This window comes from Duganella sp. 1224, assembly GCF_013408245.1.
In the GTDB taxonomy this organism is placed as follows: Bacteria; Pseudomonadota; Gammaproteobacteria; order Burkholderiales; family Burkholderiaceae_D; genus Rugamonas.
Window position 1 is genome coordinate 114750 of sequence record NZ_JACBYS010000007.1, and the last position, 55925, is coordinate 170674.

At 66.0% G+C, this 55925-nt stretch carries 53 protein-coding genes (2 of these 53 cut by a window edge); 14 read left to right on the forward strand and 39 right to left on the reverse strand.

What is annotated here, in order from left to right; all coding sequences use genetic code 11:
* Window positions 1-368 carry the 3' end of a PhaM family polyhydroxyalkanoate granule multifunctional regulatory protein gene (locus FHW58_RS23210; RefSeq protein WP_179675560.1) on the forward strand. Its footprint begins 400 nt before the window's first position, so only the last 368 of its 768 coding nucleotides appear in the window; its start codon lies beyond the left edge, outside the window; the stop codon is at window positions 366-368.
* 6 nt (window positions 369-374) lie between these two features.
* On the opposite strand, the gene FHW58_RS23215 is transcribed toward FHW58_RS23210, so the two are convergent.
* From FHW58_RS23215 to FHW58_RS23250, 8 genes are all read right to left on the reverse strand, one after another.
* Window positions 375-590 carry a hypothetical protein gene (locus FHW58_RS23215; protein ID WP_179675561.1) on the reverse strand — a complete coding sequence of 72 codons (216 nt, stop codon included), beginning with the start codon at window positions 588-590 and terminating at the stop codon, window positions 375-377.
* Window positions 591-693: 103 nt separating this feature from the next.
* A complete protein-coding gene (locus FHW58_RS23220) occupies window positions 694-2415 on the reverse strand; it encodes a tetratricopeptide repeat-containing response regulator (RefSeq protein WP_179675562.1) in 1722 nt (573 codons plus the stop codon).
* A 17-nt stretch (window positions 2416-2432) separates the two neighbouring features.
* Window positions 2433-3143 carry a sensor histidine kinase KdpD gene (locus FHW58_RS23225; RefSeq protein ID WP_179675563.1) on the reverse strand — a complete coding sequence of 237 codons (711 nt, stop codon included), beginning with the start codon at window positions 3141-3143 and terminating at the stop codon, window positions 2433-2435.
* 49 nt (window positions 3144-3192) lie between these two features.
* Window positions 3193-4878 carry an FAD-dependent 5-carboxymethylaminomethyl-2-thiouridine(34) oxidoreductase MnmC gene (mnmC, locus tag FHW58_RS23230; protein WP_179675697.1) on the reverse strand — a complete coding sequence of 562 codons (1686 nt, stop codon included), beginning with the start codon at window positions 4876-4878 and terminating at the stop codon, window positions 3193-3195.
* The gene (locus FHW58_RS23235; RefSeq protein ID WP_179675564.1) at window positions 4878-5441 is read right to left on the reverse strand and encodes a DNA-3-methyladenine glycosylase I; all 564 of its coding nucleotides are present in this window, start codon (window positions 5439-5441) and stop codon (window positions 4878-4880) included. The genes mnmC and FHW58_RS23235 overlap by 1 nt, the downstream gene beginning before the upstream one ends.
* Window positions 5442-5445: 4 nt before the next feature.
* On the reverse strand, window positions 5446-8280 hold the full coding sequence (locus FHW58_RS23240; protein ID WP_179675698.1) for a diguanylate cyclase: 2835 nt from the start codon (window positions 8278-8280) through the stop codon (window positions 5446-5448).
* Between the two features lie 164 nt (window positions 8281-8444).
* Window positions 8445-8960, reverse strand: a complete 516-nt coding sequence (locus tag FHW58_RS23245; RefSeq protein ID WP_179675565.1) for a DUF4142 domain-containing protein — start codon at window positions 8958-8960, stop codon at window positions 8445-8447.
* A gap of 128 nt (window positions 8961-9088) precedes the next feature.
* On the reverse strand, window positions 9089-9589 hold the full coding sequence (locus FHW58_RS23250; protein WP_179675566.1) for a helix-turn-helix domain-containing protein: 501 nt from the start codon (window positions 9587-9589) through the stop codon (window positions 9089-9091).
* Between the two features lie 426 nt (window positions 9590-10015).
* On the opposite strand from FHW58_RS23250, the gene FHW58_RS23255 reads away from it, so the two are divergent.
* A complete protein-coding gene (locus tag FHW58_RS23255) occupies window positions 10016-10333 on the forward strand; it encodes a hypothetical protein (RefSeq protein WP_179675567.1) in 318 nt (105 codons plus the stop codon).
* A gap of 16 nt (window positions 10334-10349) precedes the next feature.
* Here FHW58_RS23255 and FHW58_RS23260 read toward each other — a convergent pair whose 3' ends face one another.
* Genes FHW58_RS23260 through FHW58_RS23270 form a run of 3 tightly spaced genes read right to left on the reverse strand, consistent with a single transcriptional unit; the run spans window position 10350 to window position 14380 of the window.
* On the reverse strand, window positions 10350-11366 hold the full coding sequence (locus tag FHW58_RS23260; protein WP_179675568.1) for a spore coat protein U domain-containing protein: 1017 nt from the start codon (window positions 11364-11366) through the stop codon (window positions 10350-10352).
* Window positions 11363-13684: a fimbria/pilus outer membrane usher protein gene (locus FHW58_RS23265; protein ID WP_179675569.1), complete on the reverse strand. Its 2322-nt coding sequence runs from the start codon at window positions 13682-13684 to the stop codon at window positions 11363-11365. The genes FHW58_RS23260 and FHW58_RS23265 overlap by 4 nt, the downstream gene beginning before the upstream one ends.
* Before the next feature lie 6 nt (window positions 13685-13690).
* The gene (locus tag FHW58_RS23270; protein WP_229265471.1) at window positions 13691-14380 is read right to left on the reverse strand and encodes a molecular chaperone; all 690 of its coding nucleotides are present in this window, start codon (window positions 14378-14380) and stop codon (window positions 13691-13693) included.
* 219 nt (window positions 14381-14599) lie between these two features.
* On the opposite strand from FHW58_RS23270, the gene FHW58_RS23275 reads away from it, so the two are divergent.
* Entirely contained in the window at window positions 14600-15391 is a 792-nt protein-coding gene (locus FHW58_RS23275) for a response regulator (protein WP_179675571.1), read from the forward strand.
* Here the strand turns inward: FHW58_RS23275 and pnuC are convergent.
* The 4 genes from pnuC to FHW58_RS23295 all read right to left on the reverse strand — a co-directional run bounded on the left by pnuC (window position 15388) and on the right by FHW58_RS23295 (window position 19461).
* Window positions 15388-15957 carry a nicotinamide riboside transporter PnuC gene (gene pnuC, locus FHW58_RS23280; protein ID WP_179675572.1) on the reverse strand — a complete coding sequence of 190 codons (570 nt, stop codon included), beginning with the start codon at window positions 15955-15957 and terminating at the stop codon, window positions 15388-15390. The two genes, FHW58_RS23275 and pnuC, sit on opposite strands and share 4 nt — an antisense overlap.
* A gap of 37 nt (window positions 15958-15994) precedes the next feature.
* Window positions 15995-17974 carry an ATP-binding protein gene (locus FHW58_RS23285; RefSeq protein WP_179675573.1) on the reverse strand — a complete coding sequence of 660 codons (1980 nt, stop codon included), beginning with the start codon at window positions 17972-17974 and terminating at the stop codon, window positions 15995-15997.
* 114 nt (window positions 17975-18088) lie between these two features.
* Window positions 18089-19198, reverse strand: a complete 1110-nt coding sequence (locus FHW58_RS23290) for a catalase family protein (RefSeq protein ID WP_179675574.1) — start codon at window positions 19196-19198, stop codon at window positions 18089-18091.
* Window positions 19199-19272: 74 nt separating this feature from the next.
* A complete protein-coding gene (locus tag FHW58_RS23295; RefSeq protein WP_179675575.1) occupies window positions 19273-19461 on the reverse strand; it encodes a hypothetical protein in 189 nt (62 codons plus the stop codon).
* Between the two features lie 147 nt (window positions 19462-19608).
* On the opposite strand from FHW58_RS23295, the gene FHW58_RS23300 reads away from it, so the two are divergent.
* The 6 genes from FHW58_RS23300 (at window position 19609) to FHW58_RS23325 (ending at window position 24746) form a co-directional block, all read left to right on the forward strand.
* Window positions 19609-20670, forward strand: coding sequence for a sensor histidine kinase (locus tag FHW58_RS23300; protein WP_179675576.1), 1062 nt, complete (start codon window positions 19609-19611; stop codon window positions 20668-20670).
* Window positions 20667-21368 (forward strand): LytTR family DNA-binding domain-containing protein, encoded by a 702-nt coding sequence (locus FHW58_RS23305; RefSeq protein ID WP_179675577.1) that lies wholly within the window; start codon window positions 20667-20669, stop codon window positions 21366-21368. The genes FHW58_RS23300 and FHW58_RS23305 overlap by 4 nt, the downstream gene beginning before the upstream one ends.
* Window positions 21369-21506: 138 nt before the next feature.
* Entirely contained in the window at window positions 21507-22739 is a 1233-nt protein-coding gene (locus FHW58_RS23310; protein WP_179675578.1) for an MFS transporter, read from the forward strand.
* A gap of 53 nt (window positions 22740-22792) precedes the next feature.
* Window positions 22793-23734, forward strand: a complete 942-nt coding sequence (locus tag FHW58_RS23315; protein WP_179675579.1) for a dihydrodipicolinate synthase family protein — start codon at window positions 22793-22795, stop codon at window positions 23732-23734.
* Entirely contained in the window at window positions 23731-24393 is a 663-nt protein-coding gene (locus FHW58_RS23320) for a GntR family transcriptional regulator (protein WP_179675580.1), read from the forward strand. Before FHW58_RS23315 ends, FHW58_RS23320 begins: the two co-directional genes overlap by 4 nt.
* 83 nt (window positions 24394-24476) lie before the next feature.
* Window positions 24477-24746: a hypothetical protein gene (locus tag FHW58_RS23325; protein ID WP_179675581.1), complete on the forward strand. Its 270-nt coding sequence runs from the start codon at window positions 24477-24479 to the stop codon at window positions 24744-24746.
* Here the strand turns inward: FHW58_RS23325 and FHW58_RS23330 are convergent.
* The 12 genes from FHW58_RS23330 to FHW58_RS23385 all read right to left on the reverse strand — a co-directional run bounded on the left by FHW58_RS23330 (window position 24743) and on the right by FHW58_RS23385 (window position 37751).
* Window positions 24743-25516 carry an enoyl-CoA hydratase gene (locus FHW58_RS23330; RefSeq protein WP_179675582.1) on the reverse strand — a complete coding sequence of 258 codons (774 nt, stop codon included), beginning with the start codon at window positions 25514-25516 and terminating at the stop codon, window positions 24743-24745. The genes FHW58_RS23325 and FHW58_RS23330 overlap by 4 nt on opposite strands.
* Window positions 25517-25635: 119 nt before the next feature.
* Window positions 25636-26832 (reverse strand): acetyl-CoA C-acyltransferase, encoded by a 1197-nt coding sequence (locus FHW58_RS23335; RefSeq protein ID WP_179675583.1) that lies wholly within the window; start codon window positions 26830-26832, stop codon window positions 25636-25638.
* Between the two features lie 11 nt (window positions 26833-26843).
* On the reverse strand, window positions 26844-29240 hold the full coding sequence (locus tag FHW58_RS23340) for a 3-hydroxyacyl-CoA dehydrogenase/enoyl-CoA hydratase family protein (protein ID WP_179675584.1): 2397 nt from the start codon (window positions 29238-29240) through the stop codon (window positions 26844-26846).
* 12 nt (window positions 29241-29252) lie between these two features.
* Window positions 29253-31043: an acyl-CoA dehydrogenase C-terminal domain-containing protein gene (locus tag FHW58_RS23345; RefSeq protein WP_179675585.1), complete on the reverse strand. Its 1791-nt coding sequence runs from the start codon at window positions 31041-31043 to the stop codon at window positions 29253-29255.
* A gap of 34 nt (window positions 31044-31077) precedes the next feature.
* On the reverse strand, window positions 31078-31701 hold the full coding sequence (locus tag FHW58_RS23350; protein WP_179675586.1) for a TetR/AcrR family transcriptional regulator: 624 nt from the start codon (window positions 31699-31701) through the stop codon (window positions 31078-31080).
* Between the two features lie 262 nt (window positions 31702-31963).
* A complete protein-coding gene (locus tag FHW58_RS23355; RefSeq protein WP_179675587.1) occupies window positions 31964-32347 on the reverse strand; it encodes a S4 domain-containing protein in 384 nt (127 codons plus the stop codon).
* A complete protein-coding gene (clsB, locus tag FHW58_RS23360) occupies window positions 32344-33507 on the reverse strand; it encodes a cardiolipin synthase ClsB (protein WP_179675588.1) in 1164 nt (387 codons plus the stop codon). The genes FHW58_RS23355 and clsB overlap by 4 nt, the downstream gene beginning before the upstream one ends.
* A gap of 9 nt (window positions 33508-33516) precedes the next feature.
* Window positions 33517-34335: an endonuclease/exonuclease/phosphatase family protein gene (locus tag FHW58_RS23365; RefSeq protein ID WP_179675589.1), complete on the reverse strand. Its 819-nt coding sequence runs from the start codon at window positions 34333-34335 to the stop codon at window positions 33517-33519.
* Window positions 34336-34448: 113 nt separating this feature from the next.
* Window positions 34449-34919 carry a dihydroneopterin triphosphate diphosphatase gene (nudB, locus tag FHW58_RS23370; protein ID WP_179675590.1) on the reverse strand — a complete coding sequence of 157 codons (471 nt, stop codon included), beginning with the start codon at window positions 34917-34919 and terminating at the stop codon, window positions 34449-34451.
* A gap of 49 nt (window positions 34920-34968) precedes the next feature.
* Entirely contained in the window at window positions 34969-36768 is a 1800-nt protein-coding gene (aspS, locus tag FHW58_RS23375) for an aspartate--tRNA ligase (RefSeq protein WP_179675699.1), read from the reverse strand.
* Window positions 36769-36805: 37 nt separating this feature from the next.
* Entirely contained in the window at window positions 36806-37429 is a 624-nt protein-coding gene (locus FHW58_RS23380) for a DUF502 domain-containing protein (RefSeq protein ID WP_179675591.1), read from the reverse strand.
* 28 nt (window positions 37430-37457) lie between these two features.
* Window positions 37458-37751 (reverse strand): FmdB family zinc ribbon protein, encoded by a 294-nt coding sequence (locus FHW58_RS23385; RefSeq protein ID WP_179675592.1) that lies wholly within the window; start codon window positions 37749-37751, stop codon window positions 37458-37460.
* A gap of 242 nt (window positions 37752-37993) precedes the next feature.
* On the opposite strand from FHW58_RS23385, the gene FHW58_RS23390 reads away from it, so the two are divergent.
* The 3 genes from FHW58_RS23390 (at window position 37994) to FHW58_RS23400 (ending at window position 38996) form a co-directional block, all read left to right on the forward strand.
* Window positions 37994-38200 (forward strand): hypothetical protein, encoded by a 207-nt coding sequence (locus FHW58_RS23390; protein WP_179675593.1) that lies wholly within the window; start codon window positions 37994-37996, stop codon window positions 38198-38200.
* Window positions 38197-38553 carry a hypothetical protein gene (locus FHW58_RS23395; protein WP_179675594.1) on the forward strand — a complete coding sequence of 119 codons (357 nt, stop codon included), beginning with the start codon at window positions 38197-38199 and terminating at the stop codon, window positions 38551-38553. The genes FHW58_RS23390 and FHW58_RS23395 overlap by 4 nt, the downstream gene beginning before the upstream one ends.
* Before the next feature lie 77 nt (window positions 38554-38630).
* The gene (locus tag FHW58_RS23400) at window positions 38631-38996 is read left to right on the forward strand and encodes a YXWGXW repeat-containing protein (RefSeq protein WP_308937281.1); all 366 of its coding nucleotides are present in this window, start codon (window positions 38631-38633) and stop codon (window positions 38994-38996) included.
* Window positions 38997-39002: 6 nt separating this feature from the next.
* Here FHW58_RS23400 and FHW58_RS23405 read toward each other — a convergent pair whose 3' ends face one another.
* The 8 genes from FHW58_RS23405 to FHW58_RS23440 form a co-directional block, all read right to left on the reverse strand.
* Window positions 39003-39596, reverse strand: coding sequence for a methyltransferase domain-containing protein (locus tag FHW58_RS23405; protein WP_179675595.1), 594 nt, complete (start codon window positions 39594-39596; stop codon window positions 39003-39005).
* 5 nt (window positions 39597-39601) lie between these two features.
* Complete coding sequence (gene ubiB / locus FHW58_RS23410; RefSeq protein WP_179675701.1) at window positions 39602-41170, reverse strand: ubiquinone biosynthesis regulatory protein kinase UbiB; 1569 nt, start codon at window positions 41168-41170, stop codon at window positions 39602-39604.
* Window positions 41167-41775 carry an SCP2 domain-containing protein gene (locus tag FHW58_RS23415; protein ID WP_179675596.1) on the reverse strand — a complete coding sequence of 203 codons (609 nt, stop codon included), beginning with the start codon at window positions 41773-41775 and terminating at the stop codon, window positions 41167-41169. The genes ubiB and FHW58_RS23415 overlap by 4 nt, the downstream gene beginning before the upstream one ends.
* Window positions 41776-41914: 139 nt before the next feature.
* The gene (locus tag FHW58_RS23420) at window positions 41915-42829 is read right to left on the reverse strand and encodes a Tim44 domain-containing protein (protein WP_179675597.1); all 915 of its coding nucleotides are present in this window, start codon (window positions 42827-42829) and stop codon (window positions 41915-41917) included.
* A 14-nt stretch (window positions 42830-42843) separates the two neighbouring features.
* Window positions 42844-43578: a bifunctional demethylmenaquinone methyltransferase/2-methoxy-6-polyprenyl-1,4-benzoquinol methylase UbiE gene (gene ubiE, locus FHW58_RS23425; RefSeq protein ID WP_179675598.1), complete on the reverse strand. Its 735-nt coding sequence runs from the start codon at window positions 43576-43578 to the stop codon at window positions 42844-42846.
* An 89-nt stretch (window positions 43579-43667) separates the two neighbouring features.
* Window positions 43668-45032: an alpha/beta fold hydrolase gene (locus FHW58_RS23430; protein ID WP_179675599.1), complete on the reverse strand. Its 1365-nt coding sequence runs from the start codon at window positions 45030-45032 to the stop codon at window positions 43668-43670.
* A gap of 8 nt (window positions 45033-45040) precedes the next feature.
* Window positions 45041-46306, reverse strand: coding sequence for an LLM class flavin-dependent oxidoreductase (locus tag FHW58_RS23435; protein ID WP_179675600.1), 1266 nt, complete (start codon window positions 46304-46306; stop codon window positions 45041-45043).
* Window positions 46306-48540, reverse strand: coding sequence for a TonB-dependent receptor (locus FHW58_RS23440; RefSeq protein ID WP_179675601.1), 2235 nt, complete (start codon window positions 48538-48540; stop codon window positions 46306-46308). The genes FHW58_RS23435 and FHW58_RS23440 overlap by 1 nt, the downstream gene beginning before the upstream one ends.
* Before the next feature lie 200 nt (window positions 48541-48740).
* Between FHW58_RS23440 and FHW58_RS23445 the strand changes: the two genes are divergently transcribed.
* Together FHW58_RS23445 and FHW58_RS23450 are read left to right on the forward strand one after the other, a co-directional pair.
* Entirely contained in the window at window positions 48741-49793 is a 1053-nt protein-coding gene (locus tag FHW58_RS23445) for a LacI family DNA-binding transcriptional regulator (protein ID WP_179675602.1), read from the forward strand.
* A gap of 8 nt (window positions 49794-49801) precedes the next feature.
* Window positions 49802-50707 carry a sulfonate ABC transporter substrate-binding protein gene (locus FHW58_RS23450; protein ID WP_179675702.1) on the forward strand — a complete coding sequence of 302 codons (906 nt, stop codon included), beginning with the start codon at window positions 49802-49804 and terminating at the stop codon, window positions 50705-50707.
* Window positions 50708-50743: 36 nt separating this feature from the next.
* Here the strand turns inward: FHW58_RS23450 and FHW58_RS23455 are convergent, their stop codons facing one another.
* The 4 genes from FHW58_RS23455 to FHW58_RS23470 all read right to left on the reverse strand — a co-directional run.
* The gene (locus FHW58_RS23455) at window positions 50744-51193 is read right to left on the reverse strand and encodes a gamma-butyrobetaine hydroxylase-like domain-containing protein (RefSeq protein ID WP_179675603.1); all 450 of its coding nucleotides are present in this window, start codon (window positions 51191-51193) and stop codon (window positions 50744-50746) included.
* On the reverse strand, window positions 51190-51621 hold the full coding sequence (locus FHW58_RS23460) for an HIT family protein (RefSeq protein WP_179675604.1): 432 nt from the start codon (window positions 51619-51621) through the stop codon (window positions 51190-51192). The genes FHW58_RS23455 and FHW58_RS23460 overlap by 4 nt, the downstream gene beginning before the upstream one ends.
* 2 nt (window positions 51622-51623) lie before the next feature.
* Window positions 51624-55634 (reverse strand): FAD/FMN-binding oxidoreductase, encoded by a 4011-nt coding sequence (locus FHW58_RS23465; protein WP_179675605.1) that lies wholly within the window; start codon window positions 55632-55634, stop codon window positions 51624-51626.
* Window positions 55635-55858: 224 nt separating this feature from the next.
* Window positions 55859-55925: the 3' portion of a YqaA family protein gene (locus FHW58_RS23470; protein ID WP_179675703.1), read on the reverse strand. Its footprint extends 425 nt past the window's final position; 67 of the gene's 492 nt are visible here — the last part of the coding sequence; its start codon lies off the right edge, out of view; it ends in the stop codon at window positions 55859-55861.

Here is a 55925-nt window from a genome sequence, read left to right on the forward strand (position 1 = left end):
AACCGCAGCCGGCGCCGGAAGCCAAGGCGGCCGAGCAGCCCAAGCCGGCCGCCGGCGCGGCGTCGGCCCAGCCCAACGCCTGGTGGAATCTGCTGCAGGAACAATTCAAGCAAGCCGTGTCCACCGCCATGGCGTCGGAATCGATGATGACCGATGCCGCCGTCAAGTTCGCGGCGGCGGCGGCCGGCGCCAACGCCAAGCCGGCGGACAAGAAACCGGCGCAAGACGCGCCGGCGGGCGCGCCATCGACATCGGCATCGGCGGCGGCCAACCCGGCGGCCGTCAAGAAGCCGGCGGCGAAAAAGCCGGCAGCCAAAAAGGCCGCGGCCAAGCCACCGGCCAGGCCGGGCGGCGGCGACGCGTCGTAACGGGAACTACGCCAGCCGCTGGATGCGGATGGCGTCGATCAGGCCATCGGCCTGGCGCTGCACTTTCTCGATATCGATCAGGCCTTCCTCTTCGAGCAGCCTGGCGCTGTCGTGGGCGGTCTGAAAACTCTCCAGGGTATCTCCTTTGGCAGCGACCGGCCGGATCCAGGCCACGCTGCCCACCTTCATCTTCTTGTAGACTTCCTTGGCGATATCGCGCATATTTTTGTGCCCTTTATTTGCCCTCAATATTGACAGCGAATCAAGCGCAGACCGGGCTGCGCGCAAACCAGTGTAATCATTTGCGCGGGCCGAAACAAGTGGCCTATTGGCTGGTGTAGCGGGTCGACTCGGGCACGGGGCCATTGGCCGCTTCATACTCGCTAGCCGCGGCCGCCGCCACCACGCCGGACACCGGCGCCAGCATCGCCAGCTGCTCCATCAGCTGCGCAAAGCGCTGCTGGCCCGGCGCGATCGCATCCACGTGCATCAACACGCCGATGGCTTCGTCGGCCAGCTCGCGCTCATAGCCATTCTGCTGCAGCGCCGAGATGATGATCTGTGCGGAGTTGAACAAAATGCGCATATTGTGCGGCAGCGCGCGGCGCGCGGTGCGCATCCATTCGATGGCCTCGGCCAGCTTGCCGGTCTTCCACAGCAGCACGCCGCGGTTCATCATCTCCGACGCTTCCAGGCGTGCTTCCTTGATCAGCTCCGCGCCCTCGTCGCTCATGCGCGCGCGGTCGAAGATCTTCTGCACATCGTCCAGCAGCACCGCATTATCATGGTTGTTGCGGGTGACGTAGCGCAGCAGGTTGACCGGCGCTTCCTTGACGCCCACCGCGAACAGCAGGCTGGCCATATCGAGGCAGCTTTCGGTATCCGGCCGCTGGCGCGTTTCATCGGCCAGCATGGCTTCCAGCTCGTCGCCGGACTTGCGCGCGCGGCGGAAGTCGCCGCTCTCGTGATACACCAGGCCTTCGGTGATCTTGGCGCGCAGCGTCACCTGGTCGCCGCCGAACTGGTGAACCGCCGCGTTGAGCAGGCGGATGGCTTCCTTGGTGTCGTTCTTCTGGCCGCACACGCGCGCCAGCCCCAGATAGGCGTCCACCGTTTTGCGCACCGAGAACTCGCCGATCTCGATGCACTTGCGGAAGGCCCGCTCGGCCACCGGAATGTTGCCCAGCTTGAGCGCGGTCTGCCCCAGCGCGCGCTGGCGCGGCACGGAATTGGGCGACAGCTTGGCCGCCTTCTGCCACACGTCGAACGCCTCTTCGGTCTTGCCCTGCAACTGGAACGACTGCGCCAGCTGGTCGAAGGCGTCGATGTAGAAGCGGTTGTCGGCGATCACCGCCTGGAACATCAGGCGCGCCGCTTCCGGATCGCCGTCGGCCATGCGGATTTTCCCCAGGCCGCAGCGTGCCCAGTTGTACTCGCGCTCCTGCAGCACCTGCTCGTAGACGGCGCCCGCCTGCGCGGTCTCGCCGGCCTTGAGCAGCATGGTCGCCTTCATGCGCAACAGGTCGATGGCATGCAACGGATTGTGCGCCACCTGCTCTTCGCACAGCCTGGCCGCGCGCAGGTAGTCCTTGTCGGCGAAGGCCTGGTCGATGTCGCGGAAGATCTGCTTCTTGACCCACACGCGGTTCAGGCGCGTGAGCAGCACGCCCTCGGTGATCGGCTTGATGATATAGGCGTCCGGCTGGTGCTCGGCCGCGCCCATCACCGACTCCACGCTCTTTTCAGCCGACACCATCAGCCACACGCTGGACGGCAGCATCAGGTTGCGGATGCGCGCCTCTTCCAGCACCTGCTGGCCGTTCTTGCCGTCGCCAAGGTTGTAGTCGCACAGCACCACGTCGTAGCGCGTTTTCGCCAGCAGCACCATGGCCTCGCCGCCGCTGGACGCCTGGTCGATATGCTTGGCGCCGAGATTGCGCAACGACTCGCGCAGCAGCTGGCGGATGCCGACGAAATCGTCGATGATCAGGTAGCGCTTTTCCGCCCAGTCGATGCCGCCGTCGGCCGGATTGGTGGCGATGTTCATGACGTCCACACTCATCGTCAAGGCAGCCGCAAAATGAAGCAGCCGCCGCCCAGCGCGCCGCCGTTTTCCAGCGCGATGCTGCCGCTGCGCTGGCGGTGCTTGTGCATCTTCGCCACTTCGCTGGAGAAGTACAGTCCCAGGCCGCTGCTGTTGCTGAGGAAGTTGATCGCCGCCTTGGCGCTGGCGCCGCACTCCAGCATGGATGCCGGGAAGCCGGCGCCGTTGTCTTCCACGCGCAGTTCGAGATACTCGCCATCGACCGCGATCGACAGGCGGATGCGGTCGCGCGTGTAACGCACGGCGTTGTTGATGGCGTGGACCAGCACCCCGATGACCAGGTCTTCGTCCAGCGTCCAGATGGCGTCTTTCGGGTAGTCGACGTCGAAGGCGATGCCGCGCGAGTGCAGCAGCATGTGGGCCTGGCCGGCCACCAGCTCCACCAGTTCGCGCACGCTGCGCGGCGCCGGGTCGAACGGGTAGCCCGGTTTGCCGACGTCCTTGTACAGCGCCAGCAGCTGGATCAGGTTGTCGTTGAGGCGCTTGGTCTGGTACAGCATCTGCGCCATTTGGCCGTATTCCGGCGCGGCGCTGGACTGGTGCGCGGCCAGCAGGTTCTCCAGCGTGCCACTCAGGACGCTGATCGAATTTTTCATGTCATGCACAGTGGATGCGAGGAACATGAACAGCTCCGGTGAGCCTTCGTGCTGCTGCGCGGCTTGTTCATCCATTTGCAGGATCTCCATGGACGGCAATGTTCAGGTCCGCATTATAGCGCGCCTACTGGGCGCGGCGGCGCTGCTTGAGCAGGAAGCGGCCGGGATCCAGCGCGTCGACCAGCGAGGACTCCAGCGGCGGCGGCAGCTGCTCCAATTGGCAGACCAGCAGTTCCGCCATGAGCGGGGCCCAGATCAGGCCACGCGACGCATAGCCGAGCAGGCAATGCAGGCCGGGATGACGCGGCACGTCGGGCAGGAATTCGAGGCGGCCGGCGTTGGCGTAGTCGGGCAGCGCGCCGGCCAACGGCAGGCGGTCCGGCGCCGCGCAGCGGAAGCCCACGCGGCCGGCCAGCGGCGCCGTGTGCGCCAGCGCGGCGACGTCGTCGCCGGGGATGATCTCGGCCAGGCGGGCGAGGTTTTCCTGCTGGCTGCTGTCGCGCAGCGCGGGATCGTCGTCGTTGTCGTAGGTGGCGCCGGCGCAGACCATGCCGTCCGCTGGCGGTGTGACATAGGCTTCGCGGCACACCACCAGCGGCAGCAGCGGCGGCGCGGGGTCGGCATCGGCCGGCAGGTGCGTCACCTGGCCGCGCAGCTTGAACAGTGGCAGCTCGGCGGCTTGGGCGATCTGGTTGGCGCTGGCGCCGCTGGCGAGGATGACGGTCGGCGCTTGCGCGATCAGCGCGCCGTCGGCGCCGTGCACTTGCCACGCGTCGTCCACGCGCCGCAGGTCCAGCGCCTCGGTGTGGAATACGCGATGCAGCTTGTCGCCGCAGGTAGCCAGCATGGCTTCGCACAGTGACGAGGGGCGCGCCCAGCCGCCTTGCGCGAACAGCCAGCCGCCATGCGGGGTTGGCGCGCCGATCAGGGTGCTGGCTTCCTGTGCGTCGGCCCAGCGCGCGTAATCGGTCGGGTAGTCCCATTGCGCCAGCACGTCCTGCTGGACTTTGGCGTGGCGTGCATCGCGTGCCAGTTGCAGCACGCCGCAGCCGGCGCCGGTGAAGGCCTGGCCGGCGCCGCCCATGCGACGCCATTCGCGCAGCGCGAACAGGTAGGCGGCGCGGCTCAGGCGCGTGGGGATGTTGTCGTCTTTGGAGAGCAGCGGCATGAAGATGCCCGCCAGGTTGCCGGAGGCTTCCTGCGCGGGCTGCGCGTGGCGTTCGATCAGCGTGACTTCCCAGCCGCGCGCGCACAGGCGCTGCGCGGCCGCCGAGCCGGCGAGGCCGGCGCCGATGATCACCGCGCGGCGCGACGGCGCGGCAGGGGCACACGCGGCGGCATGCGGCGCCTTGCGGCCGCGGAAGACGGCGGCGATGTCGGGCGCGGCGCCCGCCGCTGCGGCGCCGGCATCAATCCGGCACACGAAGCCGGCCGCCGTCAGCGCCCACACCAGCGCCTCGTCGGCGGCGCGCGCGTGCAGCGTGGCGCCTTGCTGCGCCAGCCGGGCCAGCGTGCGCGCCCACGCCGGTGCGGCATCGGGCGACAGATGGAACGCGTCCACGCGGGCACTGATCTGCGGCAGCAAGACATCCACCGCGCCAATCAGCAGATCGAGCGTGACGGCATCGTTCAGGATCACGCGATGGTAGCCCGGCACATCCAGCGGCCACAGTGCACGCAGCCCGGCCAGGTCCGGTGGCGGCGGCAAGGCGGCAGCGATGGCGATGTAATGCAGGCGCCCGCCCTGCGCGCAGGCGGCGACGAACCGCTCGCCACGGCCGAACTCCGTGTCGAGCACCACGCGCGTCATCACTTGCGCGCCTTCTTGCGGCAGAAGCAGTCCGGCGCGTGATCATCGACCATGCCGATGCCCTGCATGTAGGCATAGATAATCGTCGAGCCGACAAACTTGAACCCCAGCTTGGCCAGATCCTTGGAAATGCGGTCCGACAGCGCGGTCTTGGCCGGACGCGGCCCGTCGCCGTTGACTATCGGCGTGCCGCCGACGTAGGACCACAGCAGCTTGTCCAGGCTGCCGCCGCTGTCCAGCAAGCGCAGATAGGCCTGCGCGTTGGTGATGGCTGCCGCCACCTTCAGCCGGTTGCGCACGATGCCGGGATTGGCCAGCAGCTCGGCCACCTTGTCCGGGCCATAGGCGGCGATCTGGTGCGCGTCCCACTGGTCGAAGGCGGCGCGGTAGTTCTCGCGCTTGTTGAGGATGGTTTCCCAGCTCAGGCCAGCCTGCGCGCCCTCCAGATTCAGCATCTCGAACAAGCGGCGCTCGTCGTGGCACGGCACGCCCCATTCGTGGTCGTGATAGTCGAGGTAAAGCGGATTGGCCGGATTGGCCCAGCTGCAGCGGATCGTGGTCATGGGCTTACAGTTCGAGGTCGCTGGACAAGCCGACGCGGCGGCGCTCGCCGCCCAGCACCAGCGGTCCGTTCAGGTTGGACACCAGCCGCACCTCGCCGTCGACGACGGCCTGGTCCAGCTGCTGCATCAGGCGCGCGAACACGCCGTCGGCGCGCGTGGCCTCGGTGCTGTACAGCGCGGCCCAGGCGTTGCGGCCGGAGCGCTTGGCGATGTACAGGCCCTGGTCGGCCAGCTCCACCACCTGCGACCACGACAGCAGGCGCGGCTGCTCCGGCAGGAAGGGGAAACAGGCGAAACCGATCGAGCAGGTGCGCGACAGCCGCATGCCGTCCGGCAGCACGAAGTCGCGCTCGGCCACCGCGCGCCGCATGCGCTCGGCCACGCCGGGCGCCTCGTCGCGGTGGGTGGCGCGCGCCAGCACCAGGAATTCCTCGCCGCCCCAGCGGATCACATAATCCGACTCGCGGAACACCTCGCGCAGCCGCTCCTGCATCTGCACCAGGATCGAGTCGCCGGCGGCGTGGCCATAGCGGTCGTTGACTTCCTTGAAGTGGTCGAGGTCGACCATGAAGAACACCAGGTCCTTGGCCGCCTGCAGGTCGCATTCGTTCAGTTCGCGGTGCAGGCCGGTGTCGTAGCCGCGCAAGCTCATGGCCACGTCGGCATCGACATTCTGCAGGAAGAAGCGGCGGTTGCGCAGCCCGGTCAGCTGGTCGGTCAGGCTGACCTCTTCCAGCGCCTGGTAGGCCTGCTCCAGCTCCAGATTCTTCTCCAGCAGCTGTTCCTGGGTGGCCGCCACCTGGCGGTAGGCGCTGGCGTTGTCCAGCGCGATGGCGCCGTAGGCGCACAGGGTGCGGAAGATCAGCCGCTCGCGCTCGCCGTACGAGCGCGCCAGCAGCGACTGCACCGTCATCACGCCCAGCACCCGCTCGCCCACGCGCAGCGGCGCGAACAGCAGGCTCTGGGTCGGCAAGGTGCCGGGGATCAGGTTGGGCGTGATGCCCTCGTCGTCCAGCTCGACCAGGATCTCGCGCCGCTCGCGCAGGCAGCGCGCGGTGTTGGCGTTGGGGTCGGCGGCCTCGATGCGCACGCGCGGCAGCGGCTTGCCGGCCTCCACCCCGAATTCGCACACCAGCGCCTGGCCGTCCGGCTGCAGCAGGAAGATCGAGAAGTGGGTGGCGTCCAGCAGGCCGTGCACGTGGCGGTCCAGCGCGCGGAATACCGCCGCCGCGTCCAGGTGGGCGGTGATTTCCTGGCCGATGGCGCTCAGGTGTTCCAGCGTGGCGCTGGTCTGTTGCAGCACTTCGGCGCGCTGCGCCTCGGCCGCCGCCAGCTGGCGGTGGTGCTCGCCCTCGGTCTGCGCGCGCTCGGTCTGGTACTGCACCTGCATGGCGATGGCGCGGTTGGTGGCTTCCTTGCTGTGGGTCTGGTCGCGCGCGGTGTTGGCGCGCAGCGCGATGGTGTAGGCGCGCTCGAAATCGCCGATCGCCGCGTACTCGCGCGCGGCCGCGTCCAACAGCGGACCGGGCACGGTGTAGCCTTCGATGGTGGCGGCGATCTCCAGCGCCAGCTGCAGGTAGTGCAGCGTGGCGTTGGGCGCCATCATCAGCTCCGGCCCCGGCAGCTGGTGGCGGGCGTGGATGTCGGCCAGCACGTTGAGGGTGGCGATCTGGCTGGAGACGTCGCCATGGTCGCGCGCCAGCGCCAGCGCGGCCTGGGCGGCGGCCAGCGCGTCCTCGGCGCGGCCCAGGTGCGACAGCGCGTGCGCCTGGCCGCGCCGCGCGCTGCTCTGGAAGTCGTTCTGGCACAGCGCGTCGCCGGCGGCGGCCAGGCGGGTAAAGCTTTCCAGCGCGGCCGCGTAGTTGCCGAGGTCGAGCGCCAGGTCGCCCTGGTATTCCAGCGCCACCGCGTAGGCGCGCGAGCCGGACAGCGGCGCCAGCGTGGTCAGCGCCTCGCGCAGCAGGCTTTGCGCGGCGTCGCGCTGGCCCAGCTGGCGCAGCGTTTCGGCGGTCTGCATCAGGCACATGCCGATGCTCAGCGGCCAGCCGACCGGGCGCGCCAGGTCGAGACCGCGCTGCATCCAGTCCAGCGCAGCCTCGTGCGCGTTGAGGCTGGTGAAGCCGTTGCCGATGTTGGTGGCGACGATGATGGCGCGGCGGATCTGGCCGGTGGCCAGCGCGGTCTCGTAAGCCAGCATCAGGTGGCCGATGGCGCGCCCGTAGTCGCTGCGCTGGAAGGCGCAGGTGCCGAAGAAGTCGCTGATCCAGCCGGCGGTGATCGGCGACAGGCCGTCCAGGTTGGGGCTGAAGCGGCCGTTCCAGCGCTGCTGCACCGAGCGGGGGTCGCTGAAGGCGTCGCAGATGCCGGAGGCGGCGTCGATGATGTCGATGCGCACCGGGTCGGCCGCCACGCGGGCGGCAGCGGCGGCCTGGCGCAACCACGCGCTGCCGTCGGCGCTCAGGCCGCGGTCGTTGCACGACCAGGCCATGATCCAGCAGGCGTCGGCGCGGCAGGCCGCGGCGGCGGCCGGCAGCGTGTCGGCCGCCTGTTCGCACAGCAGCAGCGCCTGTTCGGCGTGGTAGTGGGCGGTGTCCAACTCGCCGCGCAGCCAGAACGGCTCGGCGGAGATCAGGTGCAGCCGGGCGCGCTGCACGGCCACCGCCGCCGGCGGCAGCGGCGCCAGCAGCGGCACAATCTCGGTGGCCAGTTGCTGCGCGCGCGCGGGGTCGCGCTGGCGCAAATGCCAGGCCAGCGTCGCCAGCAGCTTCAACCGCTCCGGACCTTGCACTTCCGGCAAGGCCGTATCCCACTGCGCCAGCTCGTCGTCGAGCGCAAACATGTCCACCAAAATTGACTTTCCTCTACTGTGTTGCGGCAGCGCCTCGGTGCGCTGCGTACCGCATTATTCCACAGTTTGCAGGCCCTTCCGTATCCCCCATTTAAGTGCCTGATATCAAAGCGTTTTTAGTGCCAGATGGAAACTAGTTTAGTGGAAGCAACACGTTAATGCTTGCTGGAAACCAAACCTTGCACGGTTTGCAAATGGCGGTCGATCACCGGTTGCAGCTTGGCCGCCAGCGCCTTGACGTCGGGGTCGCTGGCCTTCTGCTGGGCCGACATCGCCTTGGCGTGCGCCTCCTTGTGGTCCTTGACGCCGGCCTGCTCCAGGTAAGCCTTGTCGAAGGCGGCGCCGGACAGGCCGCTGAGGCGCGCCGCCGCCTGCTTGTGGGCGGCGTCCGGCTCGGTCGGCAGCGTGACGTTTTTCGCCTGCGCCACCTTCTGCACGTCCTGCAGGCCCTTGCTGTGGTCATCCACCATCTGCTGGGCGAACTGCTTGACCTCGGCCGACTGCCCCTTCTGCAGCGCGATCTGCGCCGTGCTGACCTCGGCGATATTGGCCTGGGCCAGGTCGGCCAGGATCTGCTGGTCGCCCTTGCTGAGGGATGGCGACTGGGCCTGCGCGGGGCCGCCGGCCAGCAGCGCCAGCACGGCGCCGCAGCTTGCAATGGTCTTGTACATGGTGGTTCCTCCTGAGTGGTGTGGGCCGATTGTAGGGAGGAATGAGCGCGCCAGCCGCACCATACGGCGCGGAAAGAAAAAGCGGCGCCGCAGCGCCGCTCTGGTGGAGGCCGCAAGCCCGGCGCCAGCTAGGCGCGCTGGCCGCCCTGGTTGATCTGGATCAGGCGCGAACGCATGACCTCGGTGGCCGCCGGGCCGGGCGCGAACATATAGTCCTCGTCGTTGATGGCCAGGCCGCTGTTGGCGTCCACCAGCACCTGGTCGGCCGGCTTGCCGGTTTCGCGGCTGACCACCAGCAGGCTGGCGCCCTCGGGCGCCAGGTGGTCGTTGCCCCAGGCCACGAAGGCCAGCAGCACCGGCTTGAAGTCGCGGCCGGCCTTGGTCAGCACGTACTCGTAGCGCGGTGGCCGGGCGCTGTACTGGCGCCGCTCCATCAGGCCGCCTTCGACCAGGCCGGCCAGGCGCCGGGTCAGCATGTTCGGGGCGATTTTCAGGCTCTTTTCGAACTCGTCAAAGCGCGTCAGGCCGTAGAAGGCGTCACGCAGGATCAGGATGCTCCACCATTCGCCCACTTTGCCGAGGCTGCGGGCGATCGGGCACGGCATGCTGCCAAAGTCGGTATGTTTCATTTTGCTGCTCCTCTATGTCATTTAATCAATAAAATGCGTCAACGGCGACGCGTTCAGACTGGTGACTTGCATGTCGGATGCAAGAAAGTGTGACTTTTTTAGGTGATGCCACCCGCGTGACAATGTGTGTATTTTGACGCCTCAATTTGGTCTCCTTTTCTACCCTGTGTTTTAACTATCTTCTCCTATGAAAAACCCAGTTTTCGAGCCCATGTTGACGCTTCCAAAACGGGCCAAAAAACGACATGCAAAACTCTCCAAAAATCACTTTATTTCCACACGTAAATTTCACGGTAGAATGTGAACATTCGAGAGATTGTTCTTTCAGGATAAAATTCTTCCTGTAGATCAACATCTCAACCTTGTTGGCTACCCCGAACCGTAGCCATCGACAAGGGCTGCGCACCTCAATAACGTGTGTGATAAATGAAAACTTTTACTAAAGCATTCGCCATCGCTCTGTTCAGCCTGCCCCTAATGGCCCAAGCCGCCGGCAAGTCCGCGTCCGCCGCCATGCAGGTCAGCTTTGAGGTCAAGGAAGCCTGCACCGTGCAAACCAGCGCCGGCACCGCCGCTGCCGCCAACCAGACCCGCCAGGCCGCGCCGTCCGTCGCCTGCCAGCTGAAAACCCCTTACCTGATGACCCGTACCCCGTCCAGGCTGACCGGCGTCACCAGCACCACCGCCCAGACCGGCGCCATCCAGCAGGAAACCGGCAGCGGCGAATGGACCATCACCTTCTGACCCCGCCGCGCGGCCGTCAGAACCAGACGGTCGCCACCACCGTATCCTTGTAATCCCCCGGCGACGGCGTGGTCTGCGCCGGCACCATCCCGAACACCGTCTGACTCCTGGTCGTGCCATCCCCGGTGCCGCTCACCGCCACCGTGCCGCCGCTGCCGTCGCCCAGGCTGGCGCCGTCCAGCGTGTTGGAAATCTGGTAAGCCACCAGGTCGCTGGCGGCCGTTTTGATCATCTTGCGCGCGCCGATCGTGTTGCCGGGCGTGCTGCCGGCCGAGAACGTGATGCGGTAGGCGGTGTTCTTGCTGCAGCGCGTGGTCAGCGTCGACGTCGTCCGTATCGGGCTGGTCAGCAGGCTGCTGTTGGGGAACACCAGGTTGCCAACGTTGATGTCGCAATCGTTGATGACGGCGGCGCTGACCTGGAACGGCATCGCCACCGACGTGCCCAGCAGGCAGCTGCCGGTGCCGGTCAGGAAAAAGATGTAACGCATCAGCACGCTGCCGCCGCCGAAGTCGGACGTGAAACTGAGGTTGTCCGGGCCGACATCCATCGCCGCCAGCGTGGCGTCCGCGTTGAGCTTGCCGTACAGGTTGACGTCCTGCGCCAGCGCGCCGACGCCGCCGCTCTTGGTCAGCGTGAACTGGATGACGTTGGCGGCCGTGTCGCTGCCGGCCCAGCCGCCCCACACCTTGGCCGCCGCGTAGCTGGTGTCGGTGTACAGGTTGTAGTTGACGCGCTTGCCGCCATTGGCCAGCTGGCGCGGCACATTGGCGTTGGCATTGCTGTTGCCCGAGCCGCCGCCCAGGTACAGGCACACCGTGACGTTGGGGAACAGCAGGCTGGTGGTGAAGGCGGTCCAGGTGCAGGTCACCTTGAAATTGGCGTTGACGTAAGCGTCGGCGCTGGTGATCGAGCTGACCGCCGGGAACACGATGTTGGTCTGCGCCACCGCGCAGGTGTCGGCGCGCGCGTGGCCGCAGGCCAGCAGCAGCAGCGCGGACAAGCACAACAGGCAGCGGCGCGCGCGCGTCATGGCAGGCTCCGGCACACAAACGGGCCCAGCGTCGACAGCGCCTGACCCTTGACCGGGACATAGCTGAACTCCACCACGCAACGGGCGCCGTCCACGCTGGCCTGCAGGTGGTTGAGCGGCTGCAGGTGGTCGATGAAGGCCACGCCGTCGAAGCCGACCACGGTGCTGGCGCCGCTCTCGACGTGCAGCAGCGTGGTGCCGGCCGCCAGCGGCTTGCCGGCGGCGTCGTGCACGATGACGCTGGCCGCCTCGTAAGTCTCCACCGGGAAGCGCACCAGCACGCCGGACAGCCGCGCCGGCACCACCGTCTGCGCGGTGCTGGCCACGCGCGCGTCGAGCGGCAGGCGGGTGGTGTCGATGCCCAGCTGGTTCTGCAGATACGGCGTCAGGTTGGGCACCAGCATGTAGCCGGCGCTGCTGGTGGTGCCGATCACCTGGTTTTCCTGCAGCACCGGCACGCCGCCGACGCCGTCGGTCGACACCAGGCCGAAGCCGGCGCCGACCTGGCGCGCCGCGTGCACGCTGCCATCCATCACCACCAGCGCGCCGGCCAGGTCCAGCGACGAGCTGCGCGTGCCGCCGGTGTCCAGCGTGTAGGCGGTCACCTGGCCGTAGTTGCCCAGGTAGGTGACCTGCGCCTGGCGCAGCGGCGCGCCGTTGGTGTTGACCGATTGCAGGCCCCAGCCGAAGCCGCCGCTGTAGTCGGCCGAGCGCGCCAGCGTGGCGGTGGTGCTGCGCACGCCGTTCTGGCGGCTGCGGCTGACGTTGGCCGAGACGCGGTCGGCGAAGCTGCCGCTCAGGCTGATGAACACGCCGCGCGCCTTGTCGTCGCGGAAGTCGCGGAAGGCGCTGACGCTCAGGTATAGCCCCCAGCCCAGCGAGGCCGAGTAATTGAGCGCGGCGATGCGCGCCGGCGGCACCAGCGGCGCCCGCACATTGACCGCGCTGACGCCCAGCCCCTGGCCGCCGAACAGCGCCACGCTCAGGTTGGCGCGGTCGCTGGCGCGCACCACCGGCGCACCCTCCACCGTGCCGAGGTCGCCGTAACGGGACGAGGCCCGCTGCGATTGCAGGTCGACGCTGAAGCGCGGGCTCAGGTACTGGTAGCCGAGCGTGGCCTGCAGGCCGCCGCGGCCGTGATCGCCGCTGCCGCCGGCGCTGGCCGCCAGCGAGCCGCTGACCACGCCGGCCTGGCCCAGCCGCCACAGCGCGCCGCCGCCACCGTTGAGCATGCCGCGCCCGGCCTCGCCGTGCGCCTCCAGCGTCAGCGTGTTGCTGAGGCCGCGCCGCAGCGAGGCGCTGAGCGCCGGCGTGCGCGCGTAGCTGAACGAGCGCGTGGTGTAGTTGCGCCGCACCGCGCCCAGCTCGACCGAGTAATCGCTCAGGCCCTCGGCCAGCATGCGGGTGTCGACGTACAGCGGCACGGTGGTGCTGACCGCGCGCCCGGCGGCGTCGCGCGTGACCAGCGTGGCCTGGCCGGCGCCGTTGATGCCAGCCACCTGGTTGATCACGAACGGGCCGGACGGCACGGCGGTGTCGACCTGGCGCACGCCGTCGACATACAGGCTGACCGCGGTCGGCACCACCGCCGAGCCGCCCAGCGTGGCCGAGGGGAAGGTCAGCAGGTCCGGCCGCAGGTCGAAGCTGCGGCGCCACTGCAGGCCGCCCAGGCGCAGCGAACGGGTCCAGTTGAGCGACGACGAAATCAGGTCGCCGGCCTGCCAGGTTTCCAGCGTGTCCGGGTCGGAATGCACCCAGGCGGTGTCGAAGCGGGTGTATTGGCGCCGCTGGCTGCTGGCGTTGAACACGCCGGTACTGCTGAACACGCCGTTGGCGTTGAAGTAGCGCAGCTCGTTGCTGACCGAGCTGCTGCGGTTGCGCCCCAGCTGGCTGTAGGCGTCGTAGTTGATCACCGCGCCGGGCGTGACGCTGGCCACGCCGGGCTTGCGCACGGTGCGCGCCGACACCGCGATCGGCGCCCGCAACGCGTCGTCGATGCGCAGCGCGATCGCCTGGCGCGCGGCGTCGTAGGTGTAGCGCAAGCCCTTGACCTGGTCGAGGTCGAACTCGTCCCGGCCCGCCACCCCGAACAGCGCCGGGTCGAGCTCCAGGTCGCGCAGATTCTGCACGCTGCTGCGCAGGCCCGAGCTCTTGCCGCGGGTGAAACGCAACACCAGTCCGGTCGCTTCGCCGTTCAAGGTCACCTCCAGAAAAAGCTCTTCATCCTGCGGCGGCGGCGTCAGCGGCGTTTGCGCCAGCGCGCTGCCCACGACCCACCACGCCATCAACAGCCACCACCAGGCCAGCCGGCGCCGCATGCCGGGTCAGTCCACCCTGGCCACGGTGCTGGCGCTGATCGGCCGGGAATTGATGTTGGCCTTGACCGCCAACGTCCCGCTCAGATCGGCGTCGCCAGACGTGGGCAGGCGCCATTCGCGCACCTTTCCCGCAAGCACATAACCAAACAGGCCGGCGGCGATCTCGAACTGCTTGCCGGCGGCGTTGCTCAGTTCCAGCGCGCCGATCTGTGCGCGCTGGGTGCCGCTGTTGCGGACTCGCAACATCCAAAAACCATCCTTCCGGAACACCGACCACGCCAGCGCCGGCGCCGCCCGCTCGTCGGCCGGCAGCACGAACAGCGGCACCGAGTAGCGCAGGCGGATGTCGACGCCGCTGGCCGGGCCGTCGTCCTTGGGGATCTCGTCGATCAGGATGCGGTAGGTCAGCTCGGCGGCCGGCAATTGCTCGCTGCGCCGCACCAGCCGGATGATCTGGCTGCTTTTGGCGCCGATCTGGATGATCGGCGGGCTGGCCACCACGTCCTGGGTCGGCGTCAGCACATCGTCGCCATCCTTCTGGTCCCACTGGAACACCCGCACCTGGCCATACACCGGCGCCTCGCCCAGGTTCTGCATGGTGATGCCGGTGGCGCCCTGGCCGGCGCGCAGCAAGATCATCACCGGCGAAATCTGCAGATTGGCGGCCGACGCCGGCAACGCCAGCCATGCGGCCATCAGCCATCCCCGTAGTAACGCGCGCGCCCCTGTCATCCCGCCTCCGGTTGCTTGCTATCAACTCTGGAGGCCATTATTGGCTATCTAAAAAAAACCTGCTTTTGGTGGACGCGACAACTGTTTTGCAAGCGTAGAAAACTATCAAAAATATTCGAAAGATAGGCATAATACGCAACAGGGAGTGATAAAACTTTATCAACCAAATTTCCGGGGCCGCCCATGCAGACCACCGTTGAAAGCACCCGCAGCAAGATCCTGATCGTGGACGATTCCGCGTTCGAGCAGCGCATGCTGACGGATTTGCTGAGCGAACTGCCTTACAAAGTGTCGGTCGCGTTCAACGGCCTGCAGGGCTACCAGCTGGCGCTGGCCAACCGCCCCGACCTGATCCTGCTGGACGTGCGCATGCCGAATATGGACGGCTACACCGCCTGCCGCCTGCTCAAGGCCAATCCGGTCACGCAGGACATTCCGGTGATTTTCCTCAGCGGCGCCGACGCCGACGACGACCGCATCCTCGGCCTGTCGATCGGCGGCGTCGATTTCGTCTCCAAGCCGTTTTCGCCGGGCGAGCTGGCGGCGCGCATCCAGGTCCACCTGAATCTGGCCAAGCGCCACCAGCACCCGCCGCCGGCGCCAGGCGCGGCCGACGCCCCCGAGCCGGAGGCCGAAAGCGATCCGGACGCGGTGCTGGTCAACGCCGTCAAGCGCCTGATCGCCGACAACCTGGCGGCGCTGCCCGGCCTGGCCGAGATCGCCCGCAGCGTCGGCACCTACCGCGAGAAGCTGTCGCAGGTGTTCCGCGAGCAGACCGGCATGACGGTGTTCGGCTTCATCCGCGAGGAGCGCATCCGCCGGGGCGAGGAATTATTGAAGGACACCGATATCGACGTGCAGGACATCGCCCTGCTGATCGGCTTTAACAACGCCGGCAACTTCGCCACCGCCTTCCGCGAGCGCATGGGCGTGACGCCCAGCGCCTACCGCCAGGCGATCCAGAAGAAAGCCTAGGCGGCGGCCTGGGCCCGCATCTGGCGCCGCCAGAACAGCCACGAGGCCAGCGCGTTGAGCCAGTAGGCGGCGTACAGCAGCGCCGTCAGGTACAGGCCGCGGCTGGCGTACAGCGGCACCGACACCGTGTTCACCAGCAGCCAGAACGGCCAGGTTTCCACCCGCCGCCCCATCAGCAGCAGCTGCGCCACCACGCTGAACATCAGCACCGCCGAATCGATGAAGGGGGCGTAGGCGTTGGTGTAAGCCTGCAGCATCAGGCCGTAGGCGGCGCTGGCCAGCAGGCCGGTCGCCGTCATCCAGCCCAGCGCGCGCAGGCGGGCGTGGGTGATCGGCAGCGGCGCGCCGCCGGCGCCGCGCAGCCATTGCAGCCAGCCGATCAGGCAGGTGACGATGAAGAACAGCTGCAAGGCCACGTCGGCGTACAGGTTGACGCTGTAGAACAGCGCGGCGAACATGGCGCAGCCCACCACGCCGATCCACCACGAATGAATGTTGTTGCGCCCGGACAGCACGATGGAAACAGCCATGACGGCGTTGGCGGCGACTTCCAGCGGAGAGATCAAGGGCGGTCCTTGCAGGTGGGCGAACGGCTATTCTCGCTCAGGACAGGGACCGCTGCAACTCGGCGATGTTGATCGGCTTGACCAGGTGGGCGGCAAAGCCGGCCGCGCGGCTGCGCGTCTTGTCGTTTTCCTGGCCGTAGCCGGACAGCGCCACCAGCTTCAGCGCGGTGCCGCCGGGCAGCTGGCGCAGGTGGCCGGCCAGTTCGAAGCCGTCCATGCCCGGCAGGCCGATGTCGAGGATGGCCACCTGCGGCATGCCGGCCGCGGCCAGCGCGATCGCATGCGCCGGATCGTAAGCCACCGTCGGCTGGTAGCCCAGCGCGGACAGCAGCTCGCCCAGCGAGTCGGCGGCGTCCTGGTTGTCGTCCACCACCAGCACCCGCAGGCCGCTGCCCTGCTCCAGCGCCGCCGCCGGTGCCGGCAAGGGCGCCGCGTCCGCCTCGGCCACCACCGAATCGGGCAGCGTGATGGTGAAGGTGCTGCCGCGGCCCTCGCCAGCGCTGTAGGCGCTGACCTGGCCGCCGTGCATCTGCACCAGGTTGCGCACCAGCGCCAGGCCGATGCCGAGGCCGCCCTTGGCGCGGTCCAGCTGGCGGTTGCCCTGCACGAACAGGTCGAAGATGTGCGGCAGCAGCTGCGCCGGGATGCCGTTGCCGTCGTCGGTGACCTGGATCTGCACCGTGCCGCCCTTGACGCGGGTGGCCAGCGTGACGTGGCCGCCGGCCGGCGTGTAGCGCGCCGCGTTGCTCAGCAGGTTGGACACCACCTGCGCCAGCCGCGCCGGATCGCCATGCCAGCGCACCGTCGGCACATCCACCAGCAGGCGGTGCTGCTTCTGCTCCAGCAGCGGGCTGGCCATCTCGACAGCCTTGTTCAGCACCTCGGCCAGCGCCACGGTTTCCTTGCGCAGCTCGACCTTGCCGCTGGCAATGCGCGACACGTCCAGCAGATCGTCCACCAGCCGCACCAGGTGGTCGACCTGGCGCTGGATCACGGCCTGCTCCTGGCCGGTGTCGCCGGCCTGGCCGCGCAGCTTCATCAGCTTGAGCGCGGTGACGATGGGCGCCAGCGGATTGCGCAGCTCGTGCCCCAGCATGGCCAGGAATTCGTCCTTGATGCGCGAGGACAGATTGAGGTCGGTGTTCAGGCGCTCGCTCTCGGCCATGGCCTGGGCCAGCGCGCGGTCGCTCTGCAGCCGGCTCAGCGTGGCGCAGACGGTGGCGGTGAACTGTTCCAGGAACTGGCGGTAGGCGCTGTCCAGCGGCAGCCGCGGCGACAGCTGGAAGGCCAGCGCCAGCGCGTCGCACAGTTGCAGCTCGGCGCCATGGATCACCAGCACCTCGGCGCTGGAGCGCACCGCGCCGGCGGCGTCGCCGCTCAGCAGCACCACGTCCAGCAGGTCGCCCGGATTGTCGGTGGCCGACTGCGCCACGGCGGCATGGACGTCATCGTCGCTGCGGCAGCCCAGCAGGCGGCGCGCCAGCAGGTCCAGCGCGTGGCGGCGGCGTTCGGCCAGCACCTGCGCGGTGGTTTCGGTGCACACCACCAGCACCCCGCCCACCTCGTCGCGCTCGTCGTACACCGGCGTGTAGGTGTAGCTCCAGTAGACGTCCTCGATGCGGCCGTTGCGCCAGATCGGCACCAGGTTGTCGGCATACCAGCGCGGCTCGCCGCCCTGGCGCACCTCCTCGATCTGCGGCCCGATGATGTGCCAGATCTCCGGCCAGCACTGGCGCCCGGCCTGCCCCAGCGCGGCCGGATGCTTGCCGGCGCCGAAACAGGGCACGTAGGCGTCGTTGTACAGCTGCGTCAGCTCCTCGCCCCACCACAGGAACATCGGATGCACCGAGTGCATGACGATGCTGACCGCGCCGCGCAGCGACGCCGGCCAGCCGTCGATCGGCCCCAGCGGCGTGTCGTCCCAGCGATGCGCCCGCACCAGCTCGCGCATGGGGGTGCCACTGCCGATAAAACGCGGCAGCGGCGGGTCAGCGAGCGGGAGGGAGTGAGCCAGCATAATGAGTTCCGAACCAGAAAGCGAAATAGTAGCAACTGTAGCGTACGGCGGCGCACAATACAGTGCTGCCGTACGGCAATTGTTTCGCGTTGAGGTCGGGCGCTGGCGGCGCGGCTAGTGTTCGCGCCAGTGGTCGAGGTTGCGCGGCTCGGCCAGCGGCGCGCCGTTGCGTTCGGCGCGGAAGCGGGCCGAGGCCGCGTACACTGCGCGCCGCACGCGCATGATGGAACCGATCGGCCGGTGCGCGGCCACGCAATGCCACGGATTGAACTGCATGCCGTCATCGACCAGCACCGACAGCCCGTGGGTCCAGCCGGCCTGCGCCTCGGCGCGGATGCGCGCCACCGCCACCCACGGCGCCTGCCACTCCACCGCCGCATCCTCGATCGGCATGCTGGCCAGGTCGGTGCACAGCTGCACCCGCAGCTCCCACTCGGCCGCGTGCTCGGTCATGAAATCGACCACGGCCGCGCGCAGGCCGTTGGGCTTGTGCGCCAGGTCGACCGGCCGGTCCTTCAATGCCGCCAGCTCGGGCGACACCGGCGCCAGCGACAGCTTGGCCATGTAGCGGCCGTACAGGATGGGCGCGGCGGTGAAGAAGGTCTCGCCCAGGGGATGGGTTTCCGGATGGCCGCCCAGGCCCTTCAGCGTGGCGCTCTCGCCGCCCACCGCCTCCACCACCTGCTCGACGCCGCGCAGCGCGGTCGACAGCGCCTTCTTCAGGCCGGGCGCCTTGTCGGTGGTGGCGGCCAGCAGCTTGACGCTGCCGAGGAACTGCCTGGCGTTGGGCGCCAGGAACACCGGGCCGTTGACCATGACGAAATCCTGGGTGACGTCGCCGGCGCCGTCCGGCAGGCGCTCGCCCGGCACGCCGATCACCTTGATGGCCATGCCGCGTGGCGTGGACACCTTGTCGTCCAGCAGATCGCCGGGCGTGGTCGACAGGCGCATGACCACCGGCCAGGTGCCGCCCGGATGGCCGAACAGGCCCTGGGCGTAATCCGGCGGCAGGTTGTCCAGCACCCGCAGCGCGCCGCGCAGGATGCCGTGGCTCTTGGCATGCACGCCGCGGTGGGCGTGGCCGGTGTCCTTGTCGACCGTGTCGGCGATGCCGTGCATGGCCTCGGTCAGGCCGGCGATGGTGTCGGCCTCGCCGTCCTCCGGCACTTCATAGGACGGGTCGTAGGGCAGCGGCTGCTGTAAATGTCTGGTGGGGAAATCCATGATGCTCCTCGCGCTAGTCTCTCCCCATCATCCGCGCCGCCGCCGCTGGCGTCTGTGGCGTGACGCACACTGGCTCAACGCTTCTGGTATTCCAGGAAGTCCGCCGTGCGCCGCGCCTGTTGCTCGCCAAAGCGCTGCGCCACGATGTGCAGCGCCAGGTCGATGCCGGAGGTCAGCCCGCCGGCGGTGTAGGTGTGCGGGTCGGCCTGCACATAGCGCACCTCGCGCACCAGTTGCACGTCGGGGAAGGTCTGGTGAAACATGTCGGCGTAATCATGGTATTTCCTTGAAGATGAATGAACCGCCAGTGTCGCCGCCGGCCGCGGCGCCGGCCAGCGTGCCGGCTGCAGCACGCCGGCGTTTCGCTGCATTGTTTGCCTGGGCGCGCGATTCTCGTTTATCGTGAGCGCATGCATACTCTCCCTACCCGCCTCTGGATCGCCGCCGTCTGGTGTGGCCTGGCGCTGTTCGACGCCACGCAAAACGTCTTCCTGATGCGCACCGCCGGCATGCACCATGCGTGGACCGCGCTGTTCTGCTTCCGCTTCTTCTACTGGCTGGTGTGGGCGCTGGCCACGCCCGCTGTGCTGCGGCAGGGGATGGACTTCGCCGTCCGCCACCGTGGCGGCTGGCGCGCCTGGTGCGTGCATCTTGCCGCCTGCCTGGCGGTCGGCATGCTGTCCGCCACCTGGACCGCGACCATGGAATATGGATTGAATCCGTGGATGGTGGCTGGCACGCCGCCGTGGACGGTGCTGTGGTATCAGCACTTCGTCGGCGGCATCATCACCGATGTGGTGCTGTACGCCACCGTGTTCGCCATCGGCTACGGCCTGCATGCGCGCGAGCGGCTGTTGCTGGAGCAGGCGGAACGCGTCAAGGCGCAGCTGGACGGCTTGCGGCGGCAGATCGAGCCGCACTTCCTGTTCAACACCCTGAATACCGTCACCGGCCTGGTGCGCGAGCAGCGCAACGACGATGCCGTCGACACCATCGCCGGCCTGAGTGAACTGCTGCGCCGCGTACTGGACGACTCGGATCGCAACCTGATCTCGCTGGGCGAGGAACTGGCCTTCCTGGATAAATACTTCGCCATCCAGAAGATGCGTTTCGGCGATCGCCTGCAGTACAGCGTGCAGGCGCCGGAGGCGCTGCTCTCGGCCAGTATTCCCAGCCTGTTGCTGCAACCGCTGGTCGAGAATGGCTTCAAGCACGGCCTGGCGCGGCGCGCGCAAGGCGGCGCGATACGGCTGGCGATCGGCGCCATCGATGAGATGCTGGACATCGTCATCTACAACGATGGTCCCGCGCTGCCGCCGGGCGCCGCGCCGCCACGCGCGGGGATCGGCTGGCGCAATGTGCGCGAGCGCTTGCGCGGCTTGTATGGCGACCATCACGCGCTGGACATGCGCAACCGCGATGGCGGCGTTGAAGTGCATATTGCGATTCCTTTGCGCGGCGTGGCGGCATGAAGCTGCGCGCCCTGATCGTCGACGACGAGGCGCCGGCGCGCGCCAACCTGAAGGCGCTGCTGCGCCGCCACGCCGATATCGAGGTACTGGCCGACTGCGACACCGGCGCCGCCGCGCTGGCGGCGGTCCGCGCGCTGCGGCCGGAGCTGCTGTTCCTCGACATCCAGATGCCCGAGTGCGATGGTTTCGACGTGCTGGAAATGCTGGGCGGCGACGTGCCGCCGGCGGTGGTTTTCGTCACCGCCTACGACCAGCACGCGCTGCGGGCCTTCGACGTCGGCGCGCTCGACTACCTGCTCAAGCCTTACAGCGACGAACGCTTCAACACCGCGCTGGCGCGCGCGCGGGAACGCCTGCAACGCAGTCCGCCAACGCCGGCGCGGCTGGTGCTCAAGCAGGCCGGCCAGGTGTTGTTCGTGCCGGTGGCCGGGATCGACTGGATCAGCGCCGCCGACTACTACGCCTCGCTGCACGTGGGCGCGCAAACGCACCTGCTGCGCCGCAGCATCGCCGAACTGGAACGCGATCTTGATCCGGCCATCTTTTGCCGCATCCACCGCTCCACCATGATCAACCTGGCCCGGCTGCAATCAATCGAACTGGGTTCCGACGGCGAGCATGAAGCCGTGCTGACGACGGGCGTCCGCCTGCGGATCAGCCGCAGCTACCGCAAGACATTGCTCGACAGAGCGGCCTGACCCCGCAAAAAAGTTCGGGGTCTGACCCCGTACGGGGTCAGACCCCAGGGGGTGGCCGTGCGGGGTGTGCGATTCCCGCATGCGCCCGCCAAACATGCTATCGTTGACGCTTTTTTTCCGCGTTTTCGCTCCCGCCCGATGCACCACGAACAGATTTCCGACACTCCCCTCATCACCGCCCCGCATGGCGCCGGCATGGCCAACCTGGCGCTGGCCATCGGCGGCCTGGCCATCGGCACCGGCGAGTTCGCCTCCATGACCATCCTGCCGGTCGTCGCCGGCGACCTGCACGCCACGCTGCCCGACATGGGCCACATGATCAGCGCCTACGCGCTGGGCGTGGTGGTCGGCGCGCCGCTGATCGCCATTTTCCTCGCGCGCATGCCGCGCAAGGCCATGCTGATGCTGCTGATGTCGCTGTACGCGGCCGGCAACCTGCTCAGCGCCGCCGCTCCCGGCTATACCGGGCTGATCCTGGCGCGCTTCATCGCCGGCATTCCGCACGGCGCCTACTTCGGCGTGGCGGCGCTGGTGGCGGCCGCGATGGCGGTGCCGGAAAAGCGCGCGCAGGCGGTGTCGCGCGTGCTGCTGGGCCTGACCATCGCCAACATCTTCGGCGTGCCGCTGGCCACCTGGCTGAGCCAGGGCTTCGGCTGGCGCTCGGCCTTCCTGGTGGTGGGCGCGCTGGGCGTGACCACGGCGCTGATGGTCGGCCGCTACGTGCCCTTCATGGCGGCCGGCGACGCCAGCCCGCAGCGCGAACTGGGCGTGTTCCGCCGCCTGCAGGTGTGGGTGACGCTGCTGATGGTGTCGATCGGCTTCGGCGGCCTGTTTGCCATCTACACCTATGTCACGCCGACCCTGCTGGAAGTGACCCGGGTGTCGCCGGCCATGCTGCCGGTGCTGCTGGGCCTGATGGGCGTGGGCATGACAGTGGGGAATCTGGTGGGCGGCTGGCTGGCCGACCGCTCGCGCCTGTGGACCATCTTCGGCGGCCTGGTGTGGAACGTGCTGGCCTTGTCAGCCTTCTATTATTCCAGCGCGCACCTGTGGACGGTGGCGCTGAACCTGTTCGCCATCGGCTGCGGCATTGCCGTCTGCCCGGCGGTACAGACCCGCCTGATGGACGTGGCCGGCGACGCCCAGACGGTGGCGGCCGCGCTCAACCACTCGGCCTTCAACTGCGCCAACGCCATCGGCGCCTGGTGCGGCGGCCTGGCGATCGCGCACGGCATGCGCCTGCAATCGACCGGCCCGGTGGGCGCGGCGCTGGCCATGGGCGGCATCGCCGTGCTGGCGCTGTCGGTGTGGCTGGAACGCCGCCCGGCGCGGCCGGCTGGATCGCATATTGTATACAATATCCAAAATTAGGGATATGATGGCTGCCGATGACCTCCCCTCCACCGCAGCCTGAAGGAAGCACTATGAGCAATATTTTCACCGGCACCATCCCGGCCCTGATGACGCCCTGCACCGCCGACCGCACGCCGGACTACGACGCGCTGGTGCGCAAGGCGCGCGAACTGATCGATGCCGGCATGAGCGCGGTGGTGTATTGCGGCTCGATGGGCGACTGGCCGCTGCTGAGCGAGGCGCAGCGCCAGGAAGGCGTGGCGCGGCTGGTGGCGGCCGGCGTGCCGACCATCGTCGGCACCGGCGCGGTCAACTCGAAAGAAGCGGTGGCGCACGCGGCGCACGCGGCCAAGGTCGGCGCCCAGGGCCTGATGGTGATTCCACGCCTGCTGTCGCGCGGCTCGTCGCCGGCGGCGCAGAAGGCGCACTTCTCGGCCATCCTGGCGGCCGCGCCCACGCTGCCGGCGGTGATCTACAACAGCCCGTACTACGGCTTTGCCACCCGCGCCGACCTGTTCTTCGAACTGCGCGCCAAGCACCCCAACCTGATCGGCTTCAAGGAATTCGGCGGCGCCGCCGACCTGCGCTATGCGGCCGAGCACATCACCAGCCAGGACGATGACGTGACGCTGATGGTGGGCGTGGACACGCAGGTGTTCCACGGCTTCGTCAACTGCGGCGCGACCGGCGCCATCACCGGCATCGGCAACGCGCTGCCGCGCGAGGTGCTGCACCTGGTCGAGCTGTCGCGCAAGGCGGCAGCTGGCGACGCGGTGGCGCGCCGTCAGGCCCGCGAGCTGGAGGCGGCGCTGCTGGTGCTGTCCTCGTTCGACGAGGGCACCGACCTGGTGCTGTTCTACAAATACCTGATGGTGCTGAACGGCGACCAGGAATACACGCTGCACTTCAACGAAACCGACGCCCTCAGCGCCAGCCAGCGCCGCTACGCGGAAACCCAGTACGGGCTGTTCCGCAGCTGGTACGCGCAGTGGTCGAAAGAAGTGGCGGCGTGAAGGGTTTTGCCGTCACCACGGTAGCGGAGCAGGCGGCCGACGCCTTGCGCCGCAAGATCATGTCGGGCGAATTGCCGGAAGGCGTGTCGCTGCGGCAGGATGCGCTCGCCGCCGAGTTCGGCATCAGCCGGATACCGGTGCGCGAGGCGCTGGTGCAGCTGGAGGGCGAAGGCCTGGTCAAGATCGTGCCGCACAAGGGCGCGGTGGTGTCCGGGCTGTCGATCGACGAGATCAGCGAGCTGTTCATGCTGCGCGCGCTGCTGGAGCCGCTGCTGCTGAAGAAATCCGCGCCGCGGTTGACGGCGGCAGACTACGCCGAGCTGGACGCCATCCTGGCCGAGTACCAGGTCGAGCTGAACGCGCAGCACACCACCCGCTGGGGCGAGCTCAACACGCGCCTGCACGACGTGCTGCTGTCACGTGCCGAGCAGCCGCGCACCGCCGCCATCGTCGCCACGCTGCTGCAGCAGACCGACCGCTACACGCGCATGCAGCTATCGCTGAGCGCCGACAGCATCAAGCAAGCCCAGCAGGAACACGAGGAACTGGTCCGCCTCTGCCGCAGCGGCGACGTCCGCGCCGCCGCCGCGCTGCTGAAGCGCCACATCGAACACGCCTGCAAGGATCTGGAACAATTCATCTTATCGCAGCGCCGTTAAGGTCCGGTTGCCGGTCTCCTCGCATTGCGCCACATCATAGTGGCTCTACTTGCATTTTGTGGCGTCGAGCGCATACTGGCCGAATGAACTCTCTCGATATTCTTGGCTACTGCAAACGACTGGAAGCCGTTGGCATACCGCGCGAACAGGCGGAGGTACACGCGCAGGTACTGGCCGAGGTGATGGCACAAGTTGCCACCAAGGATGACCTGGCGGGACTGAAAGTGTGGGTAGAGTTGTATGTGAAGGAGCAGATCCAGTCACTCAAGGCGGATATGCTGAAATGGCTCGTCACCATTTCTGTCGCGCAGGCCAGCTTGCTGTTAGCTGCCCTGCGCTACCTGCCGCATTAAGCGAACTGGGTGAAGTCCGGTTTGCGTTTCTGGAAGAAGGCCATGAAGGCTTCCTTCGCTTCCGGGGACGACAGCATGTTGCCGAAGTGGGTGTTTTCGGCGGCAATGGCGTCGCTGGTTGGCGCTTTGCGGGCGGCTTTCATCAGTTCTTTGGTCACGCGGATCGAGCTGGCTGGCAGGGCGACCAGTTTGGCGGCCTGGGCTTCCGCAAACGCGCGCAGGTCGTCCACCGGCAGCACTTTCGAGATCAGGCCCATGTCCAGCGCTTCCTGCGCGCCGAAGGCTTCGCCCAGCATCAGTTTCTCGGCCGCGCGCGGGTAGCCGGCGATTTGCGTCAGCAGCAGGCTGGAGGCGAATTCCGGGCACAGGCCGAGCTGCACGAACGGCATCGAGAATTTGGCGTTGTCGGCGGCGTAGACCAGGTCGCAGTGCATCAGCAGCGTGGTGCCGATGCCGACCGCGTTGCCGGCCACCGCGGCCACCACCGGCTTGGTCGAGCCGCTCAGCGCCATCATGAATTTGTAGACGGAACGGTCTTCAATCGCGCCGCTGCTCGGGGCGTTTTTCATGAAGTCTTCCAGGTCGTTGCCGGCGGTGAAGATGTCGGATTTGCCGGTCAGCAGAATCGCGCGCACGGCGGTGTCGGTTTCGGCGGCGGTCAGGGCGTCGGCCATGGCCTGGTACATCGCGGCGGTGATGGCGTTCTTGCGCTCGGGACGGTTGAATTCCAGGGTCAGGATGCCGTTCTCAATGCTGCTTAAAATTTCCATGTGTGTCTCCGAAGCCTGATGTCGTTCCGGCGAAGGCCGGAACCCATAGAACGCAGAAACGCAAGCGAAGTATGGATTCCGGCTTTCGCCGGAATGACAACGTGTTGGCTGTGTTTGTATTACACGCGCTCGATGATGCCGGCCGCGCCCATGCCCGCGCCTACGCACATGGTGACCATGCCGTATTTCAGGTTGTTGCGACGCAGTGCGTGTACCACGGTCGCCGCGCGGATCGCGCCGGTGGCGCCCAGCGGGTGGCCCAGTGCAATCGCGCCGCCCATCGGGTTGACCTTGGCCGGATCCAGGCCCAGATCGCGGATCACCGCCAGCGCCTGCGCGGCAAACGCTTCGTTCAGCTCGATCCAGTCCAGCTGGTCCTGGGTGATGCCGGCGGCTTTCAGCGCATCCGGAATCGCGAACTTCGGACCGATCCCCATGATTTCCGGCGGCACGCCCTTGACGGCGAACGACGAGAACTTGGCCAGCGGCGTCAGGTTGTGTTCCTTCAGGATCTTCTCGGACACCACCAGCAGCGCGCCGGCACCGTCGGACATCTGCGAGCTGTTGCCGGCGGTGACCGAACCCTTGGCGGCGAAAACCGGCTTCAGCTTGGCCAGGCCTTCCATGCTGGTGTCCGGACGCGCGCCTTCGTCGGTGTCGACGGTGCGGGTCTTGACCTTGATCTCGCCGCTAGCCAGAACCGGCGTGCGGGTGATGATCTCGACCGGGGTGGTTTCGTCCTTGAAGAAGCCGGCCTGCTGCGCGGCGATGGCGCGGCGGTGCGATTCGACCGAGAACGCGTCCTGGTCTTCACGCGACACTTTCCACTGCTCGGCCACTTTTTCGGCGGTCAGGCCCATGCCGTAGGCCATGCCGACGTTTTCGTCGGTGAACATGTTGAGGTTCATCGATGGGTGATGGCCCATCATCGGCACCATGGACATCGACTCCACGCCGCCGGCCAGCATGACATCAGCTTCGCCGACGCGGATGCGGTCGGCCGCCATCGCCAGGGCGGTGATGCCCGAGGCGCAGTAACGGTTGATGGTGACGCCGCCGACAGTCTTCGGCAGGCCGGCCAGCAGCACCGATTGACGGGCGATATTGAAGCCCTGCTCCGCTTCCGGGAACGAGCAGCCGATGATGGCGTCGGTGATCAGCGCCGGGTCCAGGCCAGGGGCCTGGGCCAGTGCCGACTGGATCACCTTGACCAGCAGGTCGTCCGGGCGGGTCTTGTTGAACATGCCGCGCGGCGCTTTGCCGATAGGGGTACGGGTCGCGGCAACGATGTATGCGTCTTGAACTTGTTTGCTCATTGTCTTATTCCTTAGTTGCGGACTGGCTTACCGGTTTGCAGCATGCCCATGATGCGCTCCTGGGTTTTCGGATGGTTCAGCAGCTCCAGGAAGGCCTTGCGTTCCATGTCCAGCAGCCACTGTTCGCTCACGAACGAACCCTGATCGATGTCGCCACCGCTGACGATCTGCGCGATCATGTCGCCCAGCTTGAAGTCGTGCGCGGAGATGAAGCCGCCGTCACGCATGTTGACCAGCTGCGCCTTGATGGTGCCCCAGCCGTAGCGGCCGGTCACCTGGATCGGCGCCTTCAGCGGCGCGCGGTAGCCCTTGTCGAACATGGCGCGCGCTTCGGTCTTGGCCACGTACAGCAGTTCGTACGGGTTGAAGACGATGACGTCGTCTTCCTTCAGGTAGCCCATCGCCTGCGCTTCCAGCGCCGATTTCGACACGTTGGCGGTGGCGGCGTTGGTGAAGCCGGTTTTCAGGAATTGCAGGATGTCGGTGCCCTTGGCTTCCTTGTAGGCGCGCTGGGCCGCTTCCTTCAGGCCGCCGCCGGCAGGGATCAGGCCCACGCCCACTTCCACCAGGCCGATGTACGATTCGATCGAGGCCACGCGTTTCGACGCGTGCAGCGCCATTTCGCAGCCGCCGCCCAGTGCCAGGCCTGCCACCGCGGCCACCACCGGCACGTTCGAATATTTCATCGCCATGAAGGTGTCTTGCAGCTCCTTGATGATCGGATCGACTGCCTTGGCGCCGCCGCTCATGAAGGCTGGCAGTGCCGATTGCAGGTCGGCGCCGGCCGAGAAGGCGCCGCCGTCGGCCGCGTCCGCGCTCCAGATCACCAGGCCCTTGAAGTTCTTCTCTGCTTCGGCCAGTGCTTTCTTGAAGCCGGCGATCACGCCCGGGCTGATCACGTGCAGCTTGGTCTTGAGCGAGATGACCAGGATGTCGTCGCCCGAGTGCCACAGGCGCACGTCGTCGTCTTCGTGCACGGTGGTGCCGGCTTTGCGGCCGTCGATTTCGCCCGAGCCCAGCACCGGCGCGCGGAATTCCTGGCGCTTGTACACGGCCAGGTCCGAACGCGGGATGTAGGCCTTGGCTTTTGGCGACCACGAACCTTCCGCGGTGTGCACGCCTTTTTCTGCGACCGGGCCTTCGAATACCCAGGCTGGCAGCGGCGCGCTGCTCAGCGCGTGGCCGGCGTCGATGTCTTCCTTGACCCACTGGGCCACTTGCGTCCAGCCGGAAGCCTGCCAGGTTTCGAACGGGCCCACGGTCCAGCCGAAGCCCCAGCGCATGGCGAAGTCGATATCGCGCGCGTTGTCGGCAATGTCTTCCAGGTGCACGGCGATGTAGTGGAAGGCGTCGCGGAAGATCGCCCACAGGAACTGCGCCTGCGGGTTGGTCGATTCGCGCATCGCCTTCATCTTCTTGACCGGATCTTTTTCCTTCAGGATGCGGGCCACGATGTCGGCCGCCTTGGCGCCGCCCGGCACGTATTCACCGGTGGCGAAGTCCAGGCGCAGGATGTCCTTGCCGACTTTCTTGTAGAAGCCGGCGCCGGATTTCTGGCCCAGCGCGCCCTTCTCGACCAGCTTGGCCAGCACGGCCGGGGTCTTGTAGACCGATGCGAACGGATCGTTCGGCAGGTAGTCCTGCATGGTCTTGATCACATGGCCCATGGTGTCCAGGCCGACCACGTCCGCGGTGCGGAAGGTGCCCGACTTGGCGCGGCCCAGCTTGGCGCCGGTCAGGTCGTCGACCACGTCCACCGACAGGCCGAACTTCTCAGCTTCGTGGACGATGGCCAGGATGCCGAACACGCCCACGCGGTTGGCGATGAAGTTCGGCGTGTCCTTGGCGCGTACCACGCCCTTGCCCAGGGTCGAGGTCAGGAAGCCTTCCAGCTGGTCGGCGATCTCCGGCTTGGTGTCCGGGGTCGGGATGATTTCCACCAGGTGCATGTAGCGCGGCGGGTTGAAGAAGTGCACGCCGCAGAAGCGTGCTTTCAGGTCCGCGTCGAAGCCTTCGGCCAGCTTGCCGATCGACAGGCCCGAGGTGTTCGAAGCAAAAATCGCGTTTGGCGCAATGTGCGGCGCGACTTTCTTGTACAGGTCGTGTTTCCAGTCCAGGCGCTCGGCGATGGCTTCGATGATCAGGTCGCACTCGGCCAGCTTGGCCAGGTCGTCCTCGTAGTTGGCGACTTCGATCAGCGCCGCGTGCTCCTTGTTGCCCAGCGGTGCAGGCGACAGTTTCTTCAGGCCTTCGATCGCCTTCAGCACGATGCCGTTCTTCGGCCCTTCCTTGGCCGGCAGGTCGAACAACACCACAGGCACTTTGGCGTTGACGCAGTGGGCGGCGATTTGCGCGCCCATCACGCCGGCGCCCAGCACGGCGACTTTTTTAACGATGAAATTGGTCATTGTCGTTTCCTCTTAGAACAGGTCGGCGTCGAGGGCCATCAGGTTGGCGGAGCCCGAGCGTGCCTGGCGGATCAGGGTTGCGGTTTCTGGTTGCAGGCGGGCGAAGTAGAAGCGCGCGGTCGCCAGCTTGGTCTTGTAGAAGGTGTCGCTGCTGTCCTGTTTTTCCAGCGCGATCTTGGCCATCTGCGCGAAGAAGTAGCTGTACACCAGGTGGCCCACCACGCGCAGGTACGGCACGGCGGCGGCGCCCACTTCGTCGGCGTTCTGGAAGGCTTTCATGCCGATTTCCATGGTCAGCTTGGTGACTTTGTCGCCCAGGTCGCCCAGCGGGGTGATGAATTCGCTCAGGTTTTCGTCCAGGCCGTTTTCTTCCACGAACGACTTGATCTTCTCGCCGAACTTGCGCAGCTTGGCGCCGTTGTCGCCCAGGATCTTGCGGCCCAGCAGGTCCAGCGACTGCACGGTGTTGGTGCCTTCGTAGATCAGGTTGATACGGGCGTCGCGCACGTACTGCTCCATGCCCCACTCGCTGATGTAGCCATGGCCGCCGTACACCTGCATCGCTTCCGAGGTGGCGATCCAGGCGTTGTCGGTGATGAAGGCCTTGACGATCGGGGTCAGCAGCGCGACTTCATCGGCGGCTTCCTTGCGCACGTCTTCGTCCGGGTGGTGCAGTTCGCGGTCGATCTGCAGCGCCACGTACGAGGTGAAGGCGCGCGCGCCCTCGGCGTAGGCACGGCCGGTCAGCAGCATGCGGCGCACGTCCGGGTGGACGATGATCGGATCGGCTGGCTTCTCCGGATTTTTCGGGCCGGTCAGCGAGCGCATCTGGATGCGGTCCTTGGCGTAGGTCACAGCGTTCTGGTAGGCCACTTCGGTCAGCCCCAGCGACTGCATGCCGACGCCCAGGCGGGCGGCGTTCATGAACACGAACATCGCTTGCAGGCCCTTGTTCGGCTGGCCGATGATCCAGCCACGCGCGCCGTCCAGGTTCATCTGGCAGGTCGAGTTGCCGTGGATGCCCATCTTTTCTTCGATGGCGCCGCAGGTGATCGGGTTGCGCTCGCCGATGCTGCCGTCCGCGTTCGGCAGGAACTTCGGCACCAGGAACAGCGAGATGCCCTTCGAGCCTTCCGGCGCGTCCGGCACGCGGGCCAGCACCAGGTGCAGGATGTTTTCCGACATGTCGTGCTCGCCGGCCGAGATGAAGATCTTGTTGCCGGTGATCAGCCACGAGCCGTCGGCCTGCGGCAGCGCTTTCGAGCGCAGCATGCCCAGGTCGGTGCCGCAGTGCGGTTCGGTCAGGCACATGGTGCCGGTCCATTCGCCCGAGACCAGCTTCGGCAGGTACAGTTTTTTCTGTTCGTCGGTGCCGTGTTCCTTCAGGCACTCGTAGGCGCCGTGCGACAGGCCCGGGTACATGGTCCAGGCCTGGTTGGCCGAGTTCAGCATCTCGTAGAACGAGTTGTTCAGCACCACCGGCAGGCCCTGGCCGCCGAATTCCGGATCGCACGCCAGCGCGGCCCAGCCGCCTTCCACGTACTGCTTGTAGGCTTCCTTGAAGCCTTTAGGAGTGGTCACCGATTTGGTCGCGCCATCGTAGTGGCAGCCTTCGCGGTCGCCGCTGTGGTTCAGCGGGAACAGCACTTCGGAGGTGAACTTGCCGCCTTCTTCCAGCACCTGGTTGATGATGTCGGCGTCGACTTCCGCGTAGTTCGGCAGCGCCTTCAGTTCATCTTCCACTTTCAGGAACTCATGCAGAACGAATTGCATATCCCGGATTGGCGCGACGTATTGACCCATGGTTTTCTCCTGATGACTACTTTAGTGTTTGAATTTAAATGACTTGCGCAACCACCGCGGCCGGTGATTGCGGGTTGCGGTAGGTTTCGATCAAGCGCTCAAAGCCCTTGCCCGCACGCTCCAGGCTGCCTGGAATGCGCAGGAAGCGGCCGTCGTGGTGCAGGGCCAGGATCAGGCCGTACATCTCGTAGACCAGCTGCTGCGGATCGGTGCCTTGCTTCAGGTCGCCGGTCTCGATGCACTGCTGCACGCAGCGCAGCAGCGCGCCCTGCCAGGCGCCGACCATGGCCATCAGCTCCTCGCGGATCGGGCCGGGGCGGTCGTCATACTCGACCGCGCCGCTGATGTAGATGCAGCCCGAGGCCACCTCCACGCTGACGCGCTTGACCCAGCGCGCAAACATGGCCTGCAGGCGGGCAATGCCGCGTGGCTCCTTGACGCTCGGGAAGAACACTTCCTGCTCGAAACGGTGGTGATACAGCTTCAGCACTTCCAACTGCAAATCTTCACGCGATCCGAAGTGCGCGAACACGCCGGATTTGCTCATGTTCATCTTATCCGCGAGCAATCCGATGGTCAGACCTTCCAGACCATCGCGGCTGGCCAGGTCCAGCGCCACGTCCAGGATTGCCGCGCGTGTTAACTCGCCTTTGCGCATAAATTTAGTTGAGGTATTAATAAGATTGCATCCCAGGGTAAGGTTTAAATCATGGAGAAGGATTATTCTGCTCCAGTTAAATTTACTCTGTGTGAAAAGAATTGCGAACGCTCGTACTATTATCCACTTGGGGGTGAATGTCAAACAGTACCTTTAGAGGTGGGGTTCTATTGCTGCAGCGCAGCAGCACCCCCGCACGGCGATCCGTCGCGGGGTCTGCCCCCGTACGGGGTCAGACCCCTCTCGCGCCTGGGGGTGAAAGCTATTGCGACTCGCCAACTTTGCCCAGCAGGCGGCGGTCGCGCTTGGTCGGACGGCCCTTGATGTGCGCGCCCGGTTCACGGTACAGGCGGCGGTTTTCCGCCACCGCCACCCGGCGGGCGACACTGACGTCGGTTTCTTCATACAGATTGCGGGCCACGGTGGCCGGGCCGCGCACATCGGACAAGCCCATGACATCAACCTCCCACTGATCCGAGCCATTATCGATTTCCAGCACGTCGCCGATCTTGACGTTGCGCGCCGGCTTGGCGCGGTCGCCGTTGACCACCACCCGGCCGCGATCCACCGCTTCGCAGGCCAGCGAGCGGGTCTTGAAGAAGCGCGCCGCCCACAGCCATTTATCCAGTCGTACACCTTCGCTCACGCGTATTTCCCCACTGCGAACACCCGCATCAGTAATTTATAAAACACAAACGCCACCTCGTAGCCGATGCGCTTCACATGGCCGACGTGCTCGAAGTCATCGTAGGTGATGACCTTGCCGTCGGCAATGGCCTCCTCGATCTTGACCCGCAGGCTCTGCGCGAACGCCGCGTCCTTGATCACCACGTTGGCTTCCTGGTTCAGGAACAAACTCAGCCCATCGACATTGCTGGAGCCCACCGTGGCCCAGTCGTCGTCGATGACGGCCACCTTGGCATGCAGCTGCGTCTTATGATACTCCACCACCTTGACGCCCGCCGCCAGCAACTTCGGATAGAACGAATGCGCCACCGCGTCCTGCAGCCAGATCTCGCCGACGCCGATCAGCAGCACCACCTCGACGCCGCGTTCGGCCGCCGAGGTCAGCGCGCGGCGGAACTTGCGGCTGGGCGCGAAGTAGGGATTGGCCAGCAACACGCTCTTGCGCGCCTGCCCCAGCGCCTTCAGGTAGGCGCGCTGGATGGTGTGGCGGTTGCGCAGGTTGTCGCGCACCACGAAGCCGGCCTGCACCGCGTGGGCGGCGGCGATCTTCTCGACCTTGCGCATGTCGCGGTACAGGCCGATCCGCTTGATGATGCTGAGCTTGCCGAGGCGGCGCCACTGCGTCACCGCTTCCAGCTGGATCTCGGCCACCAGCGGGCCGCGCACCTGCACCGCGAAATCCCAGCGCGGCGCCGACAGCGCCTTGCTGTGGTCGTAATCGCAGAACATGTCGTCGTTGATGTTGATGCCGCCGACGAAGGCGACGTGGCGGTCCACCACGCAGATCTTGCGGTGGGTGCGCGCGATGCCGCGCCGGAACCACGGATTGAACATGCGGTGCTCGACGCCGCCGGCGGTGAAGGTCTCGTGCATGCTGTTGATCTGGCGGCGGCCGGTGCCCCACCAGTCGGTGATCACGCGCACCTGCACGCCGCGCCGGGCGGCGCCGATCAGCGCAGCCACCACCCGCTGGCCGGTGTCGTCGCCAGCAAAGATATAGGTTTCGAAATAGACCTCGTACTGCGCGGCGTCGATGGCGGCGATGAGCGCGGGAAAATAGTCGGTGCCGGTGTGGAGCAGCGTGACTTCGTTATCGGCGATAAAATTTACGGGGCGCATAGTTGGCGCTCACGCCAGCGTCAGCGACGCGACGATGGGAGCGTGGTCTGAGAGCTTGGCCCACAGACTACCATGCATTACCTCGGCCGTGTCGACCCTGAAACCGCGCACATAGATGCGGTCGAGGCGGAAGAACGGCAGCGCGGCCGGGAAGGTGCGCGCCGGGATGATGCTGTTCTTGCGCCGCAGTTTGCGCATGACCTCGCCCAGCGCGGTGTTCGAGCCCTCGATCTCGTCGAAGGCCTCGACCACGCCAAGCGCGTTGTACAGTTCAGCGCTGAGGGTGTTGCGCCAGTCGTTGAAGTCGCCGGCGATGACCACCGGCTCGCCATTCGGCGCGGATTCCTTGACGGCCGCGATCAGCGCCTGCGTCTGCCGGCGGCGGCTGCCCTCGAACAGGCCCAGGTGCACCACGTAGCAGTGCACCGGGCCGGCCGGCGTAGCCAGCACGCAGTGCAGGATGCCGCGCTGCTCGTAGGCGTGGTCGGAAACGTCGCGGTTGGCCTGGCTGGCGATCGGGAACGCGCTCAGCAGCGCGTTGCCGTGGTGGCCGTGGTCGTAGATGGCGTTCATGCCGTAGGCGGCGTGCAGGTGGCGCGACTCGCCGGCGAAATACTCATGCTGCGCCGCAGCGGGCCAATGCTTGTGACCGAGATGTTCGGCGCCGTACTTGGCGGCCTTGAGGTCGTGTTTGCCCTGGACTTCCTGCAAAAAAACCACATCGGCATCGAACAGGCCGATGGCCTGCTTCAAAGCCATCACCCGCGGTTCCGCACGGATGCTGGACACGCCCTTGTGGATGTTGTAAGTGGCGACACGGATCTTCATGCGGCCCATTTTACTCCCGAGACCGCAAACCCTGCGTGCGCCGCCGCACATTAGCAACCCGTCATTCCGGCGCACGCCGGAATCCATGCTGAGCCCGCAGCACGGTAGGCGGGTTATGGATTCCGGCCTGCGCCGGAATGACGGTGCGGCAGTTGAAGGATGGCTTCGGCGTTGGAGGAGGAGAAGCATTTGTCGGCCGCTTCGAGATAGGGCAGCCAGACGTAATGCAGGTGCTCGCGCGGGCTCAGCGTGATGGGGATGTCGCGCGGGACTTCGACGCTGAACACGTGCTCGGTGTTGCGCGTGACGCCGGGCGCGTAGCGGTGGCGCCAGACCGGATAAATCTCGTACACGTTCGCCAGCTGCCAGTCGCGCAGCACGATGCGCTGGCCGTCGGCGACGATGCCGGTTTCCTCGCACAGTTCGCGGGTGGCGGTGGCCAGCAGCGGTTCGTCAGGGGCATCCAGCGAGCCGGTCACCGACTGCCAGTAGCCGGGCTTGTCGGCGCGTTCGATCAGCAGCACCTGCAGGTCGGCGGTGTGGATCACCACCAGCACCGATTCGGGAATCTTGTATGGCTTCATGGAGGCATAAAAGAAAAGGCGCCGCAGCGCCTTTTCCGAGCAGAACAGATTAGCCGGCTACTTTCGGCTCAGCCGCGCGCAGGCGGATGTGCAGTTCACGCAGCTGCTTCTCGTCGACTTCCGACGGCGCGTGGGTCAGCAGATCCTGCGCGCGCTGGGTTTTCGGGAAGGCGATGACGTCGCGGATCGAGTCCGACTTGGTCATCAGCGTGACGATGCGGTCCAGGCCGAAGGCCAGGCCGCCGTGCGGTGGCGCGCCGTACTGCAGCGCGTCCAGCAGGAAGCCGAACTTCAGGCGCGCCTCGTCGGCGTCGATCTTCAGCGCGCGGAACACTTTCGACTGCACTTCCTCGCGGTGGATACGGATCGAGCCGCCGCCCAGTTCCCAGCCGTTCAGCACCATGTCATAGGCCTTGGCGATGCAGGCGCCCGGATTGGTTTCCAGCATGTCCTCGTGGCCGTCCTTCGGCGCGGTGAACGGGTGGTGGGTCGCGGTCCAGCGGTCGGCTTCCTCGTCGTATTCGAACATCGGGAAGTCGACCACCCACAGCGGCGACCAGACGTCGTCGAACAGGCCGGCGGCCTTGCCGAATTCCGAGTGGCCGATTTTCACGCGCAGCGCGCCGATGGCATCGTTGACCACCTTGGCCTTGTCGGCGCCGAAGAAGATCAGGTCGCCGTCTTCGGCGCCGGTCAGTTCCAGGATCTTGGCCAGAGCGTTGTCGTGCAGGTTTTTCACGATCGGCGACTGCAGGCCGTCACGGCCCTTGGCCTTCTCGTTGACCTTGATGTAGGCCAGGCCCTTGGCGCCGTAGATGGCGACGAACTGGGTGTACGCGTCGATTTCCGAGCGCGGCATGTCGGCGCCCTTCGGCACGCGCAGGCCGACCACGCGGCCGTTCGGCAGGTTGGCGGCACCCGAGAACACCTTGAAGTCGACGTCCTTCATGACCTCGGTCAGTTCGGTGAACTGCAGCTTGACGCGCATGTCCGGCTTGTCCGAACCGTAGCTGCCCATGGCTTCGGCGAAGTCCATCACCGGGAACGGGTTAGGCAGGTCGACGTCCATGGTGTTCTTGAACACCTTGCGGATCATGTCCTCGAACAGGTCGCGGATTTCCTGTTCGGTCAGGAACGAGGTTTCGCAGTCGATCTGGGTGAATTCCGGCTGGCGGTCGGCGCGCAGGTCTTCGTCGCGGAAGCACTTGGTGATCTGGTAGTAGCGGTCGAAGTTGGCCACCATCAGCAGCTGCTTGAACAGCTGCGGCGATTGCGGCAGCGCGAAGAAGTTGCCGGCGTTGACACGCGACGGCACCAGGTAGTCGCGCGCGCCTTCCGGGGTCGACTTGGTCAGCATCGGGGTTTCGACGTCGATGAAGCCCAGCTCGTCCAGGTATTTACGCACTTCCATCGTCACCTTGTAGCGCAGGCGCAGGTTGTTCTGCATCTGCGGACGGCGCAGGTCCAGCACGCGGTGGGTCAGGCGGGTGGTTTCCGACAGATTGTCGTCGTCCAGCTGGAACGGCACGGCCACCGAGGCGTTCAGCACTTCCAGCTCGGAGCAGATCACTTCGATCTTGCCCGACTTCAGGTTGGCGTTGACGGTGCCGGCCAGGCGGTCCTTGACCACGCCGGTGACGCGCAGGCAGAACTCGTTGCGCACGGCTTCGGCGGCCTTGAATACTTCAGCCTGTTCCGGATTGCATACGATCTGCACCAGGCCCTCGCGGTCGCGCAGGTCGATGAAGATCACGCCGCCGTGGTCGCGGCGACGGTGTACCCAGCCGCACAGGCTGACGGTTTGGCCAAGCAGCGCTTCAGTGGTGAGGCCGCAGTAGTGAGTACGCATTGAGGACATGTTTATTTCTCGGTTCAGGTTAAGTTACTCAGTTAATCTTGGTGGTTTCAACGGCTTTGGGCGTATCTTCCGGCGCCACCACACCCATCGAAACGATGTACTTCAGGGCCGCGTCGACGGTCATGTCGAGTTCGACCACATCCTTCCTGGCCATCATCAGGAAAAAGCCCGAGGTCGGGTTGGGCGTGGTCGGCACGTACACGCTGACGTACTCGCCGACCAGGTGGTTCTTCACATCCCCGCCCGGCGCGCCGGTCAGGAAGGCGATGGTCCACGAATTCTGATGCGGATAGGGCACCAGCACCGCCTTGCGGAAGGCGTTGCCGGACGACGAGAACAGCGTGTCCGACACCTGCTTGACGCTCGAATACAGCGAGCTGACCACCGGAATGCGGGTCAGCAGCTTTTCCCACAGGCGCACCACATAGTTGCCGACCAGGTTGTTGGTCAGCAGGCCGGTCAGGAACACGATGACGATGGTCAGCAAGGTGCCCAGGCCGGGGATATCGAAGCCGATCAGGGTACGCGGCTGCCAACGCTCCGGCACGAACAGCAGGGACTGGTCCATGGTGCTGATCACCAGATTCAGCACCCAGGCGGTGATCGCCAGCGGCACCAGAATCAGCAAGCCGGTAATGAAATATTTACGCATCGATGTCCTTGTGTGTGGATGAAATGCTTCAGGTGTCGCTGCCGCCCGTCTTGGCCGGCGCGGGCGCCGGCGCCGGTGCCGCGCTCTCGGCGGACGAGGACGAGGACGCGGCCGGCGCCGTGCCGGTCGCCGGCGGCGTGCCGCCACGGAAGTCGGTCACATACCAGCCCGAGCCCTTCAGTTGGAACCCGGCGGCGGTCACTTGTTTCTTAAACGACTCCTTGCCGCACGACGGGCAAACCGTCAACTGCGGGTCGGAAATCTTCTGCAAGACGTCCTTGGCAAAACCGCATGCGTCACAGCGGTACGCGTAGATCGGCATCTATTACTCCGCAAAAATCATCAAAACCCTGAATTATAAAGCCTTTTGCCGGCCACCTGACTGTTTCCTCTAGCCAAGGCCTCCACGGTAATCGTTTTCATAGTAAAAAACTATTCGCCTATTGTTTGCGAGCATGTTTTAATGCCTGTCTACAAGCGCTGATTTCCCAATCCCTGAATCGCCGCCTCGTTTGCCGTCCCGGACTGACGACGCTCCAACTCTTTGATTCTTTGGGAAATACCATGAAAAAATACCTGACCGCCGGCTTGCTGGCCGCTTGCCTGACCGCCCCCGCTTTTGCCGCCAACAACAAATTCGTCGCCCAGTCGCCGGAAGAACCGTTGCATCGCCGCGCCATCGTGCTGTGCATGGCGGTGATGATCGGCCTGCAGTACCTGCGCCACCTGCCCAACCTGCCAACCCGCCGCCACGCCCACAGCGGCAAATGAGGGGCGCGGTCGTTTTCGCGCTGGTCGCCGCCTTGCTGAACGCCGGACCGGCCGCAGCGATGCGGGCGCGTGACTACCTGGACGATCAGCGCGGCCCGGTGACCTTGCGCTTCGACCGGCCCACTCCCAGCATCGACATCACGCCGCCGCTCGACACGGCCGCCGTGCTGACGCCAGCCGGCGACGCGCAGTTGCCGCCGCCGCACGCCCGGCATGCGCATCCGCCGCCACCAGCCAGCCCGGTGCCGGAGCCGTCCGGCTGGGTGATGCTCGCGTGCGGCGCGCTGATGCTGCTGCTGGTGCCGCACCGGAAAGCCGACGCCGTGTTCGACATCGGCAAACGCCGACGCTAGGCGGCTATGCGGCCGCTCGCACAGACGAGCTCGGCCGATCTCTTTATAACGGTAACCACCTATACAAGGAGATCAATATGATGAAAAAACTTCTGCTTGCTGCCGCCATTGCGGCTTCCGCCGGTACCGTTACCCTGCCCGCTGCCGCCGCCGTCATCGTGGTGCAGACCGCGCCGCCGCCGCTGCGCGACGAGGTGGTGCCGCCGCCGCGCCACGGCTACGTGTGGGCGCCCGGCTACTGGGACTGGCGCAACAACCGCCACGTGTGGGTCAAGGGCCATTGGGAGCGCGAGCGCCGCGGCTACGTCTATCACCAGCCAGCCTGGGTGGAACGCGACGGTCACTGGGAAATGTCGCGCGGCCGCTGGGCACGCGGCGACAACGACCATGACGGCGTGCCGAACGGCGTGGACAATCATCCCAACAATCCGCGCCGCGACTAAGCCGCGCTAGCGGCGACGCCACACCATCCAGCGCTCCTTGCCGGCGAACACCGGGATGGAGTCGCTGACGGCGTCGTCCACAATGCAGTCGAAATCCGCGCGCAGCAGCTCGTCCAGCTGCGCGCGGCTGATGCCAAACGGTGGCCCTTTCGGCGCGTCGTCAAAGAAGAAATACCCCGCCAGCAGCGCCCCCGGCGCCAGCAGCTGTGCCCAGCGCGCCGCCACCCGCGGCCACATGGCGCGCGGCATCGCGCACAGGAAGGCACGCTCATAGATCAATTGCAGCGGCACGGCCGGCTGCCACGCGAAGAAATCCGCCTCGACCACCCGCGCCGCGTGCGCGCCCGCCGCCTGCCTGCCTTGCGCCACGGCAGCCGGCGAGAAATCGATGGCGGTGGCGTTCCAGCCGCGCCGCGCCAGAAACGCCAGCTCGTAGGCCGAGCCGCAGCCCGGAATCAGCGTCACCAGCGGCGCGCTGGTGGCGGCGAAGTCGCGCAACGCCTGCGGCACGCCGCCATGGTCCCATGGCGTGAAGCGGCGCTCGAAACGCTCATCCCAGAACGCCGGCGACAGAGGATCGCGCTGCTGGAAGTCCGCCATGGCGCTTACAACAGATGCGGGAAGCGCTGGTAGAACTGGAACGCCGCCACGCCCAGCGCAAACGCGCCGGCAAAGTAGATGACCAGGCTCAGCATGCGGTTGGTGCGCTGCTGCTCCATGATCAGCACCTTGATCAGTTCGGTGTTGTCGTTGGGTTTTTCCGCCGCCCGTTCCAGCGCCTGGTGCGCCAGGCGCGGCAGTTGCGGGAAGATGTGGGCATAGCGCGGCGCCTCGGCCTTCAGGCGCTGCATGAAGCCTTTCCAGCCGACCTGCTCGGCCATCCAGTTTTCCAGGTAGGGCTTGGCGGTCTTCCATAGATCGAGATCGGGATCGAGCTGGCGCCCCAGGCCCTCGATGTTGAGCAGCGTCTTTTGCAGCAGCACCAGTTGCGGCTGCACTTCAACGTTGAAGCGGCGCGAGGTCTGGAACAGGCGCAGCAGGATCTGGCCGAACGAGATGTCCTTCAGCGGCCGGTCGAAGATCGGCTCGCAGCAGGCGCGCACCGCCGATTCCAGCTCGTCGACGCGGGTTTCCTTCGGCGCCCAGCCGGACTCGATGTGGGCCTCGGCCACGCGCTTGTAGTCGCGGCGGAAGAAGGCCAGGAAATTCTGCGACAGGTAATCCTTGTCGTAATCGGTCAGCGTGCCGACGATGCCGAAGTCCAGCGCGATGTAGCGGCCGAAGGTTTCCGGCTCGACCGACACCAGGATGTTCCCCGGGTGCATGTCCGCGTGGAAAAAGCCGTCGCGGAACACCTGCGTGAAGAAGATCTCCACGCCGTCGCTGGACAGCTTTTTCAGGTCGACGCCGGCCGCCTCCAGGCGGTCGATCTGCGACACCGGAATGCCGTGCATGCGCTCCATGACAATGACGTTGGTGGAGCAGTAATCCCAGTGCATCTCCGGCACCAGCAGCAGCTGCGAATCGGCAAAGTTGCGGCGCAGCTGGCTGGCGTTGGCGGCCTCGCGCATCAGGTCCAGCTCGTCGTGCAGGTATTTGTCGAACTCGGCCACTACCTCTTTCGGCTTCAGGCGCTTGCTGTCGGCCCAGACGTTGCTGATCCATTCGGCCGCCACGTGCATCAGCGCGACGTCGTCGTCGATGGTTTTCTTCATGCCCGGACGCAGCACCTTGACCGCCACCTGGCGGCCATCGCGCAGCGTGGCGAAGTGCACCTGCGCGATCGAGGCCGAGGCCACCGGATTGCGCTCGAAGGTGGCGAACAGCTGCTCCGGATGCGCGCCCAGCGACTTGCGAATCTGCGCGATGGCCAGGTCGGGATCAAACGGCGGCACGCGGTCCTGCAGGCGCGCCAGCTCGATTTGCAGGTCGGGCGGAATCAGGTCGCTGCGGGTGGACAGCACCTGGCCGAACTTGACGAAGATCGGCCCCAGCTCCTCCAGCGCCAGGCGCAGGCGCACGCCGCGCGGCGTGGACAGGTCGCGCCAGAAAAACACCGTGTCAATCAGCTTGGTAATGCGCGGTTTCTTCAGGCCGGAGATGGCGATTTCATCGAGGCCGTAGCGTACCGATACCCGCAGGATTTTCAGCAGGCGCAACAATTTCAGCATTATTGGGATCCCAGTTTCTGTTCCAGTTTGGCCAGGCGCTTGGCGGTGCGCTCGACGTCATCGCGCAGGCGGGTGACGTCGGCCGAGAAGGCGGACACGGTCTGCGGCCGCACCAGCACCTGTTTTTCGTCGAGCAGGAACTCGGCAACGTTCTCGGCCAGCTTCTGGTGGCCAGCCTTGACCGCCGCAAACGCGGCCCGGGCGCCGGAGACGGCGCGCACGGCGGCGATCGGGCCGACCACCTTTTCCAGGTCATGCTCGGCTTCCCAGCGTAGCGACTTGCTCAGGCTGGAAATGGCGTTGGCGAATTCGGCGTCGCCCTCGATCTGCACGTAGGAAAACGCGCGCTCGCGGTTCTGGGCGATCAACGGCAGGTCGGACAGCTTGACGCGGATGGTGACGCGGGCCGGCGCATCGGCCGGCGCCGGCTCCAGATAACCATCGGCGGTCACGCGCAGGCGCAGCGCGGCGGCGCTGGCGTCAATGACGGCGATCTTGCCGGCGTGGCGCTGCAACTCCTGGCGCGCCCACGGCTCCTGCGCCAGCAAATGGTTGATGGCGGCGCTGGCGGGCGCCGCGGAGAAACTGCCTGGATTCAATGAAATCATAAGATAGCCATGTAAAACAAAACCGCCCAGAACAGGGGCGGTTTTGATCTTACCAGTTTAGCGCGCTTTACCCCCAAACCGGTGCGCCGCCGTAGGGTCTGACCCCGTACGGGGTCAGACCCTGTATGGCCGTGCGGGGTCAAGCGAATTGCTGAATACCAGCCAACAGCCAGCCATTGGAACCATCGCGCGGCTTCACCAGGTTCCACACCTCGTTCAGCGGCTCGGCCAGCGCGTCCGGCGCCGGCTTGACCATGCCGCTGAAGCGCACGCTGGCCAGGTAATCGGTATCGTTGGTCTCGATGCCCAGCAGCTCGGCGTCCAGGCTGACCACGTCGGTGTAATCGGCCACGGTGCGCTCGCTGAGCTGCAGCTTCATCTCGGCAAACACTTCCGGCGTGGTGAACTCGCGGATATCGGCCACATCGCCCTTGTCCCAGGCCGCCTGCAGGCGGATAAAGTTACCCTTGGCCACGCGCAGGAAAGCCGCCTGATCAAAATCGGCCGGCACGCCCCACTGCTGATGCGGCACCGGCGCGGCGGCAGGGGCCGGCGCTGGCTGCAGGCGCGCACCGATCTCCGGCGTCGCCGAACCACCTTGCGGCGGCATCGCATACACGTTCTGGTTGCCGCCAAACGCCGCCGGCGCCGTGGCCGGCTGCGACTTGCCGCGAATCAAACGAATGATGAAGAGCACCACCCCTGCCAGCAGTGCCAGCATGATGATGGTGCCCAGCGCGCTGGCCAGGGCGCCGCCCATGCCGAAGTGCGAGAACAATGCGCCCAGGCCCAGCCCCAGCAGCGCACCGCCGAGGATGCCCTTCCATGGGCTAGGCTTCGGCGCGGCAACCGGCGGCGCGGCCGGGGCCGGCGCAGGCTGGGCCTGGCGTGGCGCTTGCTGCGGCGCCTGCTGGGCAGGCGGCATGCGGCTGACATTCTGCGACTGGCGGCCAAACGAACGGCCACCGCCGGCTGGGCGGGCCATGGCCTCGGTCAGCAGCGACATGGCGGAAACGGCGATTACCGCGCCGATCAGGATTTTTTTCAGATTCATGGTCACTCCAGTCATCACATTTTGATACCGGTGTGCAAAGCGGCCACACCTGCCGTCAGGTTGTAATACGTTACGCGTTCCAGGCCGGCCTCTTCCATCATGGCCTTCAGCGTTTCCTGGTCCGGGTGCATGCGGATCGATTCCGCCAGGTAACGATAGCTTTCGGCGTCGCCGGCGATTTTCTGGCCCATCCATGGCAGCACCTTGAACGAGTACAGGTCATAAGGTTTTTGCAATGGCTCGGCCACCTTGGAAAATTCCAGCACCAGCAGCTTGCCGCCCGGCTTCAGCACGCGGCGCATTTCCTTCAGCGCCTGATCCTTGTGCGTCATGTTGCGCAGGCCGAAGGCCACGCTGACGCGGTCGAAATAGTTGTCCGGGAAAGGCAGTTTCTCGGCATCGCACAACAAGGTGGGGGTCAGCAGGCCGCGATTCAAGAGGCGGTCGCGGCCCACGCGCAGCATCGATTCGTTGATATCGGTCAGCCACACCTCGCCGGTCGGGCCGGCCTGCTTGGCGAACACCTTGGCCAGGTCGCCGGTGCCGCCGGCGATGTCCAGGCACTTGAAGCCCGGACGCACGGCCGCGTTGGCGATGGTGAAGACTTTCCACAAACGGTGCAGGCCGGCCGACATGACGTCGTTCATGATGTCGTACTTGGCGGCGACGGAGTGGAAAACCTTGGCAACTTCGCGGACTTTGTCTTCTTCCGCAACGGTTTTGTAACCGAAGTGAGTGGTATTGGTCATGGTATGCAGGCCTGTTAGTTTGCCAGCATTATACAAGCTGAAACGCTGAAGGGCTGCTTAGAAACATGGCAGCCCTGACAACTCGATCATTACCGCGCCGGCAGGTGACGCCATTCCAGGCCCAGCGCGGCGCGCTTGGGGAAGCCCTTCCACAGGCCGGGGTCCGGTTTGATGGTGCCGTCGGCCTGCAGGGGCGGCAGGTCGAGGTAGGCTTGCAGCGGTTCGTGCTTGAGCTGGACGCCGAGGAAGGCTGTCACGAAGTGCTGGTTGATGTTGTTGATACGGCGGCTGTCCCACACCGGCTCGGAGTAGGACTGGAAGTCGTCCGGATTGCTCCAGTGGGCCGGCGATGGCGGGTTGGGCGCCGAGTTGTGGCGGCCGCCGACGTAGGTCAGCAGGTAGCGGTCGGCGTGCACCGTGCCCTGGAACAGTTTCAGCACGCCATCCTGATAGCCGGCCACGTCGTCCTGGTCGCCGCTGATGAACAGTGTGGGCGTGCGCACGCCGGCCAGGCCGGCATCGTCCCAGATCTTGTGCGCGCCGCCCCACGGGGCAAATGCCACCACGGCCTTGAGGCGCGGGTCGCGCTGCGCTTCGTATTGCGCGTTGCCCTGCTGGTTGACGGCCAGCGCGCCGCCCGGCACGTAGGCCACCGCCGCCGCGCTGATGCCGGCGCCGACGGTGTTCAGTGCGCCGTAGCCACCCATCGAATAGCCGATCAGGGCGGTGTTGTCGGTGTCCACCAGGCCGGCGAGGAAGTTGCCGCTGCCCGGCTTGGCCCAGGCGGTGACGGTGTCCAGCACGAACAGGTCGTCCAGGCGGCGGTTCAGCAGCGTGCTGGGGAAGCCGGTCTTGTCGGCGCGCGTGGATTCGGGATGGTCGATGGCGACCACCACGTAGCCTTTCGACGCCAGATTCTCGGTCAGGTAGCTCATTTGCAGGCGCGAGCCGGGATAGCCGTGCGAGACGATCACCAGCGGATAGCGCGCGCCCGGCGCGCCGCCCGGAGTCGCGGCGGCGGCCGCAGCGCCGACCGATGCCGCGGTTGTCGCCGCAGCCGGAGCGCTGGCCGCGACGGCCTGCGCCGCAGCCAGCGGTGCAGCATCGCGCGCCGCGCGGCCGTTGAACTGGAACGGCGTATTCGGCCGCTTGGGATCGCCCGGCCCGGAGCCCAGGACGTCGGTGTAAACCACATGCTCCTTCTGCCCCGCCGCCAATCGCGCCGGATACCACACCTCCAGCGTCAGCTTGCGGCTGTAGCGCGGATTCGGCTGATCGGCGCTGGCATGCAGGATGTCGAATTGGTCCTTGTGCTCCGCCGTCAGCGTGCGCACGCCGACCTGCAACGGCCCGCGCGCAGCCAGTTCCGGCGCATCCGGCCGCGCATCGCCGTAATACTCATGCGCCCCCGCCACGCCCACGGCCAGCGCCGCCACCAACACCCATCCCTTCATGCCATCTCCTAAAGACCCAAATGCGAACGCAAGGTGCTCCCCGCATACGCGGTGCGGAACAAGCCGCGCCGCTGCAACTCGGGAATCACCAGCGCCAGAAAATCATCCAACCCGCCGGGCAGCGCCGGCGCCATGAAATTGAAGCCGTCCGCCGCGCCATGCTCAAACCACTCCTGCATCTTGTCCGCCACCAGCTGCGGCGTGCCGACCACCGTGAAGTGACCGCGTCCGCCGGCGATGCGCTCATACAACTGGCGTATCGTCAGGTTCTCGCCCTGCGCCAGATCGGTCAGCAACTGCTGGCGGCTGCGCTGGCCGTCCTGTGTTGGCGGCAGCTCCGGCAACGGGCCATCCAGCGGATAGCCGGACAAATCGAAGTTGCCGATCATCCGCCCCAACAACGCCAGGCCAGCCTTCGGCTCGATCAGCGACTGCAACTGCGCGAATTTGGCCTCCGCCTCGTCCTGCGTGCGGCCAACCACCGCAAACACCCCCGGCATAATCTTCAGCGACGCCGGCTGGCGCCCCTTCGCCACCACGCGCTGCTTCAAATCGCTGTAAAACGCCTGCGCCTTCGCCAGCGACGGCTGCGCGGTGAACACCACTTCCGCGGTGGCCGCCGCCAGATCGCGCCCGGTCTCCGAACTGCCGGCCTGCACCACCACCGGACGTCCCTGCGGACTGGGCGCCACGTTCAGCGGGCCGGCCACGGCGAAATGCTCGCCACGATGATTCAGCTTGTGCAACCTGGCCGGATCGTAAGCCAAGGCGGCGCTTTTATCGTTGACGAATGCGCCGGGGCCCCAACTATTCCACAGTCCTGTGACAACTTGATGAAATTCGCGCGCCCGCGCATAGCGCTCGGCGTGCGCCACATGCCGCTCGCGGCCGAAGTTGGCCGCCTCCGCCGCGTTGTCCGAGGTGACCAGGTTCCAGCCCGCGCGGCCATCCGACAGCAGATCCAGCGACGCGAACTGGCGCGCCACCGTGTATGGCTCGTTGTAGGTGGTGGTGGCGGTGCCGATCAAGCCGATCCTGTCGGTCGACGCAGCCAGCGCCGACAACAGCGTCAACGGCTCCAGCGACGGCGCGCCGGTCAGGGCCACGCTGTCAGCGAAGAACACCGCGTCCAGGCAGGCCTTCTCCGCATTGCGCACCTGCTCGCGGAACACCTTGAACGGGTTGGTGGCCAGATCGGTGTCGGGATGCCGCCACGCGGCGACGTGGTGGCCATAGCGCATCATGAACGCGGCAATGCTCATTTGACGGGACATCAGAACTCCTTGCGCGCGGTGATGCCGAAGTAACGCTCATCATCACGCGGCACGGCGCGGGTGACGTAGCCGGTCGAGGTGACCAGGTTGGTGGCGTACGACTTGTTGGCCAGGTTCTTGCCCACCAGCGCAATGCGCCAGCCGCCCACCGGCGACGACAGCGCGACGCTGGCGTTGACGATGCCATACGCGCCCTGAATCGCATCCGGCGACTGAAACAGGTCATACTGCGTGCTGGCCTGATACGTGTAGTCGGCCGAGAGGTCGACAATCGAGCCATTCTCCAGCGGCAGCGCGTAGCTGGCGCGGGTGAAGGACTTCCACTTCGGCGAGAACGGCAGCGGCTTGCCATTCAGGTTGCACGATGCGGCCGCCGCCGGCGGGCAGTTGAAGTTGTCGATCTTCGCATCGGTATAGGCCAGCGACTGGGTCAGCGTCAGCGCGCGGGTCGGGCGCGCGTTCAGGTCCAGCTCCACGCCGCGTGTCGACACATCGCCGGCGTTGATCAGGCGCGTGACGACGGCGCCGGCCACGGTGTCGTAGAAGTTGGCCTGATAGTTCGCATACCTGGTGTCGAAGATGGCGATGTTGGCGGTCAGCTTGCGGTCGAAGGCGCTGGCTTTCAGGCCCAGTTCAAACGAATCCGAGGTCTCCGGTTTCAGCGCCAGCGTGTCGCGGCTCAGCATATTGAAAAAGACGTTGTAGGCCGGCCCCTTGTAGCCGCGCGAGTAGGTGGCATAGGTGTTGATGTCGCGCGCGATGTCGTACTGCAGGCCGACGCGGCCCGAGTAGCCGTCCTTGTCGGTCGAGCCGGCGCTCTGCGTTGCCGGCTGCACGCCAGGGAAGGCCACGGTCTGCGTGGACACGCGGGCGTGATCGTAGGACAGGTCATCCCGGGTCCAGCGGGCGCCGGCGATGGCGCGCCAGTTGGACGCGAAATTCAGCGTGCTCTCGCCGAACAGCGAGTAGCTGTCGCTCTCCACGCCGTAGTCCGCGCGGCCGGAATTAATGGCCGCGCCGTTGTTGACGATGCGCTGGTACACCTCGCGGTCCTTGCCATGCAGGTAGTAGGCGCCGACCACGTATTCCGCAAACTGCTCTTTCGGCGACGCCAGGCGCAGCTCCTGCGACGCCTGCCGGAAGTCCACCGTGCCAATGTCGCGCGTGGCCGGGAAGGCCGCCGTGATGCGCGCTACTTCGGCGGCATTGCCAATGGCCGAGGTGCTGGTGCGCTGCGTGTTGTCCCAGTCGCGCACCGCCGTGATGGAGGTCAGCGTGTAGCCATGGAAGCGATAGTCGACCTGCGCCGACAGCCCCTTGTTCTTGTCGCGGATATCGCTCGGGATGTCGGCATTGACCTGGCGGTTGTCGGCGCCGGCCACCACCGGCGCGATGCCGGCGTTGAATGCGGCCGACGTCGACTTGTAGGCGGTGAAAGTGGGCGAGGCGGTGGAGCGCAGATAGTCGGCGATCAGCGCGATATCCAGGTTCCTGGTGGGCGTGATGTCGACACGGGCGCGCACGCCCTTGCGGTCGTAGCCATTCAACTTGCCGCCGCCGGCGTGGACGTTGTCGATATTGCCGTCGTAATCCGCATACAGGCCGGTGAGCGAGGCGCTGACCACGCCCGGCTGGATGGCGCCGGAGACGCCGGCGCGCACACGCTTCTCGCTGCCCTCGTACCAGGACGCGTCGACAAAGCCGGTAGTCTGCTGGGTCGATTTTCGCCCCACCACATTCAGCACGCCGGACGAGGCGTTCTTGCCGAACAGTGTGCCCTGCGGGCCGCGCAGGATTTCAATGTGCTCGATGTCCAGCAGGTCCAGCGTGGCCTGGCCGGGACGCGCGTACACCACGCCATCGATCACCGTCGACACGGTCGGCTCCACGCCCGGCGAGGTAGAGATGGTACCGATACCACGCACAAAGATGGTGGAATCCTTGTTGCCGCCCTGCTGGCGGAAGGTCAGGCTCGGCACCTCCTGCACGATGGTGTCGATGCTGGTGCGGTTGGCGTTATTGAGGGCTTCGCCATCCAGCACCGACACCGCCACCGGCACCGATTGCAGCGAGGCGTTGCGGCGCGTGGCGCTGACTGTCACGCTGGGCACGGCGGCGCCGTCATCGCGGTCTTTCAGCGGCGTCGGCTCGCTCTCTTCGGCGCCGGCATACGCGGTGGCCACCAGCAAAGCGCCGATGGTCAGCGCGCCAGCTATCTTCTTGTTGCTCTTCATGTCCTGATCCCTTGATTTGAAAGCGCCCCTTGCGCCATATACGGAAAACCTGCTTTGATCGTCGAAGAACCAGCTTAGTGAGCGGCAGGTGCTTCGCTACAATCCGGTGGTACCGGTACCCTTTTTTAGTGTCGCGGCGGCCCGTTTTGAAGTCAAAGAATTAAAAAAATCATCGATATGTCTTTTCGGAATATGCATCCATGAGCGAACCAACAGCACCAAGAAAGCGTCGCGGATCGGGGCGCGCCACCATCCACGATGTGGCGCGGCTAGCGGAGGTGGGATCGATTACCGTGTCGCGTTATTTCAGCGAGCCCGGACGGGTGGCGGCCAAGCGCAGCGCGCGCATTGCGGCGGCGGTGAAGGAACTGGGCTACGTGCCCAACCTGGCCGCCGGTGGCCTGGCATCGGCGCGGGCGCGCATCGTCGGCATGGTGATACCCAATATCTCCGGGCCGATCTTCGCCAACACCATTCAGACGTTCAGCGATACCTTGAACCGCCACGGCTACCAGCTGCTGCTGGCGTCCAGCTACTTCTCGGCCAGGCAGGAGGAGAACGCGGTGCGCGCCTTCCTCGGCTGGAATCCGGCGGCGCTGGCGGTGGTGGGACGCTTCCACAACCGCGCCACCGAAAAGCTGCTGGCCACCGCCGGCATCCCGGTGGTGGAAACCTGGGACTACCAGCCGCGCCGCAAGCCGATCCAGGTTGGCTACTCCAACAACGCGGTGGGCGAACAGGCCGCGCGCTATTTGTACGCCAAGGGCTATCGCCGCATCGCCTTCGTGCAGAACAGCCTGGCCGGCGACTTGAGCGCGGTGGACCGCGGCGATGGCTATGCGGCGGTGATGCGCGAGCATGGCCTGCAGCCGATCATCTACGCGCCGACAGCGGAGGCGCCGTTTGACGCCGGCAAGCAGGCCATTGAAGCCCTGGCGATTTCGCCGCCGCGCCGCGCGCGCCCGGTGGAAGCGATCATCTTCGCCAATGACAATCTGGCGGCGGGCGCTTTGCTGGCCGGCCAGCGGGCCGGGTTGAACATTCCCCGGCAGTGCGCGATCGTGGGCTTTGGCGACTATGCCTTCTCGCCACTGCTGTTGCCCAGCCTGACGACGATCCGGCCGCCGGGACGCGAGATCGGCGAGATCGCCGCGCTGCGCATACTGGAACAACTGGGCGTGCTGCCCTCCTCCGGCCAGGATGCGCGTCTCAACCTGCTGGCCTGCGAATTGATAGAGCGCGAGAGCGCATAAGGACGATGATGAAGAAATGGATCGTTGTATTGCTGGCGCTGCCGCTGCTGGCGCAGGCGGCGGAGATCAGGATCGGCTTTCAGAAAAGCGCCGGCTTGCTCAGCATGATGAAGACGCAGGGCTTGTCGCTGCCGGGTCATACGATCAAGTGGATCGAGTTTCCCGCCGGGCCGCAGATGCTGGAGGCGCTCAACGCGGGCAGCATCGATTTTGGCAGCACCGGCGCGCCGCCGCCGATCTTCGCGCAGGCGGGCGGTGTCGATCTGCTCTACGTTGGCGCCGAGCCGGCGCCGGTCAACAGCGAGGCGATTATCGTGCCGACGGCGTCGAAGCTGCGCACCGTGGCGGAATTAAAGGGCAAGCGGGTGGCGTTTCAGAAGGGCTCCGGCTCGCACTTCCTGCTGGCCGGCGCATTGCAGAAGGCGGGACTGAAGCTCAGCGATGTGACGCCGATTTACCTGTCGCCGTCAGACGCGCGGGCGGCGTTTGTCAGCGGTGGGATTGATGCTTGGGTGGTGTGGGATCCGTATCTGGCGTCGGCGCAGAAGGCGTATGCCGCGCGCGTGCTGGCCGACTACACGGGGCTGCCACAGGCCAATGGCTTCTACCTGGCCTCGCGCGGCTTCGCGGAAAAATCGCCGCAACTGGTGTCGGCGCTGCTGGAGCAGGTGAAGTTGACCGGCAAGTGGGCGAGCGGACACCCGAAGGAAGTCAGCGCGCTGCTGACGCAGCAGACTGGCGTGCCGGCAGATATCGTCGCGACGTGGATGGGCCGCTCACGCTTCGGCGCCACGCCGGTGACGCCCGACATCGTCGCCAACCAGCAGCGCGTGGCGGACCTGTTCTACCAGCAGAAACTGATACCCAAACCAGTCAATGTCGCCAGCCATGTGTGGGCCTGGCAGCCGAAGTAAGTTCGATCTGCCTAAAGCCCTGGCCGGCCGGCGCTGTTAAGACTTGCAACCGCAGCTGCCGCTGCCGCAACCGCCGCCGCTGCTTTGCTGCACCGGTGCGAACGACAGCGTGGCGCTGGCGTCGCGGCCGGTGTCGCCTTCAAAGCCGGCTTCGTGCAGGCGGTGCATATAGCCATCCCACAGCACGCCCTGCTCGCTGCCCAGCTTGTACAGATAGTCCCAGGTGAAAATGCCGGTGTTGTGGCCATCGCTAAAGGTCGGCTGCACGGCGTAATTGCCGACCGGTTCCACGCCGGCGATGCCCACCTCGCGTTTTCCGACCTGCAGTACTTCCTGGCCCGGACCGTGGCCCATCACCTCCGCCGACGGCGAATACACGCGCAGCAGCTCGAACGGAATCGAAAACGATTTGCCGTCATCAAATTCGATCTCCAGCAGTTTGGAGACGTTGCGGACCGTCAGGCCGGTAGGGACAGGTTTGCTCATAATGCTTTCACTTTCTCGACGATGGCCGCGTGCAATGCCGGCAACAGCGCGCGACGCGCCGCCAACACCTCCGCCGACGATGCCCTCTGCGCCACAGCCCAGGTCGGGTTGGGGAAATGCGCATCATCGCGGTAACGCGGGATCACGTGCCAATGCACGTGCGGCGTCATATTACCAAAACTGGCCAGATTGATTTTTTCCGGCGCCAAAATATCACGCTGGGCCGATTCCACCGCCCACACCACGTCCATGATGCGCACGCGGTCCGCCGGCGGCAGATCGGTCATCTCTTTCACATGAGCGTTCCACACCACGCGGGTAAAACCCGGATACTCGGCCTCGTCCACCGCCACCACCGACACGCGCTCGTCGCCCCAGATCAAGGCGGCGCCCGGCGCGGCCAGCAAATTGCACAGATCACACGCCATGGTTACACCAATACCCGTTCAATGCCGCCCTCGTTGGCGCGCTGTACATACTCCGGCATCCAGTTCTCGCCCAGCAGATGCTTGGCGATCTCCACCACGATGTAGTCGGCGGTGGTGCCGGCGTCCTCGCTGTAGCGCGACACGCCGCCCAGGCAGGCCGGGCAACTGGTCAGGATCTTGACCTCGCCGTCGAAACCATCGGCGCGCAGCTTGTCGGCGCCCTTGATGACTTCCTCTTCCTTGCGGAAGCGCACCTGCGTCGAGATGTCCGGACGCGCCACCATCAAGGTGCCCGAGTCGCCGCAGCAGCGGTCATTCTTCTCGATCTTGACGTTGTCGTGCGTGGCGATCAGGCCGTTGACGGTCTTGGTCGCCTCCTGCAGCTTCATCGGCGTGTGGCACGGCTCGTGGTACATATAGCGGGTGCCGGTCACGCCTTCCAGCTTCACGCCCTTCTCCAGCAGATACTCGTGGATGTCCATGATGCGGCAGCCGGGGAAGATCTTTTCAAACTCGTACGTGGCCAGCTGGTCGTAGCAGGTGCCGCACGACACCAGCACGGTCTTGATGTCCAGGTAGTTGAGCGTGTTGGCCATGCGGTGGAACAGCACGCGGTTGTCCGTCATCATCTTGTCGGCCTTATCGTACTGGCCCGCGCCGCGTTGCGGGTAACCGCAGCACAGGTAGCCCGGCGGCAGCACGGTCTGCACGCCCACTTCCCACAACATCGCCTGCGTGGCCAGGCCCACCTGCGAGAACAGGCGCTCCGAGCCGCAGCCAGGGAAGTAGAACACCGCTTCCGTGTCGGCCGTGGTCGTTTTCGGATTGCGGATGATCGGGATCACCTTGTCGTCCTCGATATCCAGCAACGCGCGCGCGGTCTTCTTCGGCAGGTTGCCCGGCATCTTCTTGTTGATGAAGTGGATCACCTGCTCGCGCACCGGCGGCTTGCCGACGGTGGGCGGCGGCGCCTTGGTCTGCTTTTTGGCGAACTTCTTCAGCAAATCGTTGCCCAGGCGCTGGGCCTTGTAGCCCAGGCCGACCATCGCCGCGCGGGTGGCGTTGATGGTGGCCGGGTCGGTGGCGTTCAGGTAGAACATGGCCGCCGCCTTGCCCGGATTGAAGCTCTTCTTGTCCATCTTGCGCAGCAGGTTGCGCATGTTCATCGACACGTCGCCGAAGTCGATGTTGACCGGGCACGGCGTCACGCACTTGTGGCAGACGGTGCAGTGATCGGCCACGTCCTCGAATTCTTCCCAGTGCTTGATCGAGATGCCGCGCCGGGTCTGCTCCTCGTACAGGAAGGCCTCGATCAGCGACGAGGTCGCCAGAATCTTGTCGCGCGGCGAGTACAGCAGGTTGGCGCGCGGCACGTGGGTCGAGCACACCGGCTTGCACTTGCCGCAACGCAGGCAGTCCTTGACGCTGTTGGCGATGGCGCCGATGTCGCTCTGCTGCATGATCAGCGATTCGTGGCCCATCAGGCCGAACGACGGCGTGTAGGCGTTGCGCAGGTCGGCTTCCATGCCGTCCAGATTCAACAGCTTGCCCTTGTTGAAGCGGCCTTCCGGATCAACGCGCAGCTTGTAGTCGCGGAACGGGCCGATCTCATCCTCGTTGAGGAACTCCAGCTTGGTGATGCCGATGCCGTGCTCGCCCGAAATGACGCCGTTCAGCGAGCGGGCCAGCGTCATGATGCGCGCCACGGCCTGGTGCGCCAGCTGCAGCATCTCGTAGTGGTCCGAGTTGACCGGCAGGTTGGTGTGGACGTTGCCGTCGCCGGCGTGCATGTGCAGCGCCACGAACACGCGGCCGCGCAGCACGCGCTTGTGGATGGCGGTGGCTTCGTCCAGGATCAGCTTGTAGGCGGCGCCGTTGAAAATCTGGCGTAATGGCGCGCGGATTTCCTGCTTCCACGTCACGCGGATGGTGCGGTCCTGTACCACGTCGAACAGCGTGGCCTGCGGCTGCGCTTGCAGGCGCGCTTGCAGCGCCGGCAGCAGCGGGCCCAGGCCCAGCGCGTCGAGTTCCGGCAGGGCCGCGGCCAGTGGCTTGTCCAGTTCGTCCAGCAGCCAGGTCCAGCGCGCGTGGACCTGCGTCAGCAGCGCTTGCGCCTGTTGCTGGCGGTCGCCCAGCATTTCGGCGTCGCCGACGCTGTCGTCGGCGTCGTCGCTCTTGCCGATCGGCAGATTGCCGGCGGCGAAGAAGGCTTGCAGCTCATCGGCCAGTTGCAGCTTGTTCCTGATCGATAATTCGATGTTGATGCGCTCGATGCCGTCGGTGTACTCGCCCATGCGGTTGAGCGGAATCACCACGTCCTCGTTGATCTTGAAGGCGTTGGTGTGCTTGGCGATGGCGGCGGTGCGGGCGCGGTCCAGCCAGAACTTCTTGCGCGTTTCCGGGCTGACGGCGACAAAGCCTTCGCCCACGCGGGTGTTGGCCAGGCGCACCACTTCCGAGGCGGCCAGCGCCACGGCGTCCTCGTTGTCGCCGACGATGTCGCCGAACAGCGCCATCTTCGGCAGCACGCCGCGTTTCGACTTGGTGGCGTAGCCGACCGCGCGCAGGTAGCGCTCGTCCAGGTGCTCCAGGCCAGCCAGGCGCAGCGAGGCGAACTGCTCGCCCTTGGCCGGCAGGCCGTCCAGGTAGTCCTTGATTTCGACGATCGACGGAATCGCATCGCGCGCCTGGCCGAAGAACTCCAGGCAGACGGTGCGGGTGTACTTCGGCATCTTGTGCAGAATCCAGCGGCCGGACGTGATCATGCCGTCGCAGCCCTCTTTCTGCACGCCCGGCAGACCGGCCAGGAACTTGTCGGTGACGTCCTTGCCCAGGCCTTCCTTGCGGAACTTGCGGCCCTCGATTTCCAGGATCTCGGTCTTGAACGGCGCGCTCCTGGCCTCGCCGCGCGCGCTGGGCGTGGTCCATTCCAGCTTGAAGCGGGCCAGCGGCGTATCGTGGATCTTGGACAGGTTGTGGTCGAGGCGGGTGACTTCCAGCCAGTCGCCATTCGGATCGACCATGCGCCACGAGGCCAGGTTGTCCAGCGCCGTGCCCCACAGCACGGCCTTCTTGCCGCCGGCGTTCATGGCGATGTTGCCGCCGACGGTGGAGGCGTGGGCCGAGGTCGGATCGACCGCGAACACGAAGCCGGCCTTCTCGGCCGCTTCCGATACCTTGTTGGTGATGACGCCGGCGCCGGTGTAGATGGTGGCGTATTCGCGCTCCAGGCCGGGCAGCACCTTCATCTCGACCGCGCCGATGTTGAGCAGCTTCTCGGTGTTGATGACGGCCGACATCGGCGTCAGCGGAATGGCGCCGCCGGTGTAGCCGGTACCGCCGCCGCGCGGAATGATGGTCAGGCCGAGTTCGATACAGCCTTTGACCAGGCCGGCCATTTCCTCTTCGCTGTCCGGGGTCAGCACCACGAACGGATACTCGACCCGCCAGTCGGTGGCGTCGGTCACGTGGCTGATGCGCTTCATGCCGTCGAAGCAGATGTTGTGCTTGTCGGTATAACGGCCCAGCACCTTGTAGGTGCGCTTGCGCAAATCGTAAACCTGCTTGAATTCCTCGCCGAAATCGGCCACCGCCTTGCCGGCCGCGCGCAGCAACTTGACCACGTTGGCGCTGCGGGCGCGCGAGGCGTCATCCTGCTCGGCCTCGTCGACGCTGAGGCGGCGCTTGTCGACCTCGGCCAGGCGGTGGTGCAGCGCGTTGATCAATTCCTGGCGGCGTTTCGGATTGTCCAGCAGGTCATCCTGCAGATAGGGATTGCGGCGCACCGCCCAGATATCGCCGAGCACCTCGTACAGCATGCGCGCCGAGCGGCCGGTCTGACGGGCGCCGCGCAGCGCGTCCAGCAGCGACCACGATTCCTCGCCCAGCAGCCGGATGACGATCTCGCGATCGGAAAACGACGTGTAGTTGTAAGGAATTTCCCGCAGGCGCGTGGCCTCCGGACCGTGGGGCGTCTCCGCCAGCAAAGCTTGGATTTGTGCAGGGGCGTTCATTATGCGAATGGGATCGTCAACAGCAACCGGGAGGATCATTCTAGCCTATTGCGACGCACCACGCGGGAACAGCCTTAGGCAGACGAGGGGCTCTGCCAAGGTCCAAAACCCGCTAAAAATTTGAGAAACGCACGGGCGGTCGGCAATAATGTGCGTCAGCAGGACTTCAAACTGAATGAAATTTATGCATAAGCTTATGCAACAGTAGTATCACTTGCACCAAATTAGCCCAGCATTTGCCCGATCCGGTGCCACACTCCGTCCGGCACGTACAACAGCAGCATGGTCATG

Bases quoted from the DNA above. Each gene is read 5' to 3' on its own strand.
- nudB (WP_179675590.1), bottom strand. From the start codon at position 34,919: ATGAAGCCATACAAGATTCCCGAATCGGTGCTGGTGGTGATCCACACC.
- FHW58_RS23290 (WP_179675574.1), bottom strand. From the start codon at position 19,198: ATGGATTTCCCCACCAGACATTTACAGCAGCCGCTGCCCTACGACCCG.
- FHW58_RS23405 (WP_179675595.1), bottom strand. From the start codon at position 39,596: ATGGCGGACTTCCAGCAGCGCGATCCTCTGTCGCCGGCGTTCTGGGAT.
- FHW58_RS23295 (WP_179675575.1), bottom strand. From the start codon at position 19,461: ATGTTTCACCAGACCTTCCCCGACGTGCAACTGGTGCGCGAGGTGCGC.
- FHW58_RS23430 (WP_179675599.1), bottom strand. From the start codon at position 45,032: ATGAAGGGATGGGTGTTGGTGGCGGCGCTGGCCGTGGGCGTGGCGGGG.
- ubiE (WP_179675598.1), bottom strand. From the start codon at position 43,578: ATGACCAATACCACTCACTTCGGTTACAAAACCGTTGCGGAAGAAGAC.
- FHW58_RS23310 (WP_179675578.1), top strand. From the start codon at position 21,507: ATGCACCACGAACAGATTTCCGACACTCCCCTCATCACCGCCCCGCAT.
- mnmC (WP_179675697.1), bottom strand. From the start codon at position 4,878: ATGACGCGCGTGGTGCTCGACACGGAGTTCGGCCGTGGCGAGCGGTTC.
- FHW58_RS23260 (WP_179675568.1), bottom strand. From the start codon at position 11,366: ATGACGCGCGCGCGCCGCTGCCTGTTGTGCTTGTCCGCGCTGCTGCTG.
- FHW58_RS23330 (WP_179675582.1), bottom strand. From the start codon at position 25,516: ATGGAAATTTTAAGCAGCATTGAGAACGGCATCCTGACCCTGGAATTC.
- FHW58_RS23390 (WP_179675593.1), top strand. From the start codon at position 37,994: ATGAAAAAATACCTGACCGCCGGCTTGCTGGCCGCTTGCCTGACCGCC.
- FHW58_RS23365 (WP_179675589.1), bottom strand. From the start codon at position 34,335: ATGAAGATCCGTGTCGCCACTTACAACATCCACAAGGGCGTGTCCAGC.
- clsB (WP_179675588.1), bottom strand. From the start codon at position 33,507: ATGCGCCCCGTAAATTTTATCGCCGATAACGAAGTCACGCTGCTCCAC.
- FHW58_RS23380 (WP_179675591.1), bottom strand. From the start codon at position 37,429: ATGCGTAAATATTTCATTACCGGCTTGCTGATTCTGGTGCCGCTGGCG.
- FHW58_RS23395 (WP_179675594.1), top strand. From the start codon at position 38,197: ATGAGGGGCGCGGTCGTTTTCGCGCTGGTCGCCGCCTTGCTGAACGCC.
- FHW58_RS23420 (WP_179675597.1), bottom strand. From the start codon at position 42,829: ATGAATCTGAAAAAAATCCTGATCGGCGCGGTAATCGCCGTTTCCGCC.
- FHW58_RS23265 (WP_179675569.1), bottom strand. From the start codon at position 13,684: ATGCGGCGCCGGCTGGCCTGGTGGTGGCTGTTGATGGCGTGGTGGGTC.
- FHW58_RS23385 (WP_179675592.1), bottom strand. From the start codon at position 37,751: ATGCCGATCTACGCGTACCGCTGTGACGCATGCGGTTTTGCCAAGGAC.
- FHW58_RS23235 (WP_179675564.1), bottom strand. From the start codon at position 5,441: ATGACCACGATCCGCTGCAGCTGGGCCAATCCGGCCAATCCGCTTTAC.
- FHW58_RS23340 (WP_179675584.1), bottom strand. From the start codon at position 29,240: ATGACCAATTTCATCGTTAAAAAAGTCGCCGTGCTGGGCGCCGGCGTG.
- FHW58_RS23440 (WP_179675601.1), bottom strand. From the start codon at position 48,540: ATGAAGAGCAACAAGAAGATAGCTGGCGCGCTGACCATCGGCGCTTTG.
- FHW58_RS23250 (WP_179675566.1), bottom strand. From the start codon at position 9,589: ATGAAACATACCGACTTTGGCAGCATGCCGTGCCCGATCGCCCGCAGC.
- FHW58_RS23455 (WP_179675603.1), bottom strand. From the start codon at position 51,193: ATGAGCAAACCTGTCCCTACCGGCCTGACGGTCCGCAACGTCTCCAAA.
- FHW58_RS23270 (WP_229265471.1), bottom strand. From the start codon at position 14,380: ATGGCCGCATGGCTGGCGTTGCCGGCGTCGGCCGCCAATCTGCAGATT.
- FHW58_RS23305 (WP_179675577.1), top strand. From the start codon at position 20,667: ATGAAGCTGCGCGCCCTGATCGTCGACGACGAGGCGCCGGCGCGCGCC.
- FHW58_RS23315 (WP_179675579.1), top strand. From the start codon at position 22,793: ATGAGCAATATTTTCACCGGCACCATCCCGGCCCTGATGACGCCCTGC.
- FHW58_RS23345 (WP_179675585.1), bottom strand. From the start codon at position 31,043: ATGGGTCAATACGTCGCGCCAATCCGGGATATGCAATTCGTTCTGCAT.
- FHW58_RS23450 (WP_179675702.1), top strand. From the start codon at position 49,802: ATGAAGAAATGGATCGTTGTATTGCTGGCGCTGCCGCTGCTGGCGCAG.
- FHW58_RS23350 (WP_179675586.1), bottom strand. From the start codon at position 31,701: ATGCGCAAAGGCGAGTTAACACGCGCGGCAATCCTGGACGTGGCGCTG.
- FHW58_RS23415 (WP_179675596.1), bottom strand. From the start codon at position 41,775: ATGATTTCATTGAATCCAGGCAGTTTCTCCGCGGCGCCCGCCAGCGCC.
- FHW58_RS23220 (WP_179675562.1), bottom strand. From the start codon at position 2,415: ATGAACATCGCCACCAATCCGGCCGACGGCGGCATCGACTGGGCGGAA.
- FHW58_RS23435 (WP_179675600.1), bottom strand. From the start codon at position 46,306: ATGTCCCGTCAAATGAGCATTGCCGCGTTCATGATGCGCTATGGCCAC.
- FHW58_RS23285 (WP_179675573.1), bottom strand. From the start codon at position 17,974: ATGCTGGCTCACTCCCTCCCGCTCGCTGACCCGCCGCTGCCGCGTTTT.
- FHW58_RS23255 (WP_179675567.1), top strand. From the start codon at position 10,016: ATGAAAACTTTTACTAAAGCATTCGCCATCGCTCTGTTCAGCCTGCCC.
- FHW58_RS23335 (WP_179675583.1), bottom strand. From the start codon at position 26,832: ATGAGCAAACAAGTTCAAGACGCATACATCGTTGCCGCGACCCGTACC.
- FHW58_RS23300 (WP_179675576.1), top strand. From the start codon at position 19,609: ATGCATACTCTCCCTACCCGCCTCTGGATCGCCGCCGTCTGGTGTGGC.
- FHW58_RS23215 (WP_179675561.1), bottom strand. From the start codon at position 590: ATGCGCGATATCGCCAAGGAAGTCTACAAGAAGATGAAGGTGGGCAGC.
- FHW58_RS23465 (WP_179675605.1), bottom strand. From the start codon at position 55,634: ATGAACGCCCCTGCACAAATCCAAGCTTTGCTGGCGGAGACGCCCCAC.
- FHW58_RS23275 (WP_179675571.1), top strand. From the start codon at position 14,600: ATGCAGACCACCGTTGAAAGCACCCGCAGCAAGATCCTGATCGTGGAC.
- FHW58_RS23325 (WP_179675581.1), top strand. From the start codon at position 24,477: ATGAACTCTCTCGATATTCTTGGCTACTGCAAACGACTGGAAGCCGTT.
- FHW58_RS23245 (WP_179675565.1), bottom strand. From the start codon at position 8,960: ATGTACAAGACCATTGCAAGCTGCGGCGCCGTGCTGGCGCTGCTGGCC.
- FHW58_RS23460 (WP_179675604.1), bottom strand. From the start codon at position 51,621: ATGGCGTGTGATCTGTGCAATTTGCTGGCCGCGCCGGGCGCCGCCTTG.
- aspS (WP_179675699.1), bottom strand. From the start codon at position 36,768: ATGCGTACTCACTACTGCGGCCTCACCACTGAAGCGCTGCTTGGCCAA.
- FHW58_RS23225 (WP_179675563.1), bottom strand. From the start codon at position 3,143: ATGGATGAACAAGCCGCGCAGCAGCACGAAGGCTCACCGGAGCTGTTC.
- FHW58_RS23400 (WP_308937281.1), top strand. From the start codon at position 38,631: ATGATGAAAAAACTTCTGCTTGCTGCCGCCATTGCGGCTTCCGCCGGT.
- FHW58_RS23240 (WP_179675698.1), bottom strand. From the start codon at position 8,280: ATGTTTGCGCTCGACGACGAGCTGGCGCAGTGGGATACGGCCTTGCCG.
- FHW58_RS23445 (WP_179675602.1), top strand. From the start codon at position 48,741: ATGAGCGAACCAACAGCACCAAGAAAGCGTCGCGGATCGGGGCGCGCC.